Source organism: Larkinella harenae, assembly GCF_054780515.1.
Genome location: NZ_BAAGWE010000008.1, coordinates 115343 through 171810 on the forward strand (window position 1 = coordinate 115343; position 56468 = coordinate 171810).

Annotated in this window: 61 protein-coding genes and 2 tRNA genes (2 of these 63 running past the window's edge); 25 read left to right on the forward strand and 38 right to left on the reverse strand. The window is 50.5% G+C overall.

The features are described from left to right. The 4 genes from ACYVH9_RS26485 to ACYVH9_RS26500 form a co-directional block, all read left to right on the forward strand. Positions 1 to 236 carry the 3' portion of a hypothetical protein gene (locus tag ACYVH9_RS26485; protein ID WP_460639448.1) on the forward strand. The gene continues 193 nt to the left of window position 1, outside the view, so only the last 236 of its 429 coding nucleotides appear in the window; its start codon lies beyond the left edge, outside the window; its stop codon occupies positions 234 to 236. Between the two features lie 68 nt (positions 237 to 304). Further along, entirely contained in the window at positions 305 to 589 is a 285-nt protein-coding gene (locus ACYVH9_RS26490; RefSeq protein ID WP_460639449.1) for a hypothetical protein, read from the forward strand. Further along, entirely contained in the window at positions 573 to 1487 is a 915-nt protein-coding gene (locus ACYVH9_RS26495) for a patatin-like phospholipase family protein (protein WP_460639450.1), read from the forward strand. The genes ACYVH9_RS26490 and ACYVH9_RS26495 overlap by 17 nt, the downstream gene beginning before the upstream one ends. A gap of 16 nt (positions 1488 to 1503) precedes the next feature. Continuing rightward, positions 1504 to 2310, forward strand: coding sequence for a hypothetical protein (locus tag ACYVH9_RS26500; protein WP_460639451.1), 807 nt, complete (start codon positions 1504 to 1506; stop codon positions 2308 to 2310). Positions 2311 to 2338: 28 nt separating this feature from the next. Here ACYVH9_RS26500 and ACYVH9_RS26505 read toward each other — a convergent pair whose 3' ends face one another. Then, a complete protein-coding gene (locus ACYVH9_RS26505) occupies positions 2339 to 2560 on the reverse strand; it encodes a hypothetical protein (RefSeq protein ID WP_460639452.1) in 222 nt (73 codons plus the stop codon). A 93-nt stretch (positions 2561 to 2653) separates the two neighbouring features. Here ACYVH9_RS26505 and ACYVH9_RS26510 point away from each other — a divergent pair, with 93 nt between their 5' ends. The 12 genes from ACYVH9_RS26510 to ACYVH9_RS26565 all read left to right on the forward strand — a co-directional run bounded on the left by ACYVH9_RS26510 (position 2654) and on the right by ACYVH9_RS26565 (position 19804). Continuing rightward, complete coding sequence (locus ACYVH9_RS26510) at positions 2654 to 6214, forward strand: tape measure protein (RefSeq protein ID WP_460639453.1); 3561 nt, start codon at positions 2654 to 2656, stop codon at positions 6212 to 6214. Positions 6215 to 6283: 69 nt separating this feature from the next. Beyond that, complete coding sequence (locus tag ACYVH9_RS26515; RefSeq protein ID WP_460639454.1) at positions 6284 to 6955, forward strand: SHOCT domain-containing protein; 672 nt, start codon at positions 6284 to 6286, stop codon at positions 6953 to 6955. Between the two features lie 83 nt (positions 6956 to 7038). Next, positions 7039 to 9720, forward strand: coding sequence for a hypothetical protein (locus ACYVH9_RS26520; protein WP_460639455.1), 2682 nt, complete (start codon positions 7039 to 7041; stop codon positions 9718 to 9720). 69 nt (positions 9721 to 9789) lie between these two features. Continuing rightward, positions 9790 to 14034 carry a hypothetical protein gene (locus ACYVH9_RS26525; RefSeq protein ID WP_460639456.1) on the forward strand — a complete coding sequence of 1415 codons (4245 nt, stop codon included), beginning with the start codon at positions 9790 to 9792 and terminating at the stop codon, positions 14032 to 14034. Positions 14035 to 14045: 11 nt separating this feature from the next. Continuing rightward, positions 14046 to 14342: a hypothetical protein gene (locus tag ACYVH9_RS26530; RefSeq protein WP_460639457.1), complete on the forward strand. Its 297-nt coding sequence runs from the start codon at positions 14046 to 14048 to the stop codon at positions 14340 to 14342. Further along, positions 14335 to 14922 carry a 2OG-Fe(II) oxygenase gene (locus ACYVH9_RS26535; RefSeq protein ID WP_460639458.1) on the forward strand — a complete coding sequence of 196 codons (588 nt, stop codon included), beginning with the start codon at positions 14335 to 14337 and terminating at the stop codon, positions 14920 to 14922. Before ACYVH9_RS26530 ends, ACYVH9_RS26535 begins: the two co-directional genes overlap by 8 nt. Continuing rightward, positions 14922 to 15383, forward strand: a complete 462-nt coding sequence (locus ACYVH9_RS26540; RefSeq protein WP_460639459.1) for a hypothetical protein — start codon at positions 14922 to 14924, stop codon at positions 15381 to 15383. The genes ACYVH9_RS26535 and ACYVH9_RS26540 overlap by 1 nt, the downstream gene beginning before the upstream one ends. Before the next feature lie 21 nt (positions 15384 to 15404). After that, on the forward strand, positions 15405 to 16166 hold the full coding sequence (locus ACYVH9_RS26545; RefSeq protein WP_460639460.1) for a hypothetical protein: 762 nt from the start codon (positions 15405 to 15407) through the stop codon (positions 16164 to 16166). Between the two features lie 2 nt (positions 16167 to 16168). Next, entirely contained in the window at positions 16169 to 18376 is a 2208-nt protein-coding gene (locus ACYVH9_RS26550) for a right-handed parallel beta-helix repeat-containing protein (protein ID WP_460639461.1), read from the forward strand. A 26-nt stretch (positions 18377 to 18402) separates the two neighbouring features. After that, positions 18403 to 18801 (forward strand): hypothetical protein, encoded by a 399-nt coding sequence (locus ACYVH9_RS26555; RefSeq protein WP_460639462.1) that lies wholly within the window; start codon positions 18403 to 18405, stop codon positions 18799 to 18801. After that, positions 18798 to 19154, forward strand: coding sequence for a hypothetical protein (locus ACYVH9_RS26560; RefSeq protein ID WP_460639463.1), 357 nt, complete (start codon positions 18798 to 18800; stop codon positions 19152 to 19154). Before ACYVH9_RS26555 ends, ACYVH9_RS26560 begins: the two co-directional genes overlap by 4 nt. Then, complete coding sequence (locus ACYVH9_RS26565) at positions 19151 to 19804, forward strand: glycoside hydrolase family 19 protein (protein ID WP_460639464.1); 654 nt, start codon at positions 19151 to 19153, stop codon at positions 19802 to 19804. The genes ACYVH9_RS26560 and ACYVH9_RS26565 overlap by 4 nt, the downstream gene beginning before the upstream one ends. A gap of 404 nt (positions 19805 to 20208) precedes the next feature. Here ACYVH9_RS26565 and ACYVH9_RS26570 read toward each other — a convergent pair whose 3' ends face one another. From ACYVH9_RS26570 to ACYVH9_RS26675, 22 genes are all read right to left on the reverse strand, one after another. After that, positions 20209 to 20991: a hypothetical protein gene (locus ACYVH9_RS26570; protein ID WP_460639465.1), complete on the reverse strand. Its 783-nt coding sequence runs from the start codon at positions 20989 to 20991 to the stop codon at positions 20209 to 20211. Positions 20992 to 20995: 4 nt separating this feature from the next. Next, complete coding sequence (locus ACYVH9_RS26575; protein ID WP_460639466.1) at positions 20996 to 21205, reverse strand: helix-turn-helix domain-containing protein; 210 nt, start codon at positions 21203 to 21205, stop codon at positions 20996 to 20998. Then, positions 21202 to 21375: a hypothetical protein gene (locus tag ACYVH9_RS26580; protein ID WP_460639467.1), complete on the reverse strand. Its 174-nt coding sequence runs from the start codon at positions 21373 to 21375 to the stop codon at positions 21202 to 21204. Before ACYVH9_RS26580 ends, ACYVH9_RS26575 begins: the two co-directional genes overlap by 4 nt. A 112-nt stretch (positions 21376 to 21487) precedes the next feature. Then, positions 21488 to 21733: a hypothetical protein gene (locus tag ACYVH9_RS26585; RefSeq protein WP_460639468.1), complete on the reverse strand. Its 246-nt coding sequence runs from the start codon at positions 21731 to 21733 to the stop codon at positions 21488 to 21490. A gap of 12 nt (positions 21734 to 21745) precedes the next feature. After that, positions 21746 to 22042, reverse strand: coding sequence for a hypothetical protein (locus ACYVH9_RS26590; RefSeq protein ID WP_460639469.1), 297 nt, complete (start codon positions 22040 to 22042; stop codon positions 21746 to 21748). A gap of 8 nt (positions 22043 to 22050) precedes the next feature. Beyond that, on the reverse strand, positions 22051 to 22335 hold the full coding sequence (locus ACYVH9_RS26595) for a nucleoside triphosphate pyrophosphohydrolase family protein (protein WP_460639470.1): 285 nt from the start codon (positions 22333 to 22335) through the stop codon (positions 22051 to 22053). Between the two features lie 119 nt (positions 22336 to 22454). Next, positions 22455 to 24752 carry a hypothetical protein gene (locus ACYVH9_RS26600; protein ID WP_460639471.1) on the reverse strand — a complete coding sequence of 766 codons (2298 nt, stop codon included), beginning with the start codon at positions 24750 to 24752 and terminating at the stop codon, positions 22455 to 22457. Between the two features lie 3 nt (positions 24753 to 24755). After that, positions 24756 to 24971 (reverse strand): hypothetical protein, encoded by a 216-nt coding sequence (locus tag ACYVH9_RS26605; protein ID WP_460639472.1) that lies wholly within the window; start codon positions 24969 to 24971, stop codon positions 24756 to 24758. A gap of 4 nt (positions 24972 to 24975) precedes the next feature. Further along, positions 24976 to 25509 carry a hypothetical protein gene (locus ACYVH9_RS26610; RefSeq protein ID WP_460639473.1) on the reverse strand — a complete coding sequence of 178 codons (534 nt, stop codon included), beginning with the start codon at positions 25507 to 25509 and terminating at the stop codon, positions 24976 to 24978. A gap of 169 nt (positions 25510 to 25678) precedes the next feature. Continuing rightward, complete coding sequence (locus ACYVH9_RS26615) at positions 25679 to 26635, reverse strand: DUF4494 family protein (protein WP_460639474.1); 957 nt, start codon at positions 26633 to 26635, stop codon at positions 25679 to 25681. Positions 26636 to 26676: 41 nt separating this feature from the next. After that, entirely contained in the window at positions 26677 to 27039 is a 363-nt protein-coding gene (locus ACYVH9_RS26620) for a hypothetical protein (RefSeq protein WP_460639475.1), read from the reverse strand. 38 nt (positions 27040 to 27077) lie between these two features. Then, positions 27078 to 27575 carry a hypothetical protein gene (locus ACYVH9_RS26625; protein WP_460639476.1) on the reverse strand — a complete coding sequence of 166 codons (498 nt, stop codon included), beginning with the start codon at positions 27573 to 27575 and terminating at the stop codon, positions 27078 to 27080. A gap of 2 nt (positions 27576 to 27577) precedes the next feature. Next, positions 27578 to 28324 (reverse strand): hypothetical protein, encoded by a 747-nt coding sequence (locus ACYVH9_RS26630; RefSeq protein WP_460639477.1) that lies wholly within the window; start codon positions 28322 to 28324, stop codon positions 27578 to 27580. Then, positions 28302 to 29276, reverse strand: coding sequence for a hypothetical protein (locus ACYVH9_RS26635; protein WP_460639478.1), 975 nt, complete (start codon positions 29274 to 29276; stop codon positions 28302 to 28304). Before ACYVH9_RS26635 ends, ACYVH9_RS26630 begins: the two co-directional genes overlap by 23 nt. Continuing rightward, a complete protein-coding gene (locus ACYVH9_RS26640; protein WP_460639479.1) occupies positions 29276 to 29869 on the reverse strand; it encodes a hypothetical protein in 594 nt (197 codons plus the stop codon). Before ACYVH9_RS26640 ends, ACYVH9_RS26635 begins: the two co-directional genes overlap by 1 nt. A 137-nt stretch (positions 29870 to 30006) precedes the next feature. Further along, positions 30007 to 31089, reverse strand: coding sequence for a DNA cytosine methyltransferase (locus ACYVH9_RS26645; protein ID WP_460639480.1), 1083 nt, complete (start codon positions 31087 to 31089; stop codon positions 30007 to 30009). Positions 31090 to 31092: 3 nt separating this feature from the next. Then, complete coding sequence (locus tag ACYVH9_RS26650; protein WP_460639481.1) at positions 31093 to 31479, reverse strand: hypothetical protein; 387 nt, start codon at positions 31477 to 31479, stop codon at positions 31093 to 31095. A 178-nt stretch (positions 31480 to 31657) separates the two neighbouring features. After that, on the reverse strand, positions 31658 to 31936 hold the full coding sequence (locus ACYVH9_RS26655) for a hypothetical protein (RefSeq protein ID WP_460639482.1): 279 nt from the start codon (positions 31934 to 31936) through the stop codon (positions 31658 to 31660). Further along, positions 31933 to 32466, reverse strand: coding sequence for a hypothetical protein (locus tag ACYVH9_RS26660; protein ID WP_460639483.1), 534 nt, complete (start codon positions 32464 to 32466; stop codon positions 31933 to 31935). The genes ACYVH9_RS26655 and ACYVH9_RS26660 overlap by 4 nt, the downstream gene beginning before the upstream one ends. Further along, on the reverse strand, positions 32463 to 32678 hold the full coding sequence (locus tag ACYVH9_RS26665; RefSeq protein WP_460639484.1) for a hypothetical protein: 216 nt from the start codon (positions 32676 to 32678) through the stop codon (positions 32463 to 32465). Before ACYVH9_RS26665 ends, ACYVH9_RS26660 begins: the two co-directional genes overlap by 4 nt. Continuing rightward, positions 32678 to 32959, reverse strand: a complete 282-nt coding sequence (locus ACYVH9_RS26670) for a hypothetical protein (RefSeq protein ID WP_460639485.1) — start codon at positions 32957 to 32959, stop codon at positions 32678 to 32680. The genes ACYVH9_RS26665 and ACYVH9_RS26670 overlap by 1 nt, the downstream gene beginning before the upstream one ends. Before the next feature lie 135 nt (positions 32960 to 33094). Next, positions 33095 to 33403 carry a hypothetical protein gene (locus ACYVH9_RS26675; RefSeq protein WP_460639486.1) on the reverse strand — a complete coding sequence of 103 codons (309 nt, stop codon included), beginning with the start codon at positions 33401 to 33403 and terminating at the stop codon, positions 33095 to 33097. Positions 33404 to 33507: 104 nt separating this feature from the next. Between ACYVH9_RS26675 and ACYVH9_RS26680 the strand changes: the two genes are divergently transcribed. After that, the gene (locus tag ACYVH9_RS26680; RefSeq protein ID WP_460639487.1) at positions 33508 to 34023 is read left to right on the forward strand and encodes a hypothetical protein; all 516 of its coding nucleotides are present in this window, start codon (positions 33508 to 33510) and stop codon (positions 34021 to 34023) included. A gap of 243 nt (positions 34024 to 34266) precedes the next feature. On the opposite strand, the gene holA is transcribed toward ACYVH9_RS26680, so the two are convergent. The 10 genes from holA to ACYVH9_RS26730 form a co-directional block, all read right to left on the reverse strand. After that, a complete protein-coding gene (holA, locus tag ACYVH9_RS26685) occupies positions 34267 to 35286 on the reverse strand; it encodes a DNA polymerase III subunit delta (RefSeq protein ID WP_460639488.1) in 1020 nt (339 codons plus the stop codon). Between the two features lie 29 nt (positions 35287 to 35315). Then, a complete protein-coding gene (locus ACYVH9_RS26690; protein WP_460639489.1) occupies positions 35316 to 35933 on the reverse strand; it encodes an acyl carrier protein phosphodiesterase in 618 nt (205 codons plus the stop codon). Positions 35934 to 35943: 10 nt separating this feature from the next. Beyond that, positions 35944 to 36444 (reverse strand): deoxycytidylate deaminase, encoded by a 501-nt coding sequence (locus ACYVH9_RS26695; RefSeq protein WP_460639490.1) that lies wholly within the window; start codon positions 36442 to 36444, stop codon positions 35944 to 35946. A 62-nt stretch (positions 36445 to 36506) separates the two neighbouring features. Next, positions 36507 to 37850, reverse strand: coding sequence for an ABC1 kinase family protein (locus ACYVH9_RS26700; protein ID WP_460639491.1), 1344 nt, complete (start codon positions 37848 to 37850; stop codon positions 36507 to 36509). An 85-nt stretch (positions 37851 to 37935) separates the two neighbouring features. Beyond that, positions 37936 to 38607, reverse strand: coding sequence for a TetR/AcrR family transcriptional regulator (locus tag ACYVH9_RS26705; RefSeq protein ID WP_460639492.1), 672 nt, complete (start codon positions 38605 to 38607; stop codon positions 37936 to 37938). Between the two features lie 31 nt (positions 38608 to 38638). Further along, a complete protein-coding gene (locus ACYVH9_RS26710; protein WP_460639493.1) occupies positions 38639 to 39130 on the reverse strand; it encodes a YajQ family cyclic di-GMP-binding protein in 492 nt (163 codons plus the stop codon). A 221-nt stretch (positions 39131 to 39351) separates the two neighbouring features. Then, positions 39352 to 41448, reverse strand: coding sequence for a ComEC/Rec2 family competence protein (locus ACYVH9_RS26715; RefSeq protein WP_460639494.1), 2097 nt, complete (start codon positions 41446 to 41448; stop codon positions 39352 to 39354). Continuing rightward, positions 41448 to 41897: a GNAT family N-acetyltransferase gene (locus ACYVH9_RS26720; RefSeq protein WP_460639495.1), complete on the reverse strand. Its 450-nt coding sequence runs from the start codon at positions 41895 to 41897 to the stop codon at positions 41448 to 41450. Before ACYVH9_RS26720 ends, ACYVH9_RS26715 begins: the two co-directional genes overlap by 1 nt. 75 nt (positions 41898 to 41972) lie before the next feature. After that, positions 41973 to 43301, reverse strand: a complete 1329-nt coding sequence (locus tag ACYVH9_RS26725; RefSeq protein WP_460639496.1) for a M43 family zinc metalloprotease — start codon at positions 43299 to 43301, stop codon at positions 41973 to 41975. After that, positions 43282 to 44229 carry a PhoH family protein gene (locus ACYVH9_RS26730; RefSeq protein WP_460639518.1) on the reverse strand — a complete coding sequence of 316 codons (948 nt, stop codon included), beginning with the start codon at positions 44227 to 44229 and terminating at the stop codon, positions 43282 to 43284. Before ACYVH9_RS26730 ends, ACYVH9_RS26725 begins: the two co-directional genes overlap by 20 nt. Before the next feature lie 381 nt (positions 44230 to 44610). On the opposite strand from ACYVH9_RS26730, the gene dnaB reads away from it, so the two are divergent. Further along, the gene (gene dnaB, locus ACYVH9_RS26735; RefSeq protein WP_460639497.1) at positions 44611 to 46254 is read left to right on the forward strand and encodes a replicative DNA helicase; all 1644 of its coding nucleotides are present in this window, start codon (positions 44611 to 44613) and stop codon (positions 46252 to 46254) included. Positions 46255 to 46320: 66 nt separating this feature from the next. Here dnaB and rlmD read toward each other — a convergent pair whose 3' ends face one another. Beyond that, the gene (rlmD, locus tag ACYVH9_RS26740; RefSeq protein ID WP_460639498.1) at positions 46321 to 47766 is read right to left on the reverse strand and encodes a 23S rRNA (uracil(1939)-C(5))-methyltransferase RlmD; all 1446 of its coding nucleotides are present in this window, start codon (positions 47764 to 47766) and stop codon (positions 46321 to 46323) included. Positions 47767 to 47834: 68 nt separating this feature from the next. Here rlmD and ACYVH9_RS26745 point away from each other — a divergent pair, with 68 nt between their 5' ends. Continuing rightward, entirely contained in the window at positions 47835 to 50075 is a 2241-nt protein-coding gene (locus ACYVH9_RS26745) for a T9SS type B sorting domain-containing protein (protein WP_460639499.1), read from the forward strand. 125 nt (positions 50076 to 50200) lie between these two features. Here ACYVH9_RS26745 and ACYVH9_RS26750 read toward each other — a convergent pair whose 3' ends face one another. After that, positions 50201 to 50665, reverse strand: a complete 465-nt coding sequence (locus ACYVH9_RS26750) for a CHRD domain-containing protein (protein ID WP_460639500.1) — start codon at positions 50663 to 50665, stop codon at positions 50201 to 50203. Positions 50666 to 50840: 175 nt separating this feature from the next. Between ACYVH9_RS26750 and ACYVH9_RS26755 the strand changes: the two genes are divergently transcribed. Then, positions 50841 to 51653: an SDR family oxidoreductase gene (locus tag ACYVH9_RS26755; protein ID WP_460639501.1), complete on the forward strand. Its 813-nt coding sequence runs from the start codon at positions 50841 to 50843 to the stop codon at positions 51651 to 51653. 65 nt (positions 51654 to 51718) lie between these two features. On the opposite strand, the gene ACYVH9_RS26760 is transcribed toward ACYVH9_RS26755, so the two are convergent. Beyond that, complete coding sequence (locus ACYVH9_RS26760) at positions 51719 to 52459, reverse strand: hypothetical protein (RefSeq protein WP_460639502.1); 741 nt, start codon at positions 52457 to 52459, stop codon at positions 51719 to 51721. A 110-nt stretch (positions 52460 to 52569) separates the two neighbouring features. Between ACYVH9_RS26760 and ACYVH9_RS26765 the strand changes: the two genes are divergently transcribed. From ACYVH9_RS26765 to ACYVH9_RS26775, 3 genes are all read left to right on the forward strand, one after another. Beyond that, positions 52570 to 52642: transfer RNA gene (locus ACYVH9_RS26765), tRNA-Lys, on the forward strand. A gap of 62 nt (positions 52643 to 52704) precedes the next feature. Then, positions 52705 to 52777 (forward strand) — tRNA-Lys (locus tag ACYVH9_RS26770). Between the two features lie 174 nt (positions 52778 to 52951). After that, positions 52952 to 53494 carry a DUF4136 domain-containing protein gene (locus ACYVH9_RS26775; RefSeq protein WP_460639503.1) on the forward strand — a complete coding sequence of 181 codons (543 nt, stop codon included), beginning with the start codon at positions 52952 to 52954 and terminating at the stop codon, positions 53492 to 53494. A 49-nt stretch (positions 53495 to 53543) separates the two neighbouring features. On the opposite strand, the gene ACYVH9_RS26780 is transcribed toward ACYVH9_RS26775, so the two are convergent. Further along, the gene (locus ACYVH9_RS26780; protein WP_460639504.1) at positions 53544 to 53921 is read right to left on the reverse strand and encodes a DUF3127 domain-containing protein; all 378 of its coding nucleotides are present in this window, start codon (positions 53919 to 53921) and stop codon (positions 53544 to 53546) included. A gap of 143 nt (positions 53922 to 54064) precedes the next feature. Here ACYVH9_RS26780 and elbB point away from each other — a divergent pair, with 143 nt between their 5' ends. After that, a complete protein-coding gene (gene elbB, locus ACYVH9_RS26785) occupies positions 54065 to 54754 on the forward strand; it encodes an isoprenoid biosynthesis glyoxalase ElbB (protein WP_460639505.1) in 690 nt (229 codons plus the stop codon). A 538-nt stretch (positions 54755 to 55292) separates the two neighbouring features. On the opposite strand, the gene ACYVH9_RS26790 is transcribed toward elbB, so the two are convergent. Further along, complete coding sequence (locus tag ACYVH9_RS26790; RefSeq protein WP_460639506.1) at positions 55293 to 56291, reverse strand: cation diffusion facilitator family transporter; 999 nt, start codon at positions 56289 to 56291, stop codon at positions 55293 to 55295. 69 nt (positions 56292 to 56360) lie between these two features. Between ACYVH9_RS26790 and ACYVH9_RS26795 the strand changes: the two genes are divergently transcribed. Then, positions 56361 to 56468: the 5' end (the start) of an NUDIX domain-containing protein gene (locus ACYVH9_RS26795; RefSeq protein ID WP_460639507.1), read on the forward strand. Its footprint extends 441 nt past the window's final position; the window shows 108 of its 549 coding nt (coding positions 1-108); it begins with the start codon at positions 56361 to 56363; its stop codon lies off the right edge, out of view.

Sequence of the window (56468 nt, forward strand, 5' to 3'; positions counted from 1 at the left end):
TCATGAACGGCATCAACAACCTGCGCTATCTGTTCTACAACCTGTTCAACAAGCAGATTTCCGCCCGCTCGCTGGCGTTAATGTGTCTGGTCGATACGGTGAACGGTGAGAAGCAAACGGATTTGACCGAAGAGGGGCTGGAACGGCTCGTCAGGCGATTGTCCGACGAAGGACTGAACGATGAACTGGTAGCAACAACCTTGCTCGACGTAAAAAAAAACTCACCACTGAACTGACGGAAGCGTTTGAGGCCCGGTTTCCGGATTCGGACCAGCGCAAAAGTGAGCTTTTACAAGAGTCGCTATTGATTCGAATTGATTTGATTGTCGATCCCGAAAACCCGCTGCTGGAACTTCGTCAGCAGAATTTCACGCAGGAGCTCGCTGAATCCGCCCAGCCGCCCGTTCTGGAGCACAAGCATCCGGGCAACGCATTGGATGCGATGCGCAGCGGCTACCGAAAAAACCGGGTGGCAATGGAGTTAGAAGGGTTGACGGTGAATGATACAACCTCGACCTATGATTATTGGAGCTACTACGATGCTCTTGAACAGAAGTGCAAAAACAACCGCAATGAAGGTAGGACTTAATATTTTGAATCTTTCGGGCGGAGGAACCCGAATCGTGGGTATTGGAGCCGCAGCAATAAGCCTGATGGATCGGGGCTTTAAACCGGATGTAATTACCGGCGTCAGTGCCGGGTCGTATTTGGCTTTGCCGCTGGCATTGGGTAAAAAACAAGCCGCATCCGATTTGATGGACGCGATTTCGGCGGATATTCTGAAGGTGATGTTTGACCCGGCACCCGTCAATAAAAAAGGCAAATTAACGGCCTCTGCCATCTGGAATGCGGCTACCGGCAAACCGTATTTAGGGAAACAACGCAAGTCATTGGAAGCAATCCGGTCAATCGTTTCCAAAGCGGAGTTCGACGCCTGGGCAACCGATTTGGAAAGCCCTGAAGTTTGGGTGCTGGCCATTGATTTCATTCGTGGTAGTCGGATTTTTGAAAACCTGAAAAACCACACGTACGAAAACGCCCTTAGTCTCATCCTGGCTTCCGGATCTATCCCCGTTTATGTCGAAGCGGTTGAAATGGCGATCAATGGAATGCGGGTATTGATGTACGATGGTGGCGTACGGTCGCATATTGCTTGCCGGGAAATTCTGGAGCAATACCCCACGCAGATAAACCAAATGATGTCGGTTTATTCCCGGCCGCAGGATTACCGCGACGAAATGCCCGATAACTGGAAACTGGCCGATGTAAGTACGCCCCTCTTCCGGTTTATTGACATTGCAGGCATCGAAAACAGTAAATCCTGTGAGGCAATGGAAATACTGCTCTGTGCCCAGCGGGGTATTAGGCTGGGTCAGGTTTTTCTTCCTTCCATCATGGACGGGCCGTATGATGCCGATGAATTTCGGCTACGTCGGTTGAAAAAGGCGGCAATCATTGAAGCCGAAAAACTGAGTTTTTTTCTGTAAAACCAGCGTCTACACCATGGCTATTCTCGTCAATCGATTCAATTTCATCGTTTTTTCTTACCTGACACCGCCCGAACCCGAAGATTTGCACAATTTGCCCCAGGGCGGTTATTTGGGTAAAATGGTGTCGTCAGTCGTGATGCTGCCCGGTGAGACGTACACATTCTTCGTCAACAATTCTGTTCAGATGCCCGTCGGCGACTTTACGGTACACCTTCGGACCAATGCCAACAAGCCCCACTCCGCAGGGGTCGGTACAGCCAACAGCTTTGTAAACCCAGCCCTGGGCATCAATCAGTACTACATTACATTTAAGGTTCCGCAGAATCTACCGGAAGGATACTACCGGCTGGTATTGCAGGCGCAGGAGGCAAACACGTACTGGATTTCAAGCCGGCTGCTGTGTCTGCGGTCGGGTGTCGATTTGAACACCGCCCTGTTTTCGTGGCGGAACCGGCGCTCGTTGGCCCATATTCCGTATGAATTGCCCGCTATGAACGGCTTTCGGAACATTCTGCGGCTCAAGTGCGTGACGGGCGTTCCCCAGGCGGATACGGAAACAGAGGATTACCGGCAGGTAACGACTGGTCGGCGGGTAGCGGTGGAAATCAAACAGGATCTGGCGGTACCGTTTAAGACGCCCCTCACGGATGCGATTGGGCATGAAGGTTGGCAGACGCTTTTGAGACACAAAGATATACTGATCAACGGTAGCCCGTATTCAATCAAAACGGGGTACAATTCGGGCAGTGATCACAGACGGATTAGTGAGGGAAGTTTTGAAATGTATCAGACGGACTTTTCGGAAGTGAACAGGTGTTAAAAAAGCAGGCAAAAACCTGCTTTTTTCATCAATCCATTTCAATATCTTCCTCTAATTTATTTCTTCTGCCCCTTGGTGAATAACTTATTGTAGCAACATACAGAAAGCCATCTGCGGCTACCCGTGAACTCGCTGTCGTGACAGAAACGGTAGCATTGTCCATAAACCCGGCATTTTCATTTAAATACTGGTTTACAAAATGCTCAATATCCAAAGGGGTTTCGGCGGTTATAATCTTTATCTGAGTCATAGTATTACGTTTTTTCTTGAAAGTTAGTGTAAATTTACAAACCTCCGCTACCGGACTGCGGCCCCATATTCTCACAATTTCGCCAGCAGTCCCATGCCCGCTAATCAAACTCTATTTGATGACTTAGCCGACGTAAAAGGTATTTTACGCGGCATTGATCAATTATCCCAGGCTAACGAGAAGTACGGCAAGTCCGCCGAAGCGGTCAACGACCGGATTAGCCAGGCGAATAAAAAGGTCATCGAAAGTCTCAAAGAACAGAAAGAAACGATTCTGCAACTCAATGTTGCCCAGAAAGCCCGTCAGAAACAGCTACAGGACGAAGCCAACGAGGTCTATAAGCTCGAAAAAGCCCATAAACAGCAGCAGGAATTATTACAACGCAATAACGCCCTGTTTGATGCAAACGGCGCGTCAGTTGATGCACTAAAAACCCGCGTGAAAGATTTGCGCCGGGAGTACGATTCACTGAGTAATGCCGAGGCCAAAGACGCTGCGCGAAAAAAGGCAATTGAAGCCGAAACAAAGGCTTTGAATACCGTTCTACGGGAACAGGTCAATGCTACTAAACTAGCGACCCAGGCAGTAAACGGCGCGGTAGGCTCCTACGACCGGCTGAGTCAGCAGCTTAACCAGATGAAAGCCCAGTTACGGGCTATGCCGAATGCTTTTAATGAAACGACCGGCGCAATCAACAAGAACAATAAGGCTGCTGTAGAGCTTCAAAAACAAATTGAAGTGTCAGACCGGGCGCTGAAGAATATGGATGCCACAATGGGCAACCATCAGCGTAATGTCGGGAATTATTCCTCTGTTCTAGGAAATTTAAAGGGACAGTTGATTGGCGTTGGGACTGGGCTTCTTTCTATTCAGGCTTTATTTAATGGCTTGAAGTCTGCCTTTGATTTGACGGTTCGCATGGAGCGAATGGATGCAGGAATTAGGGCCATCACCCGTGATAACGAGGATTTTATTCAAACTCAGCAATTTTTAATTAACCTTTCAAAGCAGTTAGGGCAGGATTATGAAATAGTCACCAAGACCTATAAAGGGCTAGGGGCTGCAACGCGGGACACCTCCTTAGAAGGCCAACGGGCCCAGCAGATTTTTGCAGGTATTATTCGGGCGGGCGCGGCCTTGCAACTGAGCAATGAAGAGGTAGAGGGGTCATTGTACGCCATCTCTCAAATGGTCAGCAAAGGCAAGGTTTCGATGGAAGAACTCCGGCAGCAATTGGGTGAGAGATTGCCGGGCGCGATGAAATTGCTCTCGAACGCGCTAGGAATATCCGAAGCTCAATTGAACAAACTTGTTGAAAATGGGGACTTGTACGCACGCGATGTGCTACCAAAGCTCGCCAAAGAGTTAGACAAAACTTACGGCAAGGATGCGCAGCGCAATATTGAAACCTTCGGCGGTCAGTGGAACAACCTCAATACCGAAGTTGCCTTGCTACTTAAAATACTCAATGAAGATAAAGGGGTCACAGGCCCGTTTACGAGCCTTTTAAAAACGCTATCTGATCGACTCGAAAAGGTTCGGGTAGTTTTGCAAAGCAAGGATTGGGGGTTGATATTCAAGTTTGCGACCGATTTAACTGGCTATACGGCGCCACAGGTTGATGCAATGGTGCAACGTAGCCGCGCCAACATTGCAGATGAAGAGGCATATAAGCGTATGTCTCCCGAAGCTCGCACAAATCGGCGTTCTGAATTTATAACCAGGTCGGGGGCTATTCAAGCTCAAATCAATACTTTACGTGATCGGGCACCCCGTGATGTGAATGAAAAGGCTGAAATTCAAAACCGATTAAAGCAACTGGAAAAAGAATTGGATTTCTATGAACGCAAAATTCAGCGTATGCAGACAATCCACATGTTGGCGTTGAAAGAAGATGCCGTTTTGCAGGAGCGTCTAAAAAAAGAAGACGATGACCGCAAGGCGATGGAGTGGGAAGAGGGTAAGAAAAAGCGGGACGCAGCAGCTAAACGGGCAGAAAATGAAGCTGACCGCCGACTACGTGAACGCCTTTCTACAATCCGGACAAATGCAAGTTCGGATGTTAACGGCTTTCGTGGGTCTAATGAGCGCGGGGAAATGACCGATGCCGATTTTATTACTGCCCAGTATAAGGCGCGGACCGATGCTGCTTTAGAGCAGATCCGGATACTTAATCAAGCCAATAAGCAGGGTGCTGCAAATTGGAAATCTGAGTATGCAGCCGCCCAGAAAGAAATTACCGATGCGGCCGCAGATTGGTACGAAGGTCGTAACAAACTTGAAAATGATGCATGGAACAAGGCGCTAGAAGTCGCCAAGAAAGCATTGAATGATGTAGGAGACACTGAAAGCCGGGCTTTGAAAAAGCGGGCCGATGAACTGGAGGTTGATTATTCCAATCGGGAAAGGCTAATTCGGGAAGACTACAATAAACAGCTTATTACCGAAAAACAGCGTAATGAACGCATTCACGCTATTCGGGAAGAGTACTTGACTAAACTTTCCTCCGTAGTTACCGATGCCTACGACGAACAGGAAATTACCATCATCAACCGATACGATGAAGAGATTGCACAATTAAAAAAGCTGCTTGAATCCAGTACGCTTACCTACAAACAGATTTCCGATGCCAAGGTAAAAATTGCAGAACTTGAGCAAGCGAAAATGAAAAAACTGGCTGAGTCTGGCGCAAAGCGGGATTCAAGCCAATCCGATGTTTCAACAAAAAAAGCTGACAATATTCTTCCAAATGCGGATCGGGCCAAGTACGATACAGATTCAGAGCAGTTTAAAACTACGAAGGAGCAGCTACAATGGCAGTTGGCAGGAGAAGCGGCTCAGGGCTATTTCGACCTTGTCAATGAATTCAGACAACGGGATTTAGATCGAGTGGAGAAGAACCGGGAAGCAGAAAAGAAACGGCTGGAAGAATCAGTATCGTACGAGAAAATGAGCCAGGAGGCCAAACGCAATGCGATGGCCGCTATTGACCGTAAATACGATGCCGAAGCAGCCCAGATTAAACGCAAGCAGGCAATTGCTGAAAAAGCCGCTGCGGTTTTCTCGATCGGTATTGATTTGGCCGTGGGGATTATCCGGAACAATAAAAATTTTACACCAATTGCCGCAGCTCCCCTAAATGCCTTATTGATTGCCCTGGCTGCTATCCAAACGGCAGCGGTGATAGCAAAGCCAATTCCACAGTTCAAGGACGGAAAAAACCTCGAATCGCTGGATCGGTACGAAGGTCCGGCGCTCGTTGGGGAGGCTGGCCGGGAGTTGTGGTTTGGCAAAAACGGTGTTGAAATGGTTGATAGGCCGTCAATTGTAAATGTTGGCAAAAACGACGTGATTTTACCTAATCCGGTAACCGAACGGCTACTGTCTAATAATGGAGCGTTTGAGGGTCGTGCAATTTTAGACCAAGTTATCAGAAACCAAGTGTCGTATAATAACATCGTTCAAGCAAATAAAAGAAACTCTTCATACCGTGGCCCCAGCGCTAGGGATATAGCAAATGCATTGGCTGATGAACTGGAAAAACGGCCCTGGCTTCAGTTAAATATTGACGAGAATGGGTTTACCCGGAAAATCATCAAAGACACAACAGCGACAATTGAGCGAAACAACCGTAGGCATTTTGGACGGCGTTAGCGGTCTCATTTTTGTTTTTTCAGACAAAAATTGTAGGATTGAGAAAAAAAATCCTTTCCTCTTGCCTCTATGACAAATGAACAATTAGACAAACTAGAGCGCCTTGGGCAGCTCCATACCCAAGGCATTATTACTGATGAGCAGTTTTTAGAGCAAAGGGCGCAGATTTTAGGTGAAAACCCCCCGCCCTCACCTCCGCAACAAACCCCCATCATTAATGGTCATCCGCAAAGTAATAACCAGCGGTCTAGTGTCTTCGGAATTATTGCAGTTGTTATTGCGATCATAATTTTTTTCACTCCGCGATTTCTGTTAACAATCCCGATCATTGGAGTTGTTGCATTCTCAATAATTGGGCTGGTTCGTGATAAAAACAAGATATTTAGCCTTTTGGCACTGCTGATTGGAGGTATAGTAATTTTTGCTCTTTTCAGCGAAGCTATGCAGTCAAATGATTACTATACTGTCGAATACGAGGTGACTTGTCTTGACTGTGATGTTAGCTATACGAATGACACTGGCGGTACGGATAAAGTTGATAAAGTTGCAGCGTATTGGAGTAAAAGAGTGGTTGTTCGGGGCGACGAGTTCGTTATGTTAAGTGCCCAAAATAACAACGAAGACACTGAGGTAATCGCAAGAATTTCCGTAAATGGAAAGCTACTTGAAGAGGAAAGTTCAAAAGGGAAATATGTAATGGCCAGCGTTTCAGGCAGGCCAGAAGAAATTAACAGCAAATAATCAAAGCCCGGCACGAACCGGGCTTTTTTGTATATTTACGAACCTCTACCGGACTGGGGCACATACACTAACTGCCGCTGTATATGCACTCATTCCGTTTGATCACGTCCATTGAATCCATCGGTGTAACTGCCCCCGTCGTTGTCGATCCCAAAATAGAAGAACCGATTAAATTCGCTGACGTCAAAATTCAGGGCGATTCGGACGAGAAATACCACGGCTTTCTGTACAACTATTCCGAAGATGGCATACTATTGGAATTTACGTGCGAATCGGCGCACAGCTTGATTTCTGAGCAGTATTACAAATACGGCTCAGACCTGGATATTCGGTTTCAAATCATCCACACGGATGATAGCAATGTTGAAACGGTTGATTTTGACGGAATGATCAAGGGTGACAGCATTGTTATCCAGCCAGGCCGGGTTAAAGCAAAGGTGGAGCAAAAAGGCATTCACCAACTGGTAGATTCCCGGTTTGATTCCCCGATTTCCCTCGACGCCAAAACAACGCTCGACGGCAAAGCCCTAACCCCGCCTGCTTACAAAGATTTGCGCTTACCCGGTCAGGCTATCCAGCAGGGCGAAGAGTCCAACCGGGTTCAACGCGACGATTATTCCGCCGAGGTTACGGGTGTACCGGCTATGTACTTTTTCGTGACACCTAACACGGACGAACTGCCCCCAGAGCCCAACAGTGAAACCCCAAAAGTCGAATCAATCGCCAGCCTAAAACGCTCCATCGGCGGGGTAACGGCCAACATGAGCCCAGAGGATTTGGGGGGCGGTCAGTCAATGCCCTTTCTGCGGGCCGATGCTACCGGCACCTTCAAGCTGGAATTTGACTGGGTTTTTACCGTGGAAGCCAGCATGACCAAGGCGAACCCGCTGGATTTCGGAGCCATCAAGTTTGCCGCCTGGGGGATCAAGACAATGATGGTTACGGTCAGTGCCAGCGGCCAGCGCACAGAAAAAGACATTGCGCCCCTGCAACGCGGATCGGGCGATAAAACCCACCTCGACCGCAAGACCGTGGAAGTCCACGTAAACGAAACACTGACGCTGGAGCGCGACGACCGGGTTTTTATCTATTCGGTAATCCAAATTGGCGCCAACAAACCAGCCAAAAAGATAACGGTAAACGTTTCCTCGCTCCAGGTTCGTATCAAGCTGGCCACACTCACTAAAGCTGAACCCTCCAAGGCCCGCGTCTGGCTGCTGTCGGATGCGATCCGGCACGTACTGCGCTGCATTACCAATCAATCCGATTTGGACACCAACCCCGTTGATCCACTGTTGTCCGGACTGCTCGACGCAGGGCCAGCGGGTGAATACATGGTCACCAATGGGCTTTGTTTGCGCGGTTTGCCGTCGGCGGGGTCTGGCTTCTCCCAGAAACAGAAAGCCCCGTCTTTTACACTGAAACAGCTACTGGGTGTTCTGTATGCCTACCACAACGCCGGAATGCAGTACAGGGGCAATCAGGTACAGATTGAAGAAGGATTGTTTTTCTATCAGGACACGGAAATACTACAAATCACCAACGTATCCGAATACCGTGAAGAAGTTGCAACCGACCATCTGTTCAATCAAATTGATGTGGGCTACGAGAAATACCCCACTGAGGGGCCGGGCGTTCGGGAAGAATTTAACACAATCCGGACGTATCAAACGCCCCTTGTCAATTACGCGCAGAAGCTGGAAATCAAAAACCCGCTGATTGGCGCAGGTACCCAGATTGAGCAGGTTAGACGGGTGCAATTTGCCGAGGAACCCACGACCAGCCACACCAACGACGACGACGGATTTATCCTGCACGGTCAGAACGCCGTTTACCGGGCGTTCGTACGCTTTTCGCTGGTGGAAGCCGAACCGTTTCCGGGCATTCAATATCCCTACCAGGTGGCTTCGTTTCTCTTCAATGCTGCTGTCGTACGAGCGGGGGCCGAAATCACCATCACGTCAGGGGTCGGGGCGGGCAGCACCTTCAAAGTCGTTCGGGTGATTTCTCGCAACATCATTTCCGGCACCCGCGTTGAAATTCAGGTCTTGACGGGCAGTATTCCCGCTTTCACAACCGATTTTGATTTGATCACCTTCCAGTCGGGCAGCGAACCGCTCAAGATTCGCACGAACGACCGGCTGACGATTACGGGTATTGCAGATCCTGACTCCGTGGTGAATGCCGAACTGTCGCCCGCCCGAATGCTGCGGCAACACGCCCCGTTTATTCTGAACGGGTTGCGCTACAAACCGCTTTCTTCCGAACTGCGCTGCACCTTCTTTGCCCAGAATGGCAACATGATTTCCACCGTCCGGCCGGAATCCAATCCGCTGCCCGGTGATCCGTTTAAACAGACGGTGTACGAAACCGGGCCGGTTGCCCTTGGGGTACTGGAAAAGAACGCCGGTCGGCTGTTTTCGCCCGAATGGGTGTATGCGTCGGTCCAAATCGAACGGGAAGAGTTGAACCTAATGCTGGCCGCACTCGCTGACAGCGAGGAAGCGCCCGAAGACCTTCGCCGAGGTTATATTTCAATCATGAATCCTGACGGCGAATTTGTCAGCGGCTGGATTCGGATGGGCGGCTACATTCGGTATAATCCGTGCTCAAAAATGGCCGAAATCAAAATGCTGAAACGGTACGGTATCACCAATCAGGTTGACTGCGATTTGTACCGTGATTGGACGTTTGAACGGTTCGAAACCGATCCGACCGCCGACCCGAACGTCTATCTGTTTTGCCGGTTTTTGGATTTCAACTGACAGTTAGTATATTTGGTCTGCTTCTCTACCGGACTGCGAAGCGCTCACATACATTTCGTGTAGCGTCTTATGGCAGTCAACCCCATCAACGAGGGGGATTTCGTAAATCAGGGCCGGGAAAAACTCAATCAGGCCATTGGCGAAATTCCACTTTCGTATGAATTCAATCCTACCAATGGCATCCTAACCATCACCCGCTATTCGGGCGAGCAAACGGCTATTAACTTTGCGGCTGCATTTGCGACCCTTACCCAAATAGCTAACGCCATCCTGCCCGGTCTGGCTACCTACCTCAAGGCGGGTATGGTGAAGCTGGCTGATCCGGACGACCCCGAACACCTGGACGATCCTGACCGGGTATTGTCAGCGCCTGCGGTCATGGAATTGTTGGCGCCGTTGTTGATGCCCGTACTGGAAAATGTGCAAGCGGGTCAGATTCTGCGGTTTCGGGCCAAGTCGGACGGCTCAGGGTTTGAATTGTTCAATGATGACGATTCCGGCGAAATCGACCTTTCCAATACCTTCAAGGCCGGAATCGGCTCGTATCATAACTCATTTTTTCGGGGCGCTCCCGGCCAGGTACTCACCCGGCGAATCGCAACCCTGCCCAAATCCGATGCCAGTGCCCTGAATCAGTGCGTGATTGAGCTGCTGGGCGGTGGCTGGGGTTCGGGTCAGAAAACCAAGATAGAGGCTACATTCGCCAATCGCGATGGTTTCACCTACCGCTACACGGTGGAAGGTGGACAAAACCTCGTGGATTTGGCGGCTTACCGGCAAGCTGATCAGTCGGTAGTTATCTACCTGCAATGCAACCGCGAATACGCGGTTTATGACGTAAAAGCCTGGGGCAAGTCGGTAGCGATTGATGAAGCGGTAGCGCAGGTAACCCCTGCGGGAACCCTGATCTTTACGACCGCCGATCCAGACCAATACAAGCCCGAATTTCGGCTGAATAACGGCATTTCGTCGGCTTTTCCAATACGGGTGACTAACAACGCGACATTCAAAAGCCTGTACGTCACCGACCCCAAAACCGCGCAGAATTTCACGCACCTTTTCGCTTACAACGCCGTCAGTCGCGAAGCCGAAGCGATTACGATAGAAAAACTCGTTGAAATTATTGGCCAGCGGTTGGGCGTCGGTACCGTCGGAACACCGCCCCCCACGGTAGGAACCCCGCCAACCGTCGGCGAGAATCCGCCCCCCACCGTTGGGGAGAACCCTCCGCCTACAGTCGGTACGCCACCTCCGACCGTGGGAACGCCACCGCCCCCCACTCCGACGCCGGGAACGGTGCTCAACATGGGCTTCATGTTCGAGCCACAGAATGGACGGCGCATGACGATTGGCGTCAACCGGGCGGGTCAGATTCGGGTCAAACTGGAACAGCAGACGGGAACTGTCGCCTGGACCGACAATCAGTATTACAACGTCGAAAACATTGTAACGCCGTTTGCGGGCACCAACTGGCCGAGCCGCTACATCTACAACAACGTGCCCGCTGGACTCTACAAAGTCACCAGCACTGACGGGGTAACCGAGCAGGTTGGCTTTGTGACTATCGATGAAGCGGGCAAATGGGGTATTTTCAAGTACGATTCTGCGAACGACGAGCAGCCGTTGCCCGGCTCGCCACCGCCCCCGACGGTGGGAACACCCCCACCGACCGTCGGAACACCTCCGCCACCGCCGACCGTACCCCCAATCCGATTGGGCTACAAATGGGATCAGGGCACAAAGTCGCTGGATTCCTACCTGTTTGTTCAGGACAACAAGGATTACGAAATCAAGTTGCAGCCCCTGGACGGGCAAGACTGGTACCCGGATGCGCCGTACCGTACGGCTAATCTGCAATCGGGCACTCAATACGGATTTAGTTACAACCGCCACTACGGATGGCTTCCGGACTTCTTAGGAGGCAAGAACGTCAATCCGGGGCGGTGGATGCTCATTGCTCGCGATAAGAGCGATTACAACCGCAATATTTCAATTCTGATTACACTGACGGCGGGCGTTGATTCGGGGGGAGAAGTAACCAACAACCCGGCCCCTCCGCCGACCGTAGGGACGCCCCCACCAACCGTGGGAACACCCCCGCCAACCGTGGGCGCCACGCCGTTGATTTCAAAAATCGAAACCAAAACCGAGTACGTCAGCAGTACGCAGGTTGTCAAATTTACGATCAACGTCACAGCCGCCAACATTCCGGATAATATCAAGGGCGAATTAGGGATTCAGGTTTACGATCCGGTTAACTCGCCGAATCCCACGATTAGCTGGGGGGATCTGGGCAAAAACACGGATGGCGGTTTTACTCAGGTGGCCTTCCAGATCGACCCCAATACGGTCAGTAACGGGTCGTACGCCCGCGCTTACTTCCGGTGTGGCAGTATTTTCCCGGAAACCCTGCTGACGCAGTATGACCCCAAAAGTCAGGCGGTCGGCCCCTGGATTCAGCGGTATCCGAACGTCAATTGGGTTGCTTCGGGTGAATTGACGCAGGATGCAGGCAACGATTCAGCCGACGTATGGCTGACGCTGCCCAACCACGGCGAAACGGTTGTTTTTACGGTCGAACGCACGGACGGCAACGGCGTTTACGGCAAAAACTTCCGCTCCCCCGAAGATGGGGGCGAATTGCTTTGGACGGGTGGCGAAACCTGGCTGCCCGTTGCTGCGGACACTAGCCGGGCCGGTTTTACGCACCGGGGCCGGATGCACAAAGGCGCAGGTCAGGTCAACGGCAACAACGTAACGGGCATTGTCCGCAACGTCGATCACCGCCTACGGTTCAAAAAAGACGGCACCAGTGGCAATGAGCAGCTAGTGCCGTTCCGGGTAACCTCGAATGTAACCGCCCTGCCGATCAATGCGCCGACTCCGCCACCGCCCCCGACGGTGGGAACGCCCCCACCGACCGTAGGAACCCCGCCGACGGTCGGGACACCTCCGCCCACAGTGGGAACACCTCCGCCGAGTGGCGCAAGTAGCCGGTTGTTGATGATCCGAAATCTTGGGTTTGGTATCAACGACGACATTACCGAGCATCTGAATATGAACCAGGTGCTGTATGATCACGGCTGTAACGGTTTTGGATTTCTTATCTATGCTTACGGGTGGATTAGTGGCAACCACACAAACTACCGTCTATTCATTGATCAGGCGGTCGCTAATGATGCCGTTGTTTCTATTCATCTCCCGACGGTGGCGCTGCGGTGGGAAATGCCATCATGGTTGACGCTGGACATGTGCCAGATGTACGCCGACAGTACGTATGATACAATTCACGTCTGCCCCGATTTCGAGTGGCTTGATGAACCGATGGTGCCGGGCAACCCGTACTATCATATGGACGTGGATTACATCAAGGGTGTTGTTCAGCAGAATCCAGAAGCAACCATTTTTACAACGGGTTCTCAGGTTCCGCTAGAGTCAGGCTACAGTACAAAGCTGATACCCCGCGCGGATGGCAAAGGCTACCGCGTTGGCCCGCCGTCAGGATACGGGCCAAGGGCGCAAAATGGCTATCGAAGCTACCTGCGCGGCAAGTTCAATAACAGTATTCAGGCGCTTAACAACGCCTGGGGGTCAAGTTACGCCAATTTTGATTCGATCTATTTACCCTATGACGCCAACGATTCATTTAACAGCTTCATTGGTAGCGGAAATGGCAGATACGCCCAGATGTACCGCAACTCGCGGGTGCACCAGCATCAGCGTTGGTACGAACGGACGGTACGGAAATACCGACCTACAGCATTAGTAGGCTCCGAAGTTGGTTCATCCAAAAATGGACAATCAACGTTGTACGCAACGCTGAACGTAATGGGCTTTTCTGCCGAGGCCGATTTTTACAAGGAGAACTTCCACACCTCCGAAAACTGGCCGCGCGAAACAGACCGGAACCGCTACGTATCCCCTAAAGGCAAGAACGGCATGGAAGCCGATGGCGGTTTAGTTTCGGTCGAATACGGATGGGTAGACGACTACTACGCACCAGGCGTTGCACCAAACTACATCTTCCCGAAAAACGAGGTAGTCGGCAAGCTCGTTGGCGCTTACCAGCGTGGAGCATGGATTATTACACTTTTTGGATTTAGCTACGCGAAATTGCCGCACCTGCTACCCGTGGTTGATGATGTGGTTGCTACCAATATCCTGAACACGCCTGTTCCTACATTCAGCGAGGCTAAAACTATTAATGTTTACGCATCCAAGATGCGAAACAATGACTTCTCTGACATGTGGGCATGGGAGCCAGAGGGCTTCAGCCAGCCGATCAGGGTGATCCGAATTGACGAAACTCTTTAGACGAAACGACCATGTTTTTATCCCCTCAGTTAGCGCAGCAATTTGAAGAAATCATGACCGATCCAAAGGGGAAAGGCTTTGACTTTCTGCCATTAAGTGAAGTGTTTGCACCAAGTCCCGATGACGTAATTCCTTTTAAGGAATTGTATGACTTCTACCTGAAGTATACTAAGCTAGATCCCAATGAACTTCATCTGCCCCTGTTTGCCGTGATCATGGAGAAGCTGCACGGCGCACCTACGCCCGACGAGGAAGGGGGCGGACTGGGCTATTATCTCAAACCTGCATTCGAACTGAGCGATGATTAAGGAGTATCTACAAACCGAAAGGGTGCTGGTGATTGACAGTTTTCTGTCCGTCGAAACCTGCGCGGCCCTGGTCGAAACGCTACTCAGCAGTCCGTTTGAGGAAAGCCAGACCGTTAACAGTACGACCCATCAGGCCCAGAAAACCGATTTTCGCACCTCGAAAACCCTATTCCCGCATAGGTTCCCGCTGGAGGTTTCGACTGAACTACTGCGGGTTGAGTCGCAGATTGAAGAACTGCTGGGCATTGAATCCGACCGCTGGGAGGGCTGGCAACTGAACCGCTACGACGAAACGAATGTGTTCAAGGCCCATTACGATACGGGGCTGAAAACCAACAAGGACAACGAACGTCAGTACACGGTTTTGCTCACGCTTCAGGAACCCCAGTCGGGCGGACGGACGGAGTTCCCGACATTGGAACGGGCGTACCCTGCGGTCGCGGGTCGGCTGGTTATGTGGGACAACCTCGACGCTGACGGACAGCCCAGCAGAGACATGATTCACACCGGGGCACCCGTTGAACAGGGCGTAAAAATCGCGGCTGTCAACTGGATTCACGCTAAACCGTACCGCAGATAATGAAAGAAATATCAGCCCCCTTTATTCCGGAATCGATTGTTGATCGGCTGCTCACTGACATTTTTTCGGTAGCGTGCCGCTTCGAAAATGCCGACGGAAGCCCCCGAAGCGTAACCGGCTGGAACATCTGTATTGAGATTACCAACGACTTTGCGGAAGCCTGGAGCCACACCATTGAAACCGATAGCCAGTACCTGACGATCGATAACGATAAGGTAACGCTACGGGCGCCCAGTCCGGTCGCGTTAGGCATTGGCTTCTCAGAAGAGCTTCGCCAATCGCCTTTCCTGTTCCGCTGGTACCAAAACACCGATGATGGCCAAATTACATTCTGGTACGTGGACGTAACGCTCTACAAGCGCCTGCCCAAAGACCGCAACGCGCCGGGCCCGTTGATGGCCGAGAAGTTTGTGAACAAGATTGCCCAGAACGGGGGCGTCACCGTCGAAACCGAATTCTAACAATTGACTATAACCTGTAACATGAAACGCTTCCTTCTCTTTTGTACGCTACTGCTTTCCTCGATCGGTACCTACGCCCAACAGGTGCTCATGCCGGTGGATATTTCCCGCACCAGCTACCGGGGCAACACCTTCGCTTTCCGGCTGCTGAATCCATCCACGTTGCCCGAAGGCCACACGCTCCAGCCCATTACAGCCAGGGCGTACAACAACACGCTCAAAAACGCGGAACTGCCCTCGAATCAACAGCCCGAAATCGTCACATTTACGGGCGGAACGGAGGTTGTATTTTCGAACCTGAAAACGCAGCTTATCGGCGAAACGGGCGCGTGGCTGGAAATCAAGTACGGCACGAACGTTGTCGGGGCCGGAACCCTGCGGTTTACCAAAACGGCGGGGTTTGGCATTGCTAGTGTGGGCGGTGGCGATGGCAATACAACCATACCGATTACCATTACACCCGGCCAGACGGTTCAACTGGGGGTTAGCGAGGCAGGCGGGGCGCAGTACGTGGCCCTGGCCCAGCAAGCAGCCGCCCAGACCGCCGAAGATCGGGAAGCAATTGAGCAAATCGCCGGACAACTTTCCACTATCATTGTTGATAACTTTACGGCACTTTTAGCCTTACAATACGGCCCCGGTTTTGGGGCTTTTCCGGTTCTGGTCACCACTGATCAGGTGATCAACAATACCACCTACCCAGCGGGGCAGTACGTTATTCTCACTTCTGGAAACATCATTCGAAGCCTGACAGGTGACGAAATTAACCGCAACTCAATCTGAACATGAAACGTTTTCTGCATTTACTGCTACCCCTTTTAATTGCCTTTTCGTCCGAAGCCCAGTTTCGCGCCAAACGGGTTGGCTCCATTCCGGCGGTTGTCGGAGTCAACGCGGATACAACAGACCGCGAAATCCAACAGGGGGCAGACGGGGCGGTCTATACGGTAAAAAAGGGCCAGTCTCCCATCCTGGCGGCTGCGGTACCCTTAAAAAGTGTAGCCGCCTTTGCAACATCGAGCGCCGACCGGGTTTTACATCCTGTGGATGGGGGTATCTGCGTCAAGGTAACGGGTACGACAAGCGCCACGGTCGCCGGGTACGGCACCTTGGAATTTCCCGCTCAGGGAAATTTTCGTTACGAGCGAGTTATAACGGATGGTGTTTACAATGCCAGTGTGATGGGGCTTGCTGGGAATGGTACGACGGATGACACCGACGCGCTCCAGAAAGCGACCAACGCTATTGCCGGAAAAGGCGTTTTACGTCTCGCCAAAAACAAAGTCTACCGGGTGCGGCAGATTACCCTGAAAAGTGATTTGGACCTGAATGGAGCAACGTTAAAACAAGCAGCAGGACAAAACGGATCGGTTATCGTTATTGGGGCGCACGGCCTGCGAATTTCCGGATCGGGCACCATCGACTACAACAAGGCGGAAAATACGACGGCGACGCTGGGCAATGCGGGCATTCGATCGGTTGACTATGACAGTTTGACGATTGAAAATGTCACCATCCGCAATGCCGGTCGAAATGCGATTTACATCAAGAAAGCCAATGTCGTCAGTATTTCGTCCTGTAAAATTTTTGGTTCAGCGGGTGAGTCCATATTCCTCCACGGTGGCGTATTGAATTTTACGATAGAAAAAAACCTGTTGCGCGGCAACCTTGACGACGGCATCAAGGTACATTCTCATGATGGGGCCACCCTGACGCTGGTTAGCAAGAATGGCCGGGTGTTGAATAATACGATTGACTATTCGGGGGTTACGCCGACAAATTCGGCGCTGGCTATTGAGGTCTGGCGCGGGGATTCCTATACCAATTCGGTTTCCTCGAATCATCTCATATCGGGTAACATCATTCGGGGAAGCCGGGTATCGGGCGCTAATTCAATTTGGGGCATTTCGCTCGATAACACCGATTCGACAACGGTTTCCGATAATAATGTCCGCGACGGCATCCGGTATGGCTACGAGGCTGCGGGGTGCGTAAATACCTCCTTCAAGGGCAATCAGGCGTACGGCTATGATAACGCGGGCTATAGTATTTCCAAGGCCCGGACCAACCGCGTTAGTATCGAGGGGGGAACTGTTGCCAACGCTTCGTCTTATAGTAGTGTATACGGCATTCAGGTTACGGCGGGTAGTCAGGTGACGATTCGGGGAATCAACTTCGAGGATGCCGGAGAACGGGCTGTATTTTTCAACGCTGGCGGTGTTGGTGGGCTAGTCGATGGCTGTCACTATTCAATCAGCAGCCAGGTAGGTAACATGACCTGCGTGTACGTGTACAACCTCGCTGGGATTTCGATTAAAAACAATTTTGGCGTTCCTAACACGACAACTGCAACAGCAGACTACGGGATCATTGGAATTCGTTTTCAGGACGCCCGGCAGTTTATCGCCGAAAACAACTATTTCGACGGCCGCAAGGCGATGACGCTGGCGCCCCTGGGAACTAGCTGCATCACCGCGACGGGGAATTCGGGCCGGGGAACCTTGTCGAATAATTCCATTCTCAATTATTCGTTGTATGCCGCCGATTTTAGTGCGGCTACTTCTGACCCTATTTACGTGCTGAATCCGTACTCCTACGCAGTTAATGGCGCTTCGGCTATAAAATACAATCTGCGCACAGCCGATGTATTATCAACGCCCACAGCCCCTATGTCCGTAACAGCCGTTAGTATTAGCGCGACCTCAAACACTGCCTATTATACCAACAATGCCGCGCGGGTGTATGTCACGCTTCCCACCAATGCCAACAGCCGAATTGGGGATTTTGTGGAAGTGGTTGGCCAAGGGGCCGGGGGTTGGCGAATCGCTCAACCGGAAGCGGCCACCATCATCAAATCGTCGGCTGGGGCAACCACAGCGGGAACGGGCGGCTATGTAGCTTCGACGGCGCAGTACGACAGTGTTATTTTAAAAAAGGTAGATGCAAACACGTGGGTAGTGTCCTCCGTGTCGGGCGCTCCTTCATTCAACTAGTACCAACAACCCACTAACCCCATAACGTGAACGAACTTGTTGAAAATATCAACGATTTGCCCCTATTGGGGTTATCCTTTGTTGCACTCTTATCGGGGTCTATGATTCAGGCAATTAACAAAAAAGTGATCAGTGTTCAATTGGCCTTTGCTGCGTTGGTGACCGGGCTGTTTTTTGGTATTGTTGTTGGAGGTTTAACGTTTGGACTGATTGATATTGCTGGCTACAAGCCCCACAAGGTGCTATTTAGCGCATGGTGCGGGCTGGCTGGCTACCTGGGCCACGTCTGGAAAATAGTCGCTGATGAAATCGGGCAACAGATGTGGAAAAACCGTAACAAAATTGCGAAGCAGGCACTTATCTACGCACTCAAACCCCTGTACAATCTGTACGTTTCTCTCACCAAAGACAACCAAACACCATGATCACACTGTTAGGTTTCGCCCTGCTATTGGCGGGCGTTATTTCGTATCTCGTGGGCGCTACTACGCCACTCCCCGCGTTCATTCGCTACCCGATTTTTGCCTCTGCGGTATCGTTCGTCACGAGTGCCAGTTTTGCGTTCTGGAACGAAAAGCACCTGAACGCGGGGGTATTCATGATCACCGTGAGCGCCTTGTTGACGGGCGTTCCCTGGCTGATACATGTGCACTCGACCGCCATTTCAGCCGCCATTCGCCGGACCTCGAAACGAAAGCTTTTGTACTGGTTCTGGCCCACTGTGGCCATGCTCTTACTGCTTATTTTCTGCGTTTACATCGAACCTCTTAAAGCATGACCATTTCTCCGCGAGGTATTGGTACAATTGACCTTGCTAAACTCATTGCTGCGGGCGTAGCCCATACAGTAGCCCCGAACTTCGTCGGGCCGCTGAACCAGTGGTTGGGGGCATACCAGATCAGCACCCCCCTCCAGGTGGCGCATTTTCTTGCCCAGACACTGCACGAAAGTATGCGGTATACGAGGTTGATTGAAAACCTGAACTATTCCGCCAAGGCACTGTTGGACACCTGGCCAAATCGGTTTGATGCAGACACCGCCCAGTTATACGCCCGTAAACCCATCCGCATTGCAAACTACGTGTACGCAAACCGCATGGGCAACGGGCCGGAAGAGTCGGGCGATGGTTGGCGGTACCGGGGGCGGGGTATTTTACAGAACACCGGAAAGGGAGCCTACAAAGATTTGACGCGGGAAACGGGCATTGATTACGTGAACAATCCGGATTGGTTGACCCGCCCCGATGATGCCGTACGCGCTGCTTGCTGGTTCTGGAAAACCCGAAATATCAATTCGCTGGCGAATCTGGATAATACAGAAGCGGTTACTCGCCGGATTAATGGCGGGTTAAACGGGTTTGAGGATCGAAAAGCCCTGCTGGTGAGGACAAAAACGGCCTTGGGTGTAACAAAACGGCCCGTAGCATGATCATTGCCCTGCAAGTCCTTTCCTCGTTCCTTCAGGTGCTCATTGCGCTAGGCATTGGCGCCCTGATTGGCTATTGGATAAGCGGGGATAACAAGCAGCAGAATCCATTTTTGTAATCATAGGTAAAATCAAAAAGCCCGGTCCTGATGGTGCCGGGCTTTTTTGTGTGATAAATGTTGGAACTACTTTTCAGGCGGGAAAACCTCATTGATCTGTCGAACCTGTTCAGCGAGTTCTTCCGGGGTAACGGGCTTTACTTCTTTTTTCTTTGCCATGCAGCGAATATAAAGATTTTATACAGTTCGTTGTTGATATGCATAGATTTTGGCCGAATCTATACATATCGAATTCGGACGTTTGTTAGATTTTCATATTTACACTTCAAAAGATTTTAAAGGCGACAGTTATTTAAACAACTGTAGTGGAAAAAGCTTCAAGCCTTCTTTTTCAATGGGTTTCAGCAAAAGAAAACTGTGTTTTGTAGCGTATTCAAGAGCAAAATGATCATAAATAGCTTCAGCCATTTTTGATGAGCTAGCTACATAATTGCTGCCATATTTAGCCAACCCGGCATGAAATCCCTCTACCAAATCAGACTTGGCGATGTAAAGAGTCCCATTCTCTGTGCGCAATACAACCCGGCAGCCTTTGGTTAGTTGCAGGGTTTCGCCGGCCAGTTCCACAAACAGGCTGAGCATTCTGGCTGATACATTAATCAGGGGCAGCTTTGATCTTTTCGAGGTGGTGGGTTCAATGATGGTGCGGGTAATGGGCCTGATTAGATACCCATTTTGCACCATCTCTGCTTTGAAATGGTGAGTATTGATATTGCTTAAATTGAAGTGAGCCAGAATCACCTTTAGTGCTGGATAACCAGGATGTAGTATTAGGCTGCCGGAAGGGTGTTTTTTTACAATAAACCCTTCAGTGTCAGGCACTAGGTATATGCTTTTATTGACTATTTTCAATGCATAAAAATCGCCAATAGTTAGGCTGTGTCGGTAAACAAAATACTTGCTTAGTGTGAGAAGTTTAGCGGCAGTAATAGATAGGTCGGGGGCATTTTCATACTCATTTCTATCTACGCGAAATGTATGCTTGCAATTCCGGCAGCGCCTGACGCTTTTATTAACTGCCAATGTGGGGCCAAAATACAAGCACCAGGGACAAGTCGAATCGTTGTTCATTGCTTTACTTTATGATGAATTCAGGCTCCATGCCAACGGCTTCCGCGAACCGCTTGATAATGTCCAGCGAAATATTCCGTTTTCCGTTTTCGATGTTGGACACGTCCTGCTTCTTCATTCCAGACTTGTCGGCCACTTCCTGCTGCGTCAAGCCTGAACGTTGCCGGGCCAGCTTGAGAGCCAGCCCGACCGATTTTTGAAAGTCCTCGCTCATTCCGGCGTAAATATTTTAGTTACCTCGTTGTAGGTGCCAATGTATTCAAAGTCGTCTCCCTGAACTTCATAAGCGGGACATTCCGAAGGGTTTTCTTCATAATTTTTTCCCTCGTAATCAAAATCAACATAGATTTCGCGTCCTTCCAGATTTACTTTTTGCTTTGCCATTGTCGTAGTTGTTTTGCGTTTGATTGATGATGTAAAGGTAGAATATATTCTAACTTGTGTCAAGTATTTGTAAGAATATTTTCTAACTTTTTTTCTACGACAATCGGACGGTTTATTTATTGGATTTTGCGACTGGACAGAGATTTCCTGAATCACTTACGGCAATGTCACAATCGGCTGGTTCGAAATCGTTTTCAGCAACTAAGTCTTTAAGGAAGACCAAACTATTTCTGATTCCGATAAGTGTCTCAAAATCGTTGTATGCGTCAAGACGTTCGCCCCCTGCCACTTTAATTTGAAGTCGCTGAATTTCAAAATACAGACGATCTGTCTGACGTTGGATGTGATGTGCTACCATTTTCGGACGTTTTTAAACCATTTTAGATAAGCGTTCAAGCACAGCTTTCTTTTTTTCGGGGGAAAGTTCAACCGTGTATTTTCCTGAAAATGTTTCCTGAGCTTCTCGTCCCACAGTATTGGCAATGGCCCACGCCTTTTCTTTGATGTATATCAAGCCACTCGGTTGCCATTTTTTTAGGATCAATCCATTGATCCGGAGCACTTCTTTCTGGGAGCCAAATAGGATTAGATCAGCATAATAGGGAGCGACGTCATTGCGACTCAGCCTGGTTACGTCAGTTAGTTGTTGGTGTGATTTGATTTCCATATGGGAGGTTATTTTGACCGCAATTCATTACGATCTAGTGATTGAATCATTGCGACTGCAACGGCTGCTACTTGAACAAGTTCCTTACGAATATTTTGAAGTCGTGGTACGCCGGGCTCGGCAAAGGTGTATTCGACTACCTCTTTTGCAACCTCTCCGACTTCTTCCTGTAGTATGGCATTGTAATAGACCGGGGCATGATTTTGCTGGCCCCATTTCTCCTCCTGACGCTTTCGTTCGTTTGCTACTTCATCCAGAACGTCGCGCATGTGATGGCAATCTTCGTAGTTCATAAAACGTGTGATTTGTGAATGATAAATGATTGTAAAGAGTAGGTATTCGTAGGAGGCTTAAAAGCCAGTGCAACAATCAAGGGACATAAAACGCTAGTTGTTGCACTGGAGTTGTTGGACTATACCTTATAGTGCCAGTCGCCTGCCACCGTCCGTTTCTCGCCCACCAGATCCGTGAAGCTCAAACGTAAATCCTTCGGGTTGCAATCGCCTACCGCTTCAGGCAGGACAAACCATTCGGTAGCGGCATCACGCCCAATCATCTGCAATTCGGCTTTCCATCCCGGCACCTTCGTATGAGTAATAGTCAGGGTGCGGCTTTCTTCCTCATCCTGCGCCAGATAACAGGCTTTGACCAATAGGTCATTTCCTTCGCTCAGAAGCCAGATTGGAGGGTTTTTCTGGGCATAGCGGGCGTTAGTGCGGTTGGGATCGCCGCCAAATTCGTCCACGTAATTCTGAAAAGGGAATCCAATATAAAAGTCCTTGTGCTTGTTTTTGAACGCCCCAATCATGTTTTCCGCCCGTTTCAATGCCAGCAGAATGATCTCCAATGGCCCCTTGGCTGAAATGCCGCCCTGCTGATCCTTCCCAAATTCGTAACGAGGTTCGGCACACCAGCCGCTTTGGTGACAGAACGGCGCCCGGTCTAGGAGAGCGTTCGTTATCATGTGCGGGTTGACCGGACGCTCACCAAACGCTTTGCCGCCCGGATTGCTGTGTAGCGGCTCGGTATCATAGCGCATCCACTCGGCAACCGCGACATTCCGAAAAACGTCAATTCGATCTGAGTATCGGAACGCTGGCCGGGCATCGTTGAACGCCCACAGATACGACTGAATTAGGGCCAGTTGTTTGTTCGCGTGCATCAGAGCCACGTCCGCTTCTTTCTGTCCGTTCGCATTCTGATCGATGCCTTTGAATGGCACTAGCTGGCCGTACAGCATTGCTTCGTGGTCGGTGGAACGGGTGACGCGGGCACCGTCTTTGATAATGTACTTACCGCTGGCATCTTTGTCGTACCATGTTCCGTGCGACCAGGTGACGGGGAAGTAGTTGCCGTTTCCAACCGCCCCGCCCCACTTTTTCAGCATCAGGATATAGGGGTGATCGGATGAGGAATAAGGGCGATTTTTGTCCGGGCCGGTCAGGTAGTTGAGCAGATTATCTTTGTCCTCCTTGTTCCACTGCTTACCGCCCGCGTTAATCAGTCCGTCGGAGTAGGTGAAGGGGCGCAGCGCGAATCCTTTTTCAGCCCCCAGCTCGCAAACGCGGTCGTAGAGCATCCCCAGGAATCGGTATTGGTCGGCTTGCTTGAGGTTGTGTTCGGGGATTTTGCCCGCCTGCACGTTGTCCAAACTGCTGTGCTGATTCGTTTCAACATCAAAGGTGATGAAATCAACACCCGCGCCCTGGCCTTGAACGTTCAAAAATTCATCCAGAATGAACGGTGCCAGGTAATCGACGGTCGGTTTGTGGGTCACCATGCGGTGCATCACAATGTTGTCGATTTTGGGCCCGGCGCACAGTTGCATCAGACGAACGTAAACCGCATCCTGATCCGGGTTGCCCCCAGACTCCCGGATTGCTTTGGCCCGTCTGCCTGCCCAGATTCCCGCCATTTCGTACAAATGGGCATCGTACATGAACGCGGCTCGACGGCTGGCCGGTTCAGAATCCTTCGTGAAAAATGGTTGATCGCCCTGACGTAGTTTCGGGTAGGCGTGAATGTGACTTGCGCCCATTTCGATAACCGGGCATTGGGTGTAGGTGCCAAAAACCGGGAAGTGCCAGATAAACACGATAGCCCCACTGCTGCGTATCCTACGAAAACGGTTTGGATTCAGTACGAATTGGGCCTGCTGTTCGGCAAACGCTACGTGATTACCCTGCGGACGGGGATTCTTGACCGGAACCGCTTCGAAAACAACGGGGTCAGATTCGGTTACCGACGTTCCTCTGAAGTCCTTCGCCGGAATGTCGATTCGGGCCTGCTGCGGGGTGTCAGGTTTTGGTTCTTCCGGCCGGGGTGTCGGGGTCGGCGGTTCAGGGGTTGGCGTGGGCGGCTGGCCGCTGCGGGGCATGAGGATGTATTCGGCTTCAATTTCCTTCCGCATGGCGTCACGTCCGGCTTGTTCGGCGCTCGATAGCCGTTTTTCATAGCTATCCTTCAAATCCTTTACCTCGTTTCTGTGCCGATCCACTTGAATGTCTAATTCGTTTTGGTGGGCCGTCTTTAATGCGTCAATCTCGGCTTTCAGCAAATCAACGAGCGACTGTTGATCATACCGGCCCCACACAACGCCCATCCCAATTCCGGCGTTTACGTCGGCGGTACGGTCTTGAATGATGATTTCGGACAGCTTAGAAGGTTTGCTACTTAGGTAGTCTTGAATTTGCTTTTCAATGGATTCCATGTCTTAGAATAGTTTAGCTTGTTCGCCCCGCTTGCTGGCTATATCCTTTTCCAGTCGGGCAATGGTGGATTCTAAACAGGCGAGTTGATGCTTTGCGTCATCGGGTTTAATCTTCGGACTTGGCCCTTTAGTCCAACCCGGATAAAGCCGTTCGCGCATTCTCAATTCGCGTTTCAACTCCTTCAATTCATCATCGATCGTAATTTCTTTCGCGGGCATGGTGTCAGTGTGTCAGGGTTGATTCGGATTTTTGAAATTCAGTATGATGACGCTCGAACGATGAGGCCATTTCCTTCAAGAAAATGTCGCGGGCCTTATCGTCGGAGAAGGCAAACCAGAACTTTCGGCCCTTTATGCCTTTGTAGTTGCCCGGTACCGTCGTGCGTAGGTATTGATCGAACGACTTACACCAGTTGCGGGAATGGGAGCTACGGGGGAATTCCAGATACGTTTCGCTCGGCAGACCGCCCGTTGTGATTAAAGGCTGTTTGGCCGGGCTGGTGTCGATTTTGCGCAGCATCAACCCGCCCATGAGCACGTATTGCCGCTGATCGGGGCCGTACTGACCCCATGCCGGTTTTACCCATTCGTGGGTTGCTTCGTCAGCCCGCTTCGGGTCAGTCGCTACGTGACTGGCTTTACTCTGGCACTCCGGGCAAACTGTATCGCGGGGAATCGCGCCAAATACTGCATTGCGGGTAACGGTCACGTGGCCCCGCTTGCACTCGAAAACGTTAATATCGCCTTTGTTGAACATGGTTATTTGCGGAAAGCGGCAACAATCTGAGCTATCCCTTCACAAATGACCAGGAAGAGGATTATTGTGCCGATGAAGTGCCAGAAACTTTGGAAGATGAATTCTAAGATTTTCATTGCCTTTGTGGAGAGGTAAGGCCCGGAACCTTTGTCAGCGCCGGGCCGGTGGGTTATACAGATTCGACGGGCTGGGGCTTCTTGGCGTTGATGTGTTTCAGAACATCAATTGCCGTAATCGCATCGAACTTGTCCTCTTTGCGGTATTGGCTTTGCTCGGTTTGTTTGATTTTCGGGGCTTTGGTTAAAGCGCCCATTTCGACCAGAATTGACATGATATTGGTTCCAATACCGTGTTTTTTGGCAAACTGGCTGACGTTGAACGGGTGATAGTCGTTGAAGCTCAGTTGCATGGAAATATCATCCAGCACGGCATTGTATTTGTCAATAGAAGACTGTTCTGGTACATATTCGTCATACTCATCTGAGTATTGACGGTCTTCGGATTCTACATCACCGACCGGCAACAGCAGCGGGGCTGCTGGCAATGCCTTTTGGCCCTCTGGAAGCATGTGGGATTCGTCGGTAATAACCTGGGCTTCTGCATCTTCAATATCGACCTTCTTGTCAAAGTTGATTTCGGTCTGATTGGCGTTTACGGATTTATGTCCCTTCAATTCCAGTTCAGCCATGCGCTCCCGAAAATCTTCCTGCCAGGGTTCGGCTTTCGGATGCCACACGCCCAGAATGGAGCTTTTAACAACGGCAATGATGGAGGTATTCGTAACCCATCCTTTCATGTAGTTTTCGGCCCGCTTCTCAGCATCCACCACATCCGATGCAGCCACCAAATGATTTTCGTTCGAGGTTTTACCGTCGCCGTAATCGGTTTGGATGGTCACTTTGTAGAAATCACCCCCTACAAACGTATCGTACACGTTGCTATAGGTGGTTTCTTTGATGGCTTTTACACCAAAATCTTTCAGACGTTCTTTCAGTATTTCGTGGAGCTGCGTTTCAACATCGCTAAACGAAACACCGTCATGCAGGAATGATTCGGAGATTGTTTTCCATTTACCGTTGACGTCCTGCGTCCGGTATTTGACATTGGATTGATACCACTGAGACATGATTGTAGAAGGGGTTTTGAGAGTGAGTAAGTGAGAATGAATTACCAAGGGGTTTCTTCGTCAGCGTCTTCGTTATACTCGTCCTCATCTTGGTTTTCTGCGGGTTTTGCGCCCGTTTCCAGCAGACGTTTGTTCATTTCCCGAATGTCATAGGGGCTGATCGGGCGGGCTTTAATCTGCTGCGCCCGGTATTCTGCGATTTCCTGGGTGACGGGGTTGATCGCGTAAATGGCCGACGGGTTAAAGAAGCGGGTGAATTCGGGCTGCTCATCGACGGCGGGAACATCAACACGTACCATGCTGGCACCCGCTACAACCTGTTCAGTTAGTTTTCCAGCAATCTGCTGATGACCGAAAAGCTCAACAATGGCGAATAATTCAAGGGGTTGATTTGCTTGTGACATGAAAAAGTGAGTTAAAAGGTGAGTTAAAAAGTGTGCGGTTAGAGTCCGACAACAAGCCGGGCGCTGTCGATAATGTCTTGATTCTTCGTTTTGAGGCCCGTAAAGTGGGTGTATTCGTCGGGCGTCCATTTCTTTGATTTGGGCTGAATGAGCACATGGCCAAACCCGAAATGTTCCAGTACCTCGACCATCAGTTTACCCGTTGCGTGATTCTGTCCGACGTCCTTGCTGACCCGTTCCCGAACACCCGATGTGTAGCGGGCTTTTGCCTCGACGCTGGCGTTTGCCATCCGTGCAGGCAGCTTGACCGTGTGGTAGTTGGCGGTTTTGTTAAGCCAGCCCGCTTCCACGAAAAAGAATACATTGTCGGGGTCTTCCGTCTGTAGCCATTCGAGCCACTGCGCGAAAGGCATTGCTTTTGAGAAGATCAACCGGCGTTCGGTTCGACTCCAGACCGATACGCCAGAGGCTTTGATGTCGGGATCGATCCCCACGCAGTAGGGCGTTTGCTTGTGGATGGGCATTTGAAAGGCCATGATCAGAGATTTTCTTCGGTTAAATTTTCGGGGACATTATCACGACGGCGCCGTTCCTCATCAATCATTGTCACCACGTCGGACACTTCGCGGGCCGCAGCCTGTTTGCGCAAATCGGATAGTTCGGCTTCGCTGGCGTGCTGGATTGTTTTTTTTAGGTCTGCCAGGTATTGCTCATAGCTGGACATGGGCGAAGGGGGCGTTTCAACGGTGGGCGTTCCTTTTACCCGGTTGGCTATTTTGTCCCTGAGCATGTCCGGCAGTTGAAGCTCTTCCATCTTTTCGGCCAGCTTTATGTTCTGGTTTGCGCCCTCTTCAACCCGGAATTGCGACGCCCGACTTTCGCGCCACTCGGCTTTTTCTTGGAGGTACTTGCCGAAAAACTCGCTGAGAACCTGCACGTCAACCCGGTTAAAAATCTTCCCGTATTGTCCCGTCTTCGCCCGCTTCAGGCACAGAATCAAATCTTTCAGCGATTCGGTCGGGTAGCTATCAATCCAGAGCTGACCCGCTTCAAACACTTGCAGGGGTGTCATGCGCTCGGACGTGTTCAAACTGTCGTCAAACCGCTTGATGATGGCGCAAACCAGCTTTAGCACCATCGGCTGACCAATTGACGCCCTGATCTGGAAAATCTTTTTGGCTTGCTCGGCTTCGACCAGGTTAACCGATTCCTGCAACATCAGCAGGTGAATGGCTGCGGTATCGGGCAGGGTGTTAGCAATTTCAAGTGCCGTAGTATCCTTCAATGAGTTGATCAAGCTCAGTTCCGAAGTTTTCGGGCTGGCTGCTACCGTTTGAGCGCCGGTTCGTGCGATGTGTGCCATTTGTGGCTTGTCTTGCTGGCTCATGGTATTCGATGATTTCACTAGTCCAAGATTCTTTGTTGAGGTACGTCTCTGGATTTTTCCGCTTTGACACGTCGGGCGTTGAGAGTACATAGGGGCCGGTGTGGGCTAGGGCGGCTTGTCGCTGCTCGTCGGTGAGCCGGTTCCATTTTCGTTCGCAGGGCTTACGGTCTATTTTTTTCTCGTAAGCGTCCCACCACACATCAAAGGGAATATTGATCGGCTGGGGCGGTTTCTTTGGCGGCTTGCCCGGTTTGGGAGAAGGGGGGGCAGCGGAACCGGGGGAAGAGGGCTTTTCTGGTTCTGGATCGGTCAACTCATTTTCTCCAGTCTCCCCACCGCGCGACTCGTCGCGGATTGGTTCTTGTGGTTTATTTATTTCAGGTTTTATTTCCCCTTTTATTTCTAATTTTATTTCTAACCATATATATAGCTCTTTAAGATTTTTAAAGAGGCTCTTTAAAATTTTTAAATACCCTCTTTCAGATTTTGAAACCCCCTCTTTAAGATTTTTAAAGAGGCTCTTTAAGATTTTTAAAGAGTACCCATCCCCCTCTTTAAGATTTTTAAAGAGGGTCATTAAAGTTTTTAAAGAGGGGTAGATAAGTCGCTGATTGCCAGTAGCGTTATTGTCCTCCACTACCAAGTACTCCTTAATTCGCAGGGATTTAACGGACAAGCTCACGGTCGTTTCGGTAACCCGCATGTTGCCCGCCAATGTCCTGTTGAGTGCCCGGCATTCACCGGACAAAGACAGTAGTACTACCTGAGCCAAAAGGACGCGCTCAGTCAGGTTCAAATCCTTCAAGGATAGGATTGACTCAGGTAGCCATATGCCGGTAAATTCATTCATTAGAATGGCAATGTTGAGGGTAACTCCTGAAAGATTGATTTGAGGTCAGACCGCGAGAAATGGGCTAGATTGCGGTTAAATCCGGGGTCTTGGATTCCCCACCCATCTAGCGGCACCTGATCGAAATCAATGCCTTTGTAGGAAAATGAGTAGCGGAAAATGGAAAGCTGGCGTCTGAAGTGCTCCAGCATGTAAATCAGGTCGGTATTGTGGTCCAATCCTGAACCAGCCATTCGAACCCGAAATGAGAAATGGATTCGCCTATCGTAATAAGCCCTTTCCGGGTTGACAATCCGTTTGACCGCCGACAGGTACCGAAAAGCCTGCATGATGGCTTCGGTATTAATAATGCCCCGCTTTAGCTCCCAGACCGTAATCAGTACATTTCTTAAAACTCTTGGCTCTGTGAAGTCCATTTCACGGCCTGCAAACTCAACTGAAATCAAATCGGCAATACCGTACTTGCCTAGCGGAACCTGCCTGAGCAGTTTACCTTCAATGTCTAGTCCGCGATAAGAAAGAAACTCCCGACCTTCGGGCGTGCTGGCCGCATCCCAAATCATGTCTTCCAATTCTTTTTCCAGAATGTCCATAGGTTGCCGTTGGTTACTAGCGAGAAAAGAAATACAGCATCACGGCAGAAGCCGCGAAAAACAGGATTGCAAAAAGGGACAGAAGGCCCATCAGGACCGAAAAAACCGGGTCGGTGTCTTGATTTTTAAACATGGTGTTACAGGGGTTTAGAATTCGATTGATGCTTGAGAAGCAAGTCAAAGAAGGCTATTTCGGCGGTCTGCTCTACGACTGAATTGCCAATGGCACGGTGAAGATCTTCCTCAAAGTTGTACCCATTAACAGTATAGACCATCCGGGATTCAACCGTACGGGGCGGTTCGTAATCGTATTGGAAATAGCCTTGTCCTGCTGGCCACTGAGCTCGCCCCTTCTTGCCATTGAGGATAGGTTCCAGTCGGCTGACTGACTCCCTCGTTTGGCCTTCCATTTCCTTTCCTGTGAAGCGTAAGGGGTCGGCCATTTCTTCACGGCCCCAGAAAGTTTGTCGGCTTTCGTCCCATTCGCTTGATTTTGGTAGTCTCCCCTCGTTGTGCAAGGCGTCGGCCAGTTGGCAACCTGGGTTGCCAACGTCGGGGAGTTCCTGGGCACTTTCTCCGGATGAGAGTTCGCAACTGAAGTTGTTGGCGTTGACCAGTGTTTCACCTGTTCGCTGAGCTTCGGCGAGAAGTCTTCCCGCGTACTGCCACCATGATCTTGTGACATTGGGGTTCGCCAAGACAGCAAGGATAAACAGCCGGTCCCTCTCGTGTGGTGCGCCAACTTCTTCCGCAGAGTAGATTCCGCTCTCAACTGCGTAACCCATATCTCGAAGGCTTCGGTAAACTTCAGCGTATCCCATTGAGAGGTGGCCGCTGACATTTTCGAAGAAGCACCAAACAGGTTTAATTGCCGCAATCGATCGCTGTATATACGGCCAAAGGTGTCTTGGGTCATCTTCGCCTTTGCGTTGACCGGCGAGGCTAAAAGGCTGGCAGGGATAGCCGCCAATGATTCCGTCAATGCGGTTTCGAAGCGGTTGCGGGTTGAAGGTTTTAAGATTCGTCCAGATAGGTGACGGAGCCAGTAAACCCGCTTCCATTGCAGCCAGAAGGTTTTCGCAGATAAAGGCTTCGATTTCCACATAAGCGGCAACTCGGATTGACTGAAATACTCGTTCAAGTCCTCTTTCGAGTCCGCGAAGTCCTGGACAAAAGCTGAGGATAACGGGTGATTCTTCGGAAGTATCCACATATTGCATGAATCATTTCTGATAAGTAGTTATGCGAAACGCCCCACCGTTCAGCGCGTAAAACCATTCTTGATGGGCGCCCCAAATCCGGTCGTCATCCGTTGACATGCGGATCAGTCCAACGACAATGCGGTTACAAATGGTTATTCGTAGCAAGGGCGGATACGCGGGGTTGTGAATGTGCCCGTTGTAGAAGTACGTTGCTGATTTCCAGGCTTGCCGGACCAGCCTAAAGCCCGTGTAGTTGTGGTATTGCCGTCCGCAGTCGAACACCACACAAAGTGCCTGAAACGTGTTGTTCCAGTCGGTTTTATCGTCACAGCCGGGCAGTAAGTCCCACAGGTCAGCGACGATAGCGCGGGCCGTTGCGGTGGCTGATGGTTTGCTATCAGTCTTCATAGCCCCCACTCGCTTTCAGTAATAACATAGTGACAATAAATGCACTCGTGAACGTAGGTCCAGAACGGGACAGTGTGTTCAACAATACCCCTCTGTACGAGATCGCAATTGGGGCAGCAGATATCTTCTGCATGGGTCGGCACTTCAACACCATTGGCGTTGTTGGCTGGTTCAGGATTCATAAGTAAGGGGCGATAAATACGAGGAAAGTACCGTACACAATTGCAGCAAGACAAGCCATTACAACCGGCCAAACATCAGGGAACCAGTCCAGCACCACCGCTTTTACCCGGTTACGGGCTCTGCGAAACCAACCCTGATACAGTGAATCATAGATAACGATAGCCGCGAACAGGATTGAAATGCTGATGAACTGCACCCACAGCGAGGTATGATGATAGGCACCGTAGGCAGAAGGGGCAAACAGAAGCGCCGTCCATATATATAAGGTGTTCATGACGGGTTGCCCTCCTTTCCGGCCGTCAAGCCTTTCAAGAATGTGAAGACCGTTTCTAAGTCCGGATTACGGAACGCATGACTTAAATAGTCCGTGGGATTGTCGTAGTGGTAATGGTTAGCCTTGATGTGGGCTTTACAAGCCTTTTCGGTCAGAAACCCATTTTCCAGCTTGTGTTTGATGGTGTACGAACTGAGCCTCATGTCAAACGAATTCAGCCAATCCCGCACCTCGTCCCAATCCAGAAAGATTAAGTCCTTAACGTCTTTGTAGAAGTACGGACGTCCAACGCCTTCTTCTTTGCAGATTTGCCGGATCGTTTTTTGGTTAAATTCCCCAACTTCTTCCCAATCGGCACTTAGAATCACTTTCACATCCCCGTTCAATCCTTCAGAATCGTAAACCTTTTCATCCGTCCGGATCTGGAACAGGTAAGGGGTTGCTGTGCAACGGTTGTTCTGGGTGTTGATTTCGGTCGATAGCGCAATCAGCCGCTCAAAAAGCGAGTCTTCAACTTCAATTGTCTTCATGCGGCTACAGCGGTTACAGGTTCTTTAATATCCTTTGTCCGAATCCAGTCAAACCGCTGATACGCGGGCTTGCGTCCGAACCGCTTCTCGAAATCGCCCTCGGCAATGGCTTGGGCTTTCTCTTTCGTTTCGGCTTCAATCAGTGCGAAATCGTCAATGTTGGTGCGAGTGGCCGGGTCATAAACCCGGCACAGGAACGAATGGCTTTTCATCAGATCGAGAGGTTAGCGGTTAGGGCCATGTCTTGATTCTGCACCCGCATGATGGAGTAGGTATAGCCGCCGTGCTCGATGTAGAGCACCGAGCGGAACGTCGGGCGTCTCTTGATCATTACAGGCTTGATCATGATTCGACGGCGACCGGGCAGTTTCAGTACTTGACCCGCATCAGCCAGCGTCACCCGGCCCACGGCAGTAACACCCGCTGGGCTGGTGCGCGAGATTTGTAGGTAGTGCTGGCCGGGCAGGATTTGGGGAGATGAAAGAGAATTCATAGCTTTGCCTTATTATTTGTTTGATTTTCTACAGGCCCGGCGCGATGACCGGGCTTTGTGTTTACTAAGTATGCTTACAAAAATAATAATTAAATTTAGATAAACTAAGTATACTTAGTTTTTTAAACAAATTTTTTAGACAACGCTGCTTACAACCTTGAAATACTCCTGACGGGCCTCTTTGAGTTTTTGTTCGGCCATCTCCACTTCTGAGAGTTTTTTGCCACTTCTTTTATATTGAATGGACTTCAGTACGGGTAATATGTTTTCATCCTTCGATAATCCGTAGAAAACATTACGTACAATATTGCGCGTGTACTCTCTAGATTGCTTAGGCAGCAACCCTTCTTCCTTTAATACAGGTAAAACCAAATCAACGGCCTCCTCTATCTTTAAGCCCATATCTGCCGCTACCTCAAAAAGTTCTTCTTTTAGAGTTTTCATAAGTAAATTTATTTAAATTTGTAAGCAGGTTTATTGATAACAACTATTTCCAGCATTTAACTAAGCTTGCTTACAAATTTAAATAAGTTTACTTATATTTCAATATGGAAACGCAAAAAAAATCTAAGCCTAAAAAGTCCGTCAATCCGGAGGTAAGAAAGGCTATTGATCGGGCTATGGAATTTATCTCTGAAAAAGGGATTGGAGAGGTTGCAGAACGTCTTGGAGTAAGTAGTGCATCAATCTACATGGTCAGAAATGGCAAGAGTCATAGTTTCAATTTTGAAAATTTGATGCTCTTGGCCCAGAGTTATCCCGAAATGGATATTGATTATGTTCTGACTGGAGTTGCCGCAAAAGGCAATGGTTCGAAATCTACAGACGCTTTGCCGCTAATTAAAAGACTGCAAGAAGAGAACCGCCAATTGAAGGAGCTTTTAGAAGCAACAAGGGAGGCAAAAGATGCGTATAAGGACGCTTTGGATATGAAAAAATCCACTTCAATCCCTTTCCACAAGGTAGATGAGTATGACGCAGGCCAGCAATTGATAATTGAAGGAATGAATTATCGGGGATATTACCGCCCCGCATCACAACTTTTCAATAGACTCATTAGCTGACCACTCATCTACCAGGCAGGATATTTCCTGTCAGCGTAAATAAGGGAAGCAGCGGGAAAAAATAAGGCAAAAAATCGGTAAAAAAGGTACGAGTTTGGGTAAAACCACCCTCCTATTCCAAATAAACCGCTTTTAAACCCCAAAACTTGTCCCCGCTACTTCTTCTGCAAAAACCGTGCAGAATCTAAAACCGCCCTTCGCTGGCGGTTTTTTCTTTTTCATCCCGGCGCTTTTCTAGCAGCGTCAGTGCAGAATGTCAAAAATCAATTGCTTCAGAATACCCGCTTCGGTCAACGTAGGGGTGTCAACTCCTTTGCAGTGGGCGTCGGCCTGACGAATGGACCGCAGAATACCCGCCACTTTCCACAACGGATAGGCCCGGGCGGTTTGCAGGTAATCCTTGACGAAGAACGTATGCACGCTCAGCAAGGTAGCCAGCGCCTTTTCGGACTGATCCCGGGAGGCCTGGACCATCAGAACCTTCGTAAAAAATTGGTATAGGATAATCAGCATGGGCGGCAACGGATTATCCTTGGGATTTCGCCCGAAATAATCAACAATCCGGTTGGCTTTCACCACATCCCGCAGGGTCAGGGCTTTCTGGAGTTCAAAAACGTTGTACTCTTTGCTGATGCCGACGAGTCGCTCTACGGTTTCGGCGCTGATCTCTTCCCCCGGTTTGAGGTTGATCTTGATTTTATCGATCTCCCCGGCGAGTCGCTTTAAATCATTACCGATGTAATCAAACAGCATCTGAATGGCTTTCAGACTGATTTTGGCGTTCTGCTGGCGGCAGTAATCGCCGATCCAGTCCGGCACCTTGTTATCGTACAGCTTTTTGGCATTGAGTAACACCCCTTTCTGTCCGACCGCTTTGGCCAGCGCCTTCCGTTCATCATAGGCCCCGGTATGGCACAACACCAGCACCGTCGATGGCAACGGAGCCTTCACGTAGTCCTCCAGCAACCCCTGATTGGCTTTTTCCCCAAAACCACCCAATTGCTGCGCTTCCTTCACCAGAACCAGCTGACGTTCGGCCATAAACGGATAACGCCGAGCCATGTTCATCACCGCCCCGACCTGCACATCTTTGCCAAAGACAACAAACTGATTAAAGCCTTTCTCGTGGTCGGGCACCACCGTTTTTTCGATTTCCTCCGCAATCAGATCCAGAAAATACGGTTCCTCCCCGTGCAATAGATAAACCGGCGAGAAATTTTTCCTGCGAATGTCTTTGAGAATCTGTTCAATAGCCGGCGTCATAACGATAATCTATATACGTAATCCATTCTTCATGGGAAGGGCGGGTTGGGCGCTTCTCCATCGATCAGAAAAGCCGCTACATGCCGCTGCAGATCGGGAAAAAACTGCCCAAACGAAACCTCAAAACTACGGTAATTCGCCTTTAAATCCTCAACCGCCGTATCCAGATTCGACGGAAAAGCCGTTCGGCGGGCCATCCCTTTCAAACTCCGATCGATGCCTTCCAGTCCTTGGTAATTGGTCAGCCAGTCCTGCTGAATCATGTACTCGCTCATGCGCCGGGCTCCCTCGGGCAGCTGCTGCCGGTGCGTTGTCAGAAATTGATAAAAGCCCCGGACAAAAACCGGCAACGAGAGCGCAGCGAATTCGGCAAAATGAACGGCCAGAAAATGATCCATGAAGACATCGATGGCCGCGCCGGCGTATTTGTGGCACCGGGGCCGCAGCACCACCCGCATTTCTTCGATCAACGGGTGCTGATCGGTGAAGAAATCAATCCGGCGATGCAGCCAGATACCGCGCTGCACCGGAGCCGACAAGGCATGACGGGGGTGGCCGGGATGTCCTTTGACGAAATCCGCGATAAAATTGCCGATAAGTAATCCCTCATCATGGCCTGACAGGAAGGCGTGCGCTAAGATATTCATTCCAATTCACCTACAGATGCGGGTCGCCCTGCACAAACGTCGCTTCAAACCCTTCCGAAGGCTGATACTGAACGGTTTCTACACCGAATTTACGCAAAAATTCAACTCCCTCGTCCGTGGGTATCCCCTTATACTGCGCGTACGAGTGCAGAAAAACCACCTTCGCAATTTTCATGCTGAAAATGATCCGGGCGCAGGCAATGCAGGGCGACAGGGTGACGTAAATCGTCGCGCCTTCGATGCCAGCCCCGTTTTTGGCCGCGTACAAAATCGCGTTCTGTTCGGCGTGCAGGGCCAGCGAACAACTTCCTTTCGAATCACGCGGGCAACCCACTGCGGGAAATTCCTCGTCGCAGTTGTGGGTACCAGCCGGCGGCCCATTGTACCCGATCGAAATAATCCGGGTGTCTTTGGTCAGTACGGCGCCAACCTGGGCTTTTATGCAATGCGACCGTCTTGAAAGATTAACGGCCAATTCCATAAAAATATCATCAAAATGCGGTTTTGTCATCGAGCTATAGTCAAGCGGAAACGGGATCAAAGTAAATGAAAATACCGCAACACCGCTAAATCTTAAGCCTCGTTTTGCAATTGCTGCCGCAGTTTTTTCGACACCAGCCAGTCGGGTTTGTGCGTAACAACGTTGGCCTTCAGTTCATTAAGCATGGAATAAAGCCCAAAGTACGTGCGGTTGATGTACAAACCGTGCTGTGACCCCCGCGCCACTTTCGAGTTTTTCAATTCCTGTACATTCGCCAGCTCTTCCGCAAAACCGTACACGGTATCGAAATAGGTATCGTCCCCAAAATCGAAGGTGGGCGAAGCAAACGGTTTGCCGAGCAACACAATCATTTTCTTGAACAAGTCGGCAAAAAAAGCCTGCTCCTTGGGCGAATCGTCGGGAACAATGAACTCCAGATTCCGGAAAATCGCCAGCGTTGCCTGTTCATCATCCAGCGTATCAAAGTTGATCAACCGAAAATAATTGTCATAAAAGAACTCCGGAATCACTTTCACGCAGCCGAAATCAATTACGCCCATCTTGCCATCGGTGCGCATCAGAAAATTACCCGGGTGCGGATCGGCATGCACCTGCCGGAGTTCGTGAATCTGAAAATGGTAAAAGTCCCAGAGTGCCTGACCAATCTGATTCCGCACCTCCGCCGATGGGTTCGTTTTCAGAAAATCCTTCATATGAAAACCGTCGAGCCAGTCCATCGTCAGAATGCGCTGGCTCGACAATTCGGGGTAGTACGTCGGAAAAACCAGGTTTGGAATCGACGCGCAACGCCCGGAAATATAGATTGAGCGGTTGAGCTCCAGCTCGTAATCGGTTTCTTCCAACAGCTTCGACTCCACCTCGCCCATGTAGCGGTTGATATCCTTTTCATTCAGGTTCAACAACCGAATGGCCAGGGGTTTGGCAATCCGCAGGTCGGAACTAACACTATCGGCCACGCCCGGGTATTGGACCTTGACCGCCAGCTTCTTACCGTTTTTCCAGGCCTGATGGACCTGCCCAATCGATGCGGCATTGACGGCATTCATGTCAAACCGGTCGTAAATCTGCTGGGGTGTTTTATTAAAATACGTCCGAAACAGCTTGACCACCAGCGGCCCCGACAGCGGGGGCGCCGAATACTGCGACATGGTGAACTGATCGACGTAGGCCCGCGGCAAAATATTCCGGTCCATACTGAGCATCTGCGCCATTTTCAGGGCGCTGCCCTTCAGTTCACTCAGCGCCTTGTAAATATCGGTTGCGTTGTCCTGATGCAGTTCTTCTTTAGTCAGTTCGGGATCCAGCAGTTTTTTACCGTAATGTTTCAGGTAATTGCCACCAACTTTCACCCCCGCTTTAACAAACTGACTGGCGCGGGCCACTTTGGAAGTCGGGATATGATTCTGGGTTTTCATGTAGCTTAGCTTGGTATGATGAAGTAGGAACGATGAATGGATTGGCCTTTAACGCATCATTCCTACTTCACCATTTCCTTCTGGTTCATCCTTTATTTTGATAGAGGAATTTGGCCAGATCAAACAGCGAATCCAGCGGAGAACGCCCGATCAGATCAAACGCCGTATTAACGGACTTTTCGATGACAGTATCGGTTTTTTCGAAATTCTTGCTGACGTCGTTGATCCAGAACTGGAGAATGTACCCGGTTTGCAACCACAGCCCGTCGGCGTAGCGATCCGACAGAAAAGGCCGCGGTTCCACCTCCTTGCTCTCGCGTCCTTCGGCCAGCAAATCCCGGATATAATCAAAATAAGCATCTTTGAAAAGATGCAAAACCCGCGGAGACGATTTGGCCCGGCGCACCCTGGCAACCGGCGACGACGGTTCCGCCATTGCACGCATCCGTTCGTAACTGAAAACTGCAAAACTGCGCTGGGCTTTCAGCGCTTCAATCCAGGTATAATAAAAGGCCAGCAGTTTTTCCCGAACAGAGTACGTCTGATAAACCGGGTCGGCCTCGATGGATTGCACCGTCTGCTTAAAAATAGCCAGCCAGACATCGGCTTCGATGGATTCAAAGGAGGTGTACTCCTGGTAAAATTCGGCTTCCGACAGCTTCAATTTTTTCGCAAACTGAAAAACGCTCGGTGGTGGGGCTCCGTTTTCAAGCACGTAATCAACGTAGGCTTTACGGATTTTTTCCTGTTTCTCCATGCTTTGAGAACGAAGCGTCTGGAAAAAAAGTTTAGCTTTTCATGTTCACAAACTGCAAAGAAATCTCCAGCTCAGCCCGGCGCAACATGCCAATCACCGCTTGCAGATCATCGATCTTTTTACTCGTCACGCGCACCTGGTCATCCATTGCCTGAGCGGTGATCTTGGGAAAGTGTTCCTTGATCAGTTTCAGGATTTTACGCTGCTGATCCTTATCCAAACCCTGGCGAATTTTCAGATCCCGTCGCAGCCGATTTCCCGACGGCTGGGGTTCCGCCGAAAAATCCAGGCTTCGCCCATCAACACCCTGTTTCACCATGCGGGCCAACAGAACATCCTCCACCGATTTCAGGCTCATATCGTTGTCGGTATCGATCCGGACGTTCAGGTCCTTTTTATTGAGTTCTACGCTGGTTTTGCTGTTCCGTAAATCATAGCGGTTAGCAATCTCCTTGATCGCCACATTAATGGCATTGTCCAGGGTTTGCAGGTCAACTTTACTAACAATATCAAATGAAGCCATAATGGGTAGCGGCTAGTACAGGGAAAGAAATTAAAAACGGTCGTCTACTCCCCGCAAATGTAAAGGCATTTCCATAACGCTCCAACCCGCTCACGCGACATTTGCCTCGAAAAGGCGCTACGGTGTTGGACACCTGGACGCCATCAGGTGGCTTGGGTTTGGTTAAGCCCAGGCGTGGGGATGGCCATTCGGTTGGACAATCCCGGGCATGAAATGGCCCTTTAAAACGGGGCAACAAACGCTCCCTGCTGACGAACGGAATGGCAGGAAATGCCGCGTTGCCGTGCTTCGGCCAGCAACCGATCCGTCAATGGGGTTTTGTTGGAGTCATCGAAAATGATGTGACGGGCCACCACCCGTCCTTTCAGTTGATCCCATTCCTGCACGGCGTTTTTGCTGATAACCAGGTAATCAACCACCGCTGGCAACCGCCATCGATCCTTTCTGCCCAGTCGGTTGACAATGAGTAGGCTTTTTCCCTGCCAGCTAACCAGCGCAAACCGTTCATCCCGAAAAACCGGTAGTCGGGGATCAATTTGACCCGGATGCGTGTAGCTGATCTGGCTAACTCCCAGACTGTCCCAGGTGTTTCGAATGTAAAATCTCACTTCCGGACTTTTGTCCGATACCGTCGCAGTGGTCAGCAGAAAAGCTTCCTTTCCGTGTACGAAACTGAGCGCCGATTGGTGCGGTACAAAATGAACTATCAATAACCGCTGCGTTTTTCGACGCACAGTAGTCCAGCCCACCGAAACCGTCAGGAAAACCGCACAAACGGCGACGGCCCAGCCCAATCGTTTCTGCCGGTAAGCCAACAGGGCGGCTCCCAAAAAAATAAGTGCATACAGCATCAGCAGTTCCCAACCCGTTACCATCAACGGTTTGAGAGCGGCATACGGCAGTTGCTCTGTTGCGAGAATACACTGATTCAATAACCACATCGTCCCATACAGCATTTTACCAACCAACACGCCCACCAAAGGCAGCCAGCCGACCACCAGCAAACTCATGGCCAGCACCAGCACGAGCGACGACAACGGAATAACCAGTGGATTGGCGAGCCAGAAATAGGTCGGAAACTGGTGGAAATGGTAAATACTCAATGGAAACGTCAGCAACTGGGCCACCAGCGCCACTGCCGTTATTTTCCATAAGGCGTCGGCCCAGCGATACCGCAGGGTAATGCTTTGATAAAGTGGTTGTTGCCATACGATTAAAGCACCGATGGCCAGGTACGACAGTTGAAAGCCGACCGTTGTCAGCGCGTACGGGTCGTACAGCAAAATCAGAAAGGCCGAGGCCGCCAGGGTATTCAACGGGTTGTTCACGCGTCCGATGGTCTGGCCTATCAACAGCAGCGAAAACATGATGGCCGACCGTAGCACCGGTGCCGAAAAACCCGTCATCAGGGCGTAAAACCAAAGCAGGGCCAACATAAGGACGGCAAATAGGTATTGGCCTCCCTTTCGGCGTTTCAAAAAGGCAAAAACGAACCCCACTGCGGCAAATAACACCCCCACATGCAGGCCCGAAACCGATAGAATGTGAACGGCCCCCGCTACCGAATACGCCTGCTGCAAGTCGGGATCAATCCCGTCGCGCAGCCCCAGAATCATCGCCTTGACAATGGCAAACTCCGCTCCATTGCCCAAGTGGCTCGTAAAAACGCTGTCGGCCCATTCGTTGATGGCGTACGCCCGGGCGGTCAACTGGTTGGCGGGTTGATTGCCCAGCACCATCCGATCGTCTGGTTGTACGTATTGTTGATGGAAAATGCCCCGATGGGACAGAAATTGTTTGTAATTAAATTCACCCGGATTTAAAGGCGGATCAATGGTGCGGGGCTCCCCTCGTACCAGCCAAACGTCGCCGTAGCGAGGTTTTTCCGGTATGTTTTTATCCATGTATACAATCAAACGGCCACGGACGGGCTGCCAGCAGCTATCAGCCAGCACCCGCCGAACCTCCAGTTCCAGTCGAAAAGTTTTGGCCCGGCTTTCAGCCTGCGAACTGACAACGGCTTCGTACGCCCGAACCGGCCGATGCAAATGAACCCAATGTTCGGGATCGTTTGTCACCGTGTGCAAATCCGTTGTCAGCCAGCCCAGGCTAGCCAGCATCAGCAAACCGGTTCCTCCTTTTAGCAGAGACCAATTTGTGGGATGCTGCGTAGTGGCAAAGACAAATAAACTTGCATTGACAAGCAACAAAAAGATAACAACATAAATTTCAACCTCCGGCAACAGCAGGTAGGCCAGCATTCCGCTCATTAGCGCCAGCACGTAGCGAACAAACGGATAAGCATTCCAGCGTAGCATCAGGCAGGAAACGATGAAGCAGGCAACACCATTTTGTAATGCGGAATCCCGCATTCTTCAAATTGTTGTCCTACGGCCTTAAAACCAAACTTGGCGTACAGCGGCATGGCCGTTACCTGTGCATTCAGGTAGATGGATTCAATAGGTTCGGGCTGCTGATTGAAAATATCATCCAGCACCGCCTGCACCAGCGCTTGCCCTACCCCTTTTCCGCGAAAACGAGCCAGCACAGCAAACCGCTCCAGTTTGATGCCATTCGAGGTTTTACGCCAGCGGGCCGCCCCACCGGGTTTCCCGTTGTAAAGCGCCAGAAAATGGTGGCTAATGGATTCAAATTCATCGTATTCTTCCTCAGCCGGCACTTTCTGTTCTTTCACAAAGACGGCTTCACGGATCGCAAAAACCTGCTGCATTTCTGTCGGGCTACTCACTTGAATCACGTCAATCATACGCGGGAGGTTTACGAATACGGTTGATTCATGATCGCTGCCCATGGGCACATTACCGATCACCAAAACCGTACCCTAATGAATCAGCAACCGGCGGGAGGCCGATTCTTTATCAGTACGAACTTTCACAAAATACACGCCCCGATCCAGGGTTTCCAGCGGCAGACTAATGGAAGAACTGGGATAATTGTCGTAGTTCTGCGTCCGGATCACCCGACCCGACAGATCGACAATATCTATTTTAAAAGACTGAAATCCGGTAAATAACACCTCCAGTGTCGATTGCCGTTGCGCGGGATTCGGGTAAACATTCACCGTCAGGGTTTCCGTTTGCGGCAATGGATCAGCCGATCGCACCACCCGCTGACGGCGCGGACTGGCTTCAATTACCGCCCGCATTCGGGCCCGTTGGTCCTGCGTAAAAAGATTCATACAAGCATCCGGCGTGTAGTCCAGGTAATTTTCAATCAGATTGCGGGTCCGAACCCCGTTGCAGTTGGAATACAGCTCGGGGCAGGACGTACTTTGATTGGCACTTTCAGTTGGCGGGGTATCGTTGCAATAATCGTCCCCACAGAATGAATCGCCCCAGGTATGAATCAGGCCCAGCCAATGCCCGACTTCGTGTGTCGTCGTACGGCCATATTTATAAATAGGGCTGGTCACCGCCCCGGTATTGCTTCCGAAATACCGATAATCAATGATAACGCCATCGGTGCGCTCGTTTTCCAGCGGAGCTAATCCCGGTATTCCCGTCGCTTCCGGAAATTGGGCATAGCCCAGGTACTCATTCTTCAACGTTGTCACCCAGATGTTCAGGTACTGATCGCTGGACCAATATGCAATCTGCGACAATTGGATGTCGTCACCGCTGAAGCTATCGTAAATGTCAAAACTGGCTTTTTCCGTGTAATGCCGGGTAATACCATTCGTCGCCTTGCCCTCCGGATCAACGCGGGCCAGAAAAAATTCAATACCGGTATCAGCCCCAATCGGGCTGGTGTTGAACCCCCGGGTGTCCGGCATGCGTCGGTAATCTTCGTTCAGGACCCGAATCTGGGAGGCAACCTGCTCATCGGAAATATTGGTATTATTGGCACCCCCAACAAATCCGGACGAGTTGTTGTGTACGATGTGCACCACCACCGGAATCCGGTACACGACTTCCCCGATTCGGGCCTTGTCTTGCTCCTTCGACCGGCGGCTGATGAGTTGTTGCACCTGTTCATTCAGCTGCTGGCGTTTGTTCAACCGATCGGGATCCCGTTTCTGCAACGTCAGTTCCCGGGCCTCGATGCCACAACGCTGCGGACTCACGGGCAGTTGCGCCCGTGAGTCCGGCAGTCCCAGACCAAGTAAAAGTCCCAATACCGCAATCCACGGCTTATTTTTCAGACCGTTCATACGCCGTGATGATTTCTCTAACCAACCGGTGCCGAACTACATCACTTCCATCCAGCTCAACGAAGGCAATTCCTTTAATATCTTTCAGAATGTCAACGGCTTCGATCAGACCCGAGCGCTGGTTTTTCGGCAAGTCAATCTGCGAGCGGTCGCCCGTGATGATTGCTTTCGAATTCGGACCCATCCGCGTCAGAAACATTTTCATCTGCATCGGCGTCGTATTCTGGGCTTCGTCCAGTAAGATAAACGCATTATTGAGGGTACGACCGCGCATATACGCCAGCGGGGCAATTTCGATCGTCCGGTTTTCAATGTATGTTTTTAGTTTTTCGGCCGGGATCATATCATCCAGGGCGTCGTAGATGGGTCGCAGGTACGGGTCGATCTTTTCTTTCAGATCCCCGGGCAGAAACCCCAGGTTTTCACCCGCTTCTACGGCCGGGCGGGTGATGATAATTTTTTTAACTTCCTTATTTTTCAGCGCCCGAACCGCAATAGCCACCGCTGTGTAGGTTTTTCCCGTTCCGGCTGGGCCAACGGCAAACACCAGATCGTACTTTTCCGAAACATCGACCAGCCGCTGCTGATTAGCGGTTTTCGCCCGTACAATCACGCCTTTGGTTCCGTACACCAGAACGTTGTCATCCGGCTGCACAATCGCCTGCGTCTCGCGTTCCGTGTTTTGCAAAAAGCTCCTGACGTTTTCGTGCGTAAGTTTGCCGTAACGCTGGTAATGCTCAAGCAGCGAATCCAGAATGTCGGTAATACGGGAAATTTCCGGGCTCGTTCCTTTGATGCGGATTTCGTTACCTCGGGAAATAATTTTACTCATCGGAAAGGCGGCCGCTACCTCTTTGATGTTGTTGTTTTCAACGCCTAAAAAGTCGATGAGTGATACATTGTCAAGGGTGATTACTTTTTCTACCAAATCAAGGTTCATGTTTTCAGTGTGAGCATTACGACTAATTTCCCTTCTAAATTTAGGGGATCGTACGTACTAAACAACAAAATTTATCAATTATTATCTCCCCGTTGCCCCAAATATCCGCAAACTCTTCATGGTTAATCATTTGCATCGACCGAGGAGCCGCTTTGCCATTTATGCGCAAACAAGCCTGACTGCCGTTCAAGGATGTCCGTCAGCCGTAAGCTAAATTGACGTTTTTTTTTCTTTGATTTTTAAGCCTGGCGCTAAAGAATATGTACTTTAGAGCCAAGAACTTACTATTCCAATTCGTAACCAAATCAATCCTGGGTATTCGTCCAACGGCTTTTCATTGTATCAATGATTGGCTATACTTGCATTATAATGGAAAACGATCGCCCCACCAATTCTCCCTTTCGTAAGACCCCCTACACGGGTAACAATCGACGCAGCCTGTCCGATGGTGTGAACCACATGCTGACGCCCACCGGATTGGGAAAACTACCTCCCCAGGCCATTGACCTGGAAGAAGCGGTACTGGGAGCGTTGATGATCGAAAAAGATGCCCTTTCAGCGGTCATCGACATTCTAAAGCCGGAAAGTTTTTACAAAGAGGCCAATCAACGGATCTACAACGCCATCGTCACCCTGTTTGGAAACGCCGAACCGGTTGATATGCTGACCGTTACGCAGCAACTGCGTAAAAATGGCGAAATCGAAATCGTTGGCGGTGGTGGTTACATTACCGATCTGACAACCCGGGTTTCTTCGGCAGCCAACATTGAGTACCACGCCCGGGTCATTGCCGAAGCGTCCATTAAGCGGGCGCTGATTACCGTTGCCAACGAAATTCAGCGGGATGCGTACGAAGACACCACCGATGTCTTTAACCTCCTCGACCGCATCGAACAGTCCATGTTCCGGATTTCCGAATCCAACATCCGGAAAAATTACGCCGACATGGGCACCATCATGCGGCAGGCCCTGGACGAGCTGGAGCAGAAAAAAAACATGAAGGACGGCCTGACCGGCGTCCCGTCGGGGTTCAGTGCCCTCGACCGGCTGACGTCCGGCTGGCAGCGTTCGGAATTGATTATTCTGGCCGCCCGGCCCGGTATGGGGAAAACCGCCTTCGTCGTGAGTGCGCTCCGCAATGCCGCCGTTGATTTTGGCCAGGCCGTAGCCATTTTCTCACTCGAGATGTCTTCGGTTCAGCTGGTTAACCGGTTGATTTCGGCCGAAGCCGAAATTGACAGTGAAAAAATCAAGAAAGGAAACCTGGCTCCGCACGAATGGGCGCAGCTCCACCATAAGATTCAAAAACTGACCGAAGCCCCTATTTTTATCGACGACACCCCCGCCCTGTCGATTCTGGAAATGCGGGCCAAATGCCGTCGGTTGAAAGCCCAGCATGACATTCAAATGGTGGTGATTGACTACCTCCAGCTCATGTCGGGGGATTCATCGGGCCGCCCAGGTGGGAACCGGGAACAGGAAATTGCCTCGATTTCGCGGGCGATGAAAAACCTCGCCAAAGAACTTAACGTACCGGTCATTGCCCTGTCGCAGTTAAGCCGGGCTGTAGAAACCCGGGGTGGCGACAAAAAACCGCAGCTTTCTGACCTTCGGGAATCCGGTTCCATTGAGCAGGATGCCGATATGGTTATTTTCCTGTACCGCCCTGAATACTACGGAATTACCGCCGATGAACAAGGCAATTCCGTCTCCGGAATCGGCGAGGTCATTATTGCTAAAAACCGGAGTGGCTCCCTGGATACCGTTCAACTGCGGTTTATCGGGAAGTACACCAAATTTGGCGACCTGGACTCGTTCTTCATGCCGCAGGCACCCGCTCCTTTTGGGGGGCCATCGGCTGGTTTTGACCCTAAGCTATCCGGCGCACAATCCTTTGAAAACCAGGGCGGTATTCTCAAAAGCAAAGCCAACAACCTAAATACTCCCCCGAATTCCGGTGGGCTCTCCAACTTTGGTTTCGTCGATCCAAACCAGCAGGAAACCCCGTTTTGAGCTAAGACTGCAGCGGTAGGCGTTGCTGCCGCGGAGCGTAAATTCATACCGCTGCAGTCTTAGGTCTTAATTTCTTTTCTCCAGCTTTACTATGTTTTCTACATGGTGCGTGTGCGGAAACATGTCGACGGGCTGCACGGCTTTCACTTCGTACAATTCGTCCAGAATGGCCAAATCGCGGGCTTGGGTTGCCGTGTTGCAACTCACGTAAACAATTCGCTGGGGAGCCGCCAATAACAGGTTACGCGTGACGGCTTCGTCCATTCCGGCCCGGGGAGGATCTGTAATGACCACATCCGGTTTTCCGTATTTTTTAAACAGTGCGGGCGTCAGTAGGGTGCCCATATCCCCCGCCAGAAACCGCGCGTTTTCGATATTGTTGATCGCGGCATTTACCCGCGCATCTTCCACGGCCGGTTCCACATACTCAATTCCAATCACCTCTTTGGCTTGCCGGGCCACAAACAACGCAATGGTGCCGGTGCCGGTATACAAATCATACACCCGTTCCGAACCCGTCAGACCGGCCCACTCCCGGGTAATTTTATACAGCTCAAACGCCTGTGTGGCATTGGTCTGGTAAAAGGACTTGGGGCCAACCCGGAACGTCAGCGGCTGCCCATCGCCCGCATCCATCTGCTCTTCAATGTACGGTTTTCCCCAATACGGCACCACGTGCTGATCCTGGTACGAATCGTTCAGTTTGCGGTTGAGAATATAATTCAGCGAGGTGATCTGCGGAAACGAAGTTTTCAGCATATCCATGAGTCCTTCCAGCTCCTGCGGCCGGTCTTCCGCCACCTGAACGGTCACCATGACCTGTCCGGTCGAGGCCGTCCGAATAATTACCGTGCGCAGAAAACCAACGTGCGAATTCAGGTTGTACATGCTCAGCCCGTGCTGAAACGCGTACGCGCCTACCGCCAGCCGAATGGCATTGGAGGGATCGGGTTGCAGGTAACAATGCGCAATGGGCAAAATTTTATCAAACCGTTTGGGAATGTGAAATCCGACGGCCCGCTTGTCGAGCGACAAATCGGAACGAACTTCCTCCGGGGTCAACCAACGCCCGTCGGCGCAGGTAAACTCCAGTTTGTTGCGGTAGTACGTTGTTTGCTGCGACGGGAACGTGGGCAAAACCGCCGGCAGCTGCACCTTGCCAATGCGGGTCAGGTGATCAACGACCTGCTGTCCCTTAAACCGCAATTGCTCGTTGTACTGGATATGCTGCCATTTGCAGCCTCCGCAGGTTCCGAAATGGGGGCAGAACGGTTCGGCCCGGCTCGGGCCGTATTCGTGTATTTTTTCGACGACCGCTTCGCGGTACTGCTTTTTTCGGTTAACTACCCGGATATCAACCAGATCACCCGGCGCAGCCACCGGCCCACCCAGTTGGCCCTCTACAAATATGATCCCTTCTTCCGTTCGAACCAGGCACTTTCCTTCTGCCGCAACGTCATCAATCCGAACACCTTGCAACCGTTGTATCTTCTTTTGGGTCTTTCCTGACATACTTTACTGTGATAAATTCTGTAAATTAAGCACCGTATTTTCGTTTCGACAACCCTCTTTTTACCTGAATGAAACAGTTTTATCGGATTACAGCCTGGTGCAGTTGGTTTATGGGATGCTGGTTAGGGCTGGCTTTGGCGGCTTCGGCCACCCATATTGTGGGTGGAGAGCTGGAATTAAAACGCTTAATCAACCAAAGTCCGTATACCCACCAAATCAACCTCAACCTTTACTTTGACGATATCAATGGCAATCAGGATGCCACTGACCCAACGGTTGACATTTTTATTTACCGCAAAGGCGACAACGCGTATATCGGGTCAATTGCTCTGCCATTGGTGAGCTCCCAGCTGGTCAATTATACCAAACCCGAATGCGCCGTTCCTTCCCTCCGCACCCGGCTTTTGCGCTATGGCGGCAACGTCATTTTTAATTTGGAAGCCTTTAACGATTCGCGGGGGTATTACATGGTTTGGGAGCGGTGTTGCCGGAACAACATCATCAGCAATATTCAGAATCCCGGTGCAGCCGGATCAACGTTTTACCTGGAATTTCCGGCCCAGCGGAACGGCCGAACGGATGTCATCAATTCTTCCCCGGCGTTTCGGCAGGTAGTTGGCGACTACATCTGCGTCAATCAGCCCTTCTCGTTCGACTTCGGTGCTACCGATTCGGATGGTGACAGTCTGGTATACCGACTGGTAACTCCCTACAACGGGTTTAGCACAACCAACAATCCCCGGCCTCAGATTGCCGTACCCAGCTCAGCCTACCCGGAAGTCCGCTGGAACAGCGGACTCAATCAGGACCGGGCCATTCCGGGCCCTTCGCCCTTACAGGTCAATCCCCGAACGGGCCTGCTGACGGTCACAGCGGGCCAGGTCGGGTTATTTGTCTTTTGCGTACAGGTGGAGGAATACCGTAAAAATGCAGCCGGAATCTGGCAGCGAATCGGATTGGTGCGACGAGACTTTCAGCTAAAAGTAATTGATTGTCAAAAAAATAACCCTCCCTCCCTGGCCATGCGACCGCCCGGGCAGAACTCCTTTTACCAGGAAGGAACGGTTTTAAAAATCACCAGCAAAGAAGCCAATTGCCTGGATCTCTATATCACGGATCTGGATCCGAACCAGCGCGTCCGGTTAAGCGTTTTGAACGGCCCCGCCCAGGGCATTACCTTCGCTCCGAATGAAGTGCACATCCGAAATTCGGGCGACTCGGTGCGAACACGCGTTTGCTTCGACCAGTGTCTGGCGGAAGGGAAACCACTTAAACTTTCGCTGCTGGCCACCGACGAAGGCTGCCCGCAAGGACTGCAGGACACCTTGGTGATTACGCTGGAAATGGCCCCGGAACTCAACCGGAAACCGGATGTTGTCACGACATTACCCGGCAACCAGACGAGCGTTCAGGCGGGAACAGCGCTGCAATTCACGGTAAACGGTACCGACCCGGATGGCGACCAACTTACGCTCGTGGCCGTTGGGCGGGGTTTTAACATCACCCAAATGGGAATGAGTTTTCCCAGCGCAACGGGGCAGGGCTCCGTAAGCCAGCAATTTAAATGGACACCCCAATGCGCTCAGGTACGACAGTCGGAGTACGTAATTGATTTTATTGTTACTGATACCCGCTGTAATCGCAACCAGCGCGACACGGTTACCGTCCGGCTGAAAGCAACTCCGGTCACCACCCGGGCCCCCACCGTAAAAACCACGCTCGACCATCCGGTTATCGAGCTAACCCTGACCGACTCGATTCCGGCCCTCGTCCGTTTCGATGCCATCGCCGAAGATCCTGATCCGGAAATTCTCAAATTGACCGCGGTGGGCCACCATTTCGACTGGAAAAGCATGGGCATGCAGTTCGAAGAAAAAACCGGTCAGGGACCGCTCACCTCACCGTTCAGCTGGCAACCGGGTTGCCCGGTTTTGCAGGGCAAGAGCGAAGCGACCTACGAGCTGGATTTTATTTCGCAGGACAGCAGCTGTCCGAACCAGTACGATACCACCCGCGTCACGTTTGTGATCAAGGATATTCCTACGGATTATAACATCAGCATCACGAACGTCATCACGCCCAACGGAGACGGCAAAAATGATACGTTCAGCGTTCCGAATTTGCCCATCGACAATTGTGCGGACCAGTTTCGGCGGGTGGATATTGTAAATCGTTGGGGAAAAGCGGTTTTTTCGTCAACCAGCCGCGATTTTGAATGGGATGGTGCTGATTTACCGCCGGGCAACTACCACTACTCCATCCAGTATACGCACCGCTCCTACAAAGGAATGGTAGCGCTCCTGCGCTAACCAGCTTCTTACGAAAACAAAAGAGCTACCTGACTGATCAGGTAGCTCTTTTGTTACAATCTTATTGAAGATCACCCCTTTTCACCGAATAACGGCGAGTAGGGTCAGTAGGTACGAAACAATAATTAATTATTGGTAAACTGAACCCGCTGGATATTACCGCGAATTTCACCGGCAGGATACTGTTGCGAGGTCAGAAGCACGTACAACCGGCCTTCCATCAGGGCGTTTTCCTGGTCCTGCGTTAACGTACTTTTTCCACTGGCCGGGCTCGTTGTCGAGGTTAGAGTAATAATGCCAGGTCCATTGGTTCCGGGGCCGCCTGGAGCCAAATGAATGCGTGCTGCTGTAGGCGTAATTCCCGTATAGTTGACCGTGTACGATAATTCTTTGGTTGGTTTATTGTAGGTTCCAGTCATCGTTCCCGTTGCGGATGAGGGCGTACCAGGAAGTGCCCAGTTACCAGCTAAGGCTGCCTCAAATTCGACGGTATCTTTCTTGTCAGGTGCGTCTTTAATGGGTCCACAGGATGAAACCGCCAGGGCTGTTGCCAGAAAGGCCGTCATCAGATAAGCAAATGTTCTTTTCATAAATCGTGAATATTGAATGGTCCAGATTGCTCCGCAATAATACTAACTTTGCTGAAATTCTCTACAACCTCAGGCGGGCAATACGTATATAACTTTTTTTAAAGAGAAGTTTCTTATCAAAAAGTAACAAATATCCATTTGTCAGCCGTGCATTATCCCGTATTTCCAGATTTTCATGAAAGACAAAGTTGTTGTCATTACCGGTGCGTCGTCAGGAATAGGCAAAGCCCTGGCGTTTGCCTTCGGCCGTGAACAGGCCATCATCGTCATTTGCGCCCGTCGGCTGGAGTCGCTCGAAACCGTTGGCGCGGAATTAAGCCGGAGTGGCATCCGCAACCTTTGCCTCCAGGCCGACGTCAGTGTGGAAGCTGACGTAAAGCGGTTGATCGAAAAAACCGTGCAGCAATTTGGTCGGCTGGATATCCTGATCAACAACGCCGGTATTACAATGCGCTCGATGGTGCTGGACATGGACCCGGACGTGATCCGAAAAGTGATGGACATTAATTTCATGGGAACGGTGTATGCCACCCGGTACGCCCTACCCTATATTCTGCAAGCCAAAGGTTCGATTGTCGGCATTTCGTCCATTGCTGGCTACCGGGGCTTACCGGTTCGCAGCGGGTATTCGGCTTCAAAATTCGCGATGAACGGTTTCCTCGAAGCCCTGCGAACCGAACTGCTGAACACCGGTGTCCACGTGCTGGTGGCCTGCCCGGGCTTTACGACGTCCAACATCCGGTATTCGGCCCTGAACAATGAAGGCGCTGTAGCGGGAGAAACCGTCCGTGACGAAAGCAAAATGATGAGTGCGGAAGAATGTGCCGATCACATTTTGAAGGCCGTAAAACGCCGGAAACGCGATCTGGTGCTTACCGCGCAGGGCAAGCTAGTAGTTTTCCTGAACAAGTTGTTCCCCGGACTGACGGATCGCATGGTCTACAATACGCTGGCGAAAGAAAAAGACTCTCCGCTGAAAAAAATGTAGCAGTTGATGGTTTTCAGTGGCTGCACCCGCTTTAACCACCCGGATTAAAACCGTAAACGATCACCCTAAATCACCCAGACGTTGTCTTTGCGGACGTAGTACAGCCCGTCGTTCCAGAAAACGTGGAGCCAGATATCCTGACTGCCCAGGATATTGATTTTATGGCCCCGGCTGATTACATCGGCCACGGGCGCTGCGGCTGACGGGTCGCGCCGGAGCAACACCCGATCACGGTTGATGATCCCCGACTGATACCCTTCGGGCAGGTTGACCATCAGCAGCAGGCCCGTCAAATAAGCCAGGACAATCAGCTTGTGTCGTCGGCGGGCCGGTTCCCGGTTGCGGTACTTCATCCAGAAAATCCCAAAAGCATACGTTCCCAGCAACACCAGCGCCAGGGTAATGTACAACCCGTATTGTTTGTAGAAAAGGTAAAAATAATTCAGGTCGTCGGTTTCGTAGCCCCGCAGGTTATTCTGACTTGCTACATCGTGCATCTTCTTCAACACTGCTTCGTCGGGTCGCCGGTCAAAATAAACTTGCAGGTAATAGAGCATTTTTGCCACGTCGCCCTGTTTTTCCCAGCCATAAGCCAGTTTCAGGAGCATCGGATCGGTCGGTTTATGGGCTAAATTCAGATATTTTTCATAGGCGTCAACGGCGTCCAGGTAACGTCCGGCAGCAAACAGAGAATCAGCCTGATAGAGGGTTATCGTAGCCTGTTTGGCCACCGCATCTGCCCCCCCAAAAAAGGCGAGTAGAGAAAAAAAATAGAGCAATTTCAGCCAATAGCCTTGCTTTTTCATATCAGAAAAGGTACTTTTGCATCGCAATTTTGGGAAGCAGCTCAAAATTACAAAAGGTAAAAGTAGAAAGGTTACGGTATAGATCATTTCTTTTCATCTTCTCCTTTTTTGATCTGGTAGCTCAGCTGGTAGAGCAATACACTTTTAATGTATGGGTCCTGGGTTCGAATCCCAGCCGGATCACAAAAAAACTCAATGAATAACGATTTTCCAGCTTCATTATTCATTACTCTTTTACCGATTTCGATCTGGTAGCTCAGCTGGTAGAGCAATACACTTTTAATGTATGGGTCCTGGGTTCGAATCCCAGCCGGATCACAAAAGGCGCACGAAAGTGCGCTTTTTTTGTTTACAGCGGTTCTTACGTTCCGAAGCCGGCCTGGACCTGATTCGCACTATAGTGAGTATCTATACCTCCTTTATCAACTTTCCGGGCTCCGATCGGTTATGCATTAGATTTCCGACTTCTAACTGGTGAGCGTTATTAAAACCATGAAAACGATTGTCTCCTTTGCTTTTGCGGCCTCCTTATTGATTCTGTCGGCTTGCAGCTCCGTACGCGTAGTCAAAACCGAACCAGCCGAGAATTTTGCCCTGACCAATTACCGCACGTTTGCGTTCTCCGACATTGAATCAATCGGTGACATGCCCCAAAGCGGTTTTTACCGCTCACAGGTCGACGCCCTCAAAAAAGCAATCGAAACCCAACTCGTTAGAAAAGGGTTGCGCCGGGTCGATTCTCAACCCGACCTGATGATGAACATCGGTGTTGCCATTAACGAAAAAACGCAAACCCGGCAAACCGACATTCGCACCGATCCGCCCTTTTACATTGGGCAACGGCGCTACAGCTGGCAGAGTCGTGAAGTTCCGGTGGGTAAGTACCGTCAGGGAACTATTGATGTGCACCTGGTCGACGCCAAGCGCAACGAAATGGTCTGGCAGGGAATCGTAGAAGGAATTGTTCCCAACAAGCCGGAGAAGCTCCAGAAACAACTGGAAGAGGGCATGGAGAAGTTATTTGCCCGGTTATAAATCGGGCGGCTTTCAACGTCTGAAAACCGCCCGAATGCTGTTAGAAGGCTTAGAAAGGCAGTCCGTTGTCGTCTTCTTCAAAAGCCGTCAGCGGCCGATCGTTGACCGGACGCGATTCCGTGCGACGTGGTGCAGGTGCCGCAGCGGGCTGTTCCCCGCCTTCGCCCGCTTCGATGCGCCAGGCTCTTACGTCGGTATACCAACGGTCGTTGTACTCCCGCGATTCAATGCTGATGGCCAGCCGCAGGGTGTCGCCCGGCACAAACTGAGCCAAATCCCCCGTTTTGTCGCCCCAGGCCATCAGGCATACCTGCTTGGGAAACTGGTCGATCGTTTCGATTATAAATTGTTGTTTTGTCCAGGTTCCGTTCCGTCCCTGCCCCGATTGTTCGGGCAAAACTTTAACCAGTTTACCTGTTAATTCCATTGCCATATTTGATGTATTGATTTCGGTTTTGGTTTCTTTTCAACGAATACCGTTTCGCCGGGCGAAGGTTGAAATGAATTGTTGAAGTTACAACTTTTTGACTTAATTTCCCCCAAAAAACCATTCAGATAATCCCCAGAACGATGAAAATTGGCGTTTTGTTACACGGAAACGGCGTATATGATGGAACCGAAATTCACGAGGCAGTACTCACCCTCTTAGCCCTGGAAGAAGTGGGAGCCGAAACGATTTGCCTGGCCCCCGATGTGGCGCAGCATCATGTGGTAAACCACCTGACCGGCGAAGAAATGGCGGAAACTCGCAACGTGCTGGTTGAATCCGCGCGGATTGCGCGGGGCAACATCCGGAACCTGGCCACGCTTCCCGCCGACGAACTGGACGCGCTGGTAATGCCCGGCGGCTTTGGTACGGCTAAAAACCTGACCAAGTGGGCCTTTGAAGGACCCCAGGGAGCCATTCTGGAGCCAGTCCGGCAATTGATCCTCGACCTCATCGCTCAGAAAAAACCGATCGTCGGCCTTTGTATGAGTCCAACCACCATTGCCAAAGCCCTGGAGGGCAGTGGCATTTCGGCCCACCTCACCGTAGGAACCGATGCCGAAGATAGTCCATATGAAATCAGCAGCATTTCAGCGGGCATGACTTCGCTGGGGCAACAGGCCGAAATGAAAACCGTTCGGGAAGTGGCGGTTGATCGGGAATACAAAATCATAACCGCCCCTTGCTACATGATGGAGGCTTCCATTCTGGACGTTCGAAACAACATCCGGCTGGCGATTGATGAATTAGTGAAATTACTAAAGGAGGAATAACAGTATGGTTTGAATTGGTGATTCAAATTTTTGCCAAAATCATAGCAATGAACGCCAATCTTGTCCCTCATTCTTGGTACCACTACTGGGTAAACGAACTGGGATTGATAGATTTAAATTGTTATCAATGTAGATTTCCAAAACCACTCTCGAGAGTTGGTTTTGGTGCTTATCCGAATTGGAGGAAAAAGCTTAATTCAGAAAAAACTAGTTTAGCGTCTAGTCGATTTCAAAGCTTGCGAACATCTGTTCAAAATGATGATTGAAAGTCTAACTAAGTTCGAAAGTGAATCATTTTAAACCTGTTCTCTCTGCCGCTTAGTAACATTCCTATTTTTTGAGCAACTTCCCCAGGCTTCCCCTGAAAGGAAAAAGGCCCTCTCCGTTGGTAGGAAGGGCCTTTTTAACCGGGATATGAATACAACCTGAATTAAGTATCTCATTTGAGCACTAAATTCTCTCCGAAAATTACAAAAAAGTTCCAAAGGGACAACTTTTTTCCGGAAATTTTATAAATTTTTGTCAGCGTGTAGGGCCATTACGGCGCTGTCTGCACAAAATGCTTTTGGTTCGTCGAGATGTTGGCGATTGTCCATTCTACATCCCCGGAAAAAGCTTGACTCCGCACCGGACAGTCATCGATCCGGCAGTAGTGGCAGCAGTCGGGCAGGCAGGGATCGGCATGGATAAAAATCTCCACTTCCGTATTGATTTCCCGTTTCAGCAGTTCTTCAAACTCGTGTACCTCCTGGTGAACCTTGTCCAGATTCCAGTAATAGGGCAGTGTCAGATGACAATCGATGTGCACATCGGCACCGTACCGCTGAGCCCGAAGGTTATGGATGTCAATCCAGTTTCTATGTTTGTTTTGATTGAGAATAGCCAGGATGCGCTCAAGCAAGGGGAGATCAGTTTCGTCCATTAGGCCCGCTACCGAAGCTCGAATCAATCCAAAACCGTTCCAGATAATCAACCCCGACAGGATTAGCGACAGAATGCCGTCCAGCCAGGTCAGGCCTGTTAGCCAGATCATGCCCATGCCGGCTACCACCACCACACTACTCAGGCTATCGGTTAACAAATGCCGGCCGTCGGCAATGAGGGTAATCGAATTGGTAATTCGGCCATTCCGGATGAGCAGCCAGCCGATTAGGGCATTGGCAACAGAAGTCAGAGCAACCAGCGCCCCCCCCCAACCCAGGTACGTGATCGGTTGAGGATTGTAAAAAGACTCAATCGCCTGGTAAATGATAAAAACACCGGCTGATAGAATCAACGCCCCTTCAAAACCGGAGGAAAAAAACTCAATTTTGCCGTGGCCGTACGGGTGGTTGCGATCGCGGGGTAAACCAGAAAGGTAAATACTGTATAACGCAAACCCGCTGGCAATCACATTAATTATCGATTCCAGCGCATCGGTCAGAATGGCCGTGGAAGACGTTAGCCACCAGGCCGTGAACTTGAGCAGCATCAGGGCAACACTCAAAACCAGGGAGATTGTCATCCACTTGTATTTCGTCTGCTGGATGGTTAGCATGAAGCCATTGGGTGGTTATAGCCCGCAAAGGTAGCAAACTGTTAAGGATTTCTCTTTACCTTTGCGCCTATGGAGTTGACCGATAATCCCTGGAAAACGCTTACTTCAACCATTGCTTACGAAAATAATTGGTTGAAAATCAGGCATGAAGATGTGATCACGCCGTCCAACACCCCC

Coding starts and splice junctions, on each gene's coding strand:
- ACYVH9_RS26675 (WP_460639486.1), bottom strand. CDS start 33,403: ATGAAAACTCTAAAAGAAGAACTTTTTGAGGTAGCGGCAGATATGGGC.
- ACYVH9_RS26590 (WP_460639469.1), bottom strand. CDS start 22,042: ATGGAAATCAAATCACACCAACAACTAACTGACGTAACCAGGCTGAGT.
- ACYVH9_RS26715 (WP_460639494.1), bottom strand. CDS start 41,448: ATGCTACGCTGGAATGCTTATCCGTTTGTTCGCTACGTGCTGGCGCTA.
- ACYVH9_RS26510 (WP_460639453.1), top strand. CDS start 2,654: ATGCCCGCTAATCAAACTCTATTTGATGACTTAGCCGACGTAAAAGGT.
- ACYVH9_RS26700 (WP_460639491.1), bottom strand. CDS start 37,850: ATGAAAACCCAGAATCATATCCCGACTTCCAAAGTGGCCCGCGCCAGT.
- ACYVH9_RS26550 (WP_460639461.1), top strand. CDS start 16,169: ATGAAACGTTTTCTGCATTTACTGCTACCCCTTTTAATTGCCTTTTCG.
- ACYVH9_RS26500 (WP_460639451.1), top strand. CDS start 1,504: ATGGCTATTCTCGTCAATCGATTCAATTTCATCGTTTTTTCTTACCTG.
- ACYVH9_RS26525 (WP_460639456.1), top strand. CDS start 9,790: ATGGCAGTCAACCCCATCAACGAGGGGGATTTCGTAAATCAGGGCCGG.
- ACYVH9_RS26680 (WP_460639487.1), top strand. CDS start 33,508: ATGGAAACGCAAAAAAAATCTAAGCCTAAAAAGTCCGTCAATCCGGAG.
- ACYVH9_RS26660 (WP_460639483.1), bottom strand. CDS start 32,466: ATGAAGACAATTGAAGTTGAAGACTCGCTTTTTGAGCGGCTGATTGCG.
- ACYVH9_RS26775 (WP_460639503.1), top strand. CDS start 52,952: ATGAAAACGATTGTCTCCTTTGCTTTTGCGGCCTCCTTATTGATTCTG.
- ACYVH9_RS26670 (WP_460639485.1), bottom strand. CDS start 32,959: ATGAATTCTCTTTCATCTCCCCAAATCCTGCCCGGCCAGCACTACCTA.
- ACYVH9_RS26570 (WP_460639465.1), bottom strand. CDS start 20,991: ATGAACAACGATTCGACTTGTCCCTGGTGCTTGTATTTTGGCCCCACA.
- ACYVH9_RS26665 (WP_460639484.1), bottom strand. CDS start 32,678: ATGAAAAGCCATTCGTTCCTGTGCCGGGTTTATGACCCGGCCACTCGC.
- ACYVH9_RS26535 (WP_460639458.1), top strand. CDS start 14,335: ATGATTAAGGAGTATCTACAAACCGAAAGGGTGCTGGTGATTGACAGT.
- ACYVH9_RS26575 (WP_460639466.1), bottom strand. CDS start 21,205: ATGAGCGAGGACTTTCAAAAATCGGTCGGGCTGGCTCTCAAGCTGGCC.
- ACYVH9_RS26530 (WP_460639457.1), top strand. CDS start 14,046: ATGTTTTTATCCCCTCAGTTAGCGCAGCAATTTGAAGAAATCATGACC.
- ACYVH9_RS26780 (WP_460639504.1), bottom strand. CDS start 53,921: ATGGAATTAACAGGTAAACTGGTTAAAGTTTTGCCCGAACAATCGGGG.
- ACYVH9_RS26505 (WP_460639452.1), bottom strand. CDS start 2,560: ATGACTCAGATAAAGATTATAACCGCCGAAACCCCTTTGGATATTGAG.
- ACYVH9_RS26725 (WP_460639496.1), bottom strand. CDS start 43,301: ATGAACGGTCTGAAAAATAAGCCGTGGATTGCGGTATTGGGACTTTTA.
- ACYVH9_RS26495 (WP_460639450.1), top strand. CDS start 573: ATGAAGGTAGGACTTAATATTTTGAATCTTTCGGGCGGAGGAACCCGA.
- ACYVH9_RS26645 (WP_460639480.1), bottom strand. CDS start 31,089: ATGCAATATGTGGATACTTCCGAAGAATCACCCGTTATCCTCAGCTTT.
- rlmD (WP_460639498.1), bottom strand. CDS start 47,766: ATGTCAGGAAAGACCCAAAAGAAGATACAACGGTTGCAAGGTGTTCGG.
- ACYVH9_RS26605 (WP_460639472.1), bottom strand. CDS start 24,971: ATGCCCGCGAAAGAAATTACGATCGATGATGAATTGAAGGAGTTGAAA.
- ACYVH9_RS26635 (WP_460639478.1), bottom strand. CDS start 29,276: ATGAATGAATTTACCGGCATATGGCTACCTGAGTCAATCCTATCCTTG.
- ACYVH9_RS26790 (WP_460639506.1), bottom strand. CDS start 56,291: ATGCTAACCATCCAGCAGACGAAATACAAGTGGATGACAATCTCCCTG.
- ACYVH9_RS26720 (WP_460639495.1), bottom strand. CDS start 41,897: ATGATTGACGTGATTCAAGTGAGTAGCCCGACAGAAATGCAGCAGGTT.
- ACYVH9_RS26610 (WP_460639473.1), bottom strand. CDS start 25,509: ATGTTCAACAAAGGCGATATTAACGTTTTCGAGTGCAAGCGGGGCCAC.
- ACYVH9_RS26650 (WP_460639481.1), bottom strand. CDS start 31,479: ATGAAGACTGATAGCAAACCATCAGCCACCGCAACGGCCCGCGCTATC.
- ACYVH9_RS26695 (WP_460639490.1), bottom strand. CDS start 36,444: ATGACAAAACCGCATTTTGATGATATTTTTATGGAATTGGCCGTTAAT.
- ACYVH9_RS26750 (WP_460639500.1), bottom strand. CDS start 50,665: ATGAAAAGAACATTTGCTTATCTGATGACGGCCTTTCTGGCAACAGCC.
- ACYVH9_RS26545 (WP_460639460.1), top strand. CDS start 15,405: ATGAAACGCTTCCTTCTCTTTTGTACGCTACTGCTTTCCTCGATCGGT.
- ACYVH9_RS26600 (WP_460639471.1), bottom strand. CDS start 24,752: ATGGAATCCATTGAAAAGCAAATTCAAGACTACCTAAGTAGCAAACCT.
- ACYVH9_RS26540 (WP_460639459.1), top strand. CDS start 14,922: ATGAAAGAAATATCAGCCCCCTTTATTCCGGAATCGATTGTTGATCGG.
- ACYVH9_RS26560 (WP_460639463.1), top strand. CDS start 18,798: ATGATCACACTGTTAGGTTTCGCCCTGCTATTGGCGGGCGTTATTTCG.
- ACYVH9_RS26515 (WP_460639454.1), top strand. CDS start 6,284: ATGACAAATGAACAATTAGACAAACTAGAGCGCCTTGGGCAGCTCCAT.
- ACYVH9_RS26615 (WP_460639474.1), bottom strand. CDS start 26,635: ATGTCTCAGTGGTATCAATCCAATGTCAAATACCGGACGCAGGACGTC.
- ACYVH9_RS26745 (WP_460639499.1), top strand. CDS start 47,835: ATGAAACAGTTTTATCGGATTACAGCCTGGTGCAGTTGGTTTATGGGA.
- ACYVH9_RS26620 (WP_460639475.1), bottom strand. CDS start 27,039: ATGTCACAAGCAAATCAACCCCTTGAATTATTCGCCATTGTTGAGCTT.
- ACYVH9_RS26690 (WP_460639489.1), bottom strand. CDS start 35,933: ATGAATATCTTAGCGCACGCCTTCCTGTCAGGCCATGATGAGGGATTA.
- ACYVH9_RS26760 (WP_460639502.1), bottom strand. CDS start 52,459: ATGAAAAAGCAAGGCTATTGGCTGAAATTGCTCTATTTTTTTTCTCTA.
- ACYVH9_RS26595 (WP_460639470.1), bottom strand. CDS start 22,335: ATGAACTACGAAGATTGCCATCACATGCGCGACGTTCTGGATGAAGTA.
- elbB (WP_460639505.1), top strand. CDS start 54,065: ATGAAAATTGGCGTTTTGTTACACGGAAACGGCGTATATGATGGAACC.
- ACYVH9_RS26585 (WP_460639468.1), bottom strand. CDS start 21,733: ATGGTAGCACATCACATCCAACGTCAGACAGATCGTCTGTATTTTGAA.
- ACYVH9_RS26710 (WP_460639493.1), bottom strand. CDS start 39,130: ATGGCTTCATTTGATATTGTTAGTAAAGTTGACCTGCAAACCCTGGAC.
- ACYVH9_RS26580 (WP_460639467.1), bottom strand. CDS start 21,375: ATGGCAAAGCAAAAAGTAAATCTGGAAGGACGCGAAATCTATGTTGAT.
- ACYVH9_RS26655 (WP_460639482.1), bottom strand. CDS start 31,936: ATGAACACCTTATATATATGGACGGCGCTTCTGTTTGCCCCTTCTGCC.
- ACYVH9_RS26755 (WP_460639501.1), top strand. CDS start 50,841: ATGAAAGACAAAGTTGTTGTCATTACCGGTGCGTCGTCAGGAATAGGC.
- ACYVH9_RS26640 (WP_460639479.1), bottom strand. CDS start 29,869: ATGGACATTCTGGAAAAAGAATTGGAAGACATGATTTGGGATGCGGCC.
- holA (WP_460639488.1), bottom strand. CDS start 35,286: ATGACGCCGGCTATTGAACAGATTCTCAAAGACATTCGCAGGAAAAAT.
- dnaB (WP_460639497.1), top strand. CDS start 44,611: ATGGAAAACGATCGCCCCACCAATTCTCCCTTTCGTAAGACCCCCTAC.
- ACYVH9_RS26625 (WP_460639476.1), bottom strand. CDS start 27,575: ATGGCCTTTCAAATGCCCATCCACAAGCAAACGCCCTACTGCGTGGGG.
- ACYVH9_RS26565 (WP_460639464.1), top strand. CDS start 19,151: ATGACCATTTCTCCGCGAGGTATTGGTACAATTGACCTTGCTAAACTC.
- ACYVH9_RS26520 (WP_460639455.1), top strand. CDS start 7,039: ATGCACTCATTCCGTTTGATCACGTCCATTGAATCCATCGGTGTAACT.
- ACYVH9_RS26705 (WP_460639492.1), bottom strand. CDS start 38,607: ATGGAGAAACAGGAAAAAATCCGTAAAGCCTACGTTGATTACGTGCTT.